The 57,671-nt window shown below is 62.2% G+C and carries 40 protein-coding genes and 2 pseudogenes (1 of these 42 running past the window's edge); 28 read left to right on the top strand and 14 right to left on the bottom strand.

All coding sequences use genetic code 11. The features are described 5' to 3' along the window. From tssE to tssK, 6 genes are all read right to left on the bottom strand, one after another. Positions 1 to 160: the 5' end (the start) of a type VI secretion system baseplate subunit TssE gene (gene tssE / locus M3I54_RS04575; protein WP_254333402.1), read on the bottom strand. It extends 272 nt beyond the left edge of the window; only the first 160 of its 432 coding nucleotides appear in the window; it begins with the start codon at positions 158 to 160; the stop codon falls past the left edge of the window. 13 nt (positions 161 to 173) lie between these two features. Then, the gene (tssH, locus tag M3I54_RS04570; protein ID WP_254333400.1) at positions 174 to 2,900 is read right to left on the bottom strand and encodes a type VI secretion system ATPase TssH; all 2,727 of its coding nucleotides are present in this window, start codon (positions 2,898 to 2,900) and stop codon (positions 174 to 176) included. 152 nt (positions 2,901 to 3,052) lie between these two features. Further along, complete coding sequence (locus tag M3I54_RS04565) at positions 3,053 to 3,538, bottom strand: Hcp family type VI secretion system effector (protein WP_254333398.1); 486 nt, start codon at positions 3,536 to 3,538, stop codon at positions 3,053 to 3,055. 100 nt (positions 3,539 to 3,638) lie between these two features. After that, the gene (locus tag M3I54_RS04560) at positions 3,639 to 5,417 is read right to left on the bottom strand and encodes an OmpA family protein (RefSeq protein WP_254333396.1); all 1,779 of its coding nucleotides are present in this window, start codon (positions 5,415 to 5,417) and stop codon (positions 3,639 to 3,641) included. Beyond that, positions 5,414 to 6,145, bottom strand: coding sequence for a DotU family type IV/VI secretion system protein (locus M3I54_RS04555; RefSeq protein ID WP_254333394.1), 732 nt, complete (start codon positions 6,143 to 6,145; stop codon positions 5,414 to 5,416). Before M3I54_RS04555 ends, M3I54_RS04560 begins: the two co-directional genes overlap by 4 nt. Next, on the bottom strand, positions 6,142 to 7,494 hold the full coding sequence (gene tssK, locus M3I54_RS04550) for a type VI secretion system baseplate subunit TssK (RefSeq protein WP_254333392.1): 1,353 nt from the start codon (positions 7,492 to 7,494) through the stop codon (positions 6,142 to 6,144). Before tssK ends, M3I54_RS04555 begins: the two co-directional genes overlap by 4 nt. Before the next feature lie 504 nt (positions 7,495 to 7,998). On the opposite strand from tssK, the gene tssB reads away from it, so the two are divergent. The 12 genes from tssB (at position 7,999) to tssJ (ending at position 26,794) form a co-directional block, all read left to right on the top strand. Next, a complete protein-coding gene (gene tssB / locus M3I54_RS04545) occupies positions 7,999 to 8,511 on the top strand; it encodes a type VI secretion system contractile sheath small subunit (protein ID WP_254333390.1) in 513 nt (170 codons plus the stop codon). A 73-nt stretch (positions 8,512 to 8,584) separates the two neighbouring features. Next, on the top strand, positions 8,585 to 10,117 hold the full coding sequence (gene tssC / locus M3I54_RS04540; RefSeq protein ID WP_254333388.1) for a type VI secretion system contractile sheath large subunit: 1,533 nt from the start codon (positions 8,585 to 8,587) through the stop codon (positions 10,115 to 10,117). A gap of 96 nt (positions 10,118 to 10,213) precedes the next feature. After that, complete coding sequence (locus M3I54_RS04535; RefSeq protein ID WP_254333386.1) at positions 10,214 to 12,553, top strand: type VI secretion system Vgr family protein; 2,340 nt, start codon at positions 10,214 to 10,216, stop codon at positions 12,551 to 12,553. Positions 12,554 to 12,561: 8 nt separating this feature from the next. After that, a complete protein-coding gene (locus tag M3I54_RS04530) occupies positions 12,562 to 15,330 on the top strand; it encodes a hypothetical protein (protein WP_254333385.1) in 2,769 nt (922 codons plus the stop codon). Then, positions 15,327 to 16,382, top strand: a complete 1,056-nt coding sequence (locus M3I54_RS04525) for a hypothetical protein (protein ID WP_254333384.1) — start codon at positions 15,327 to 15,329, stop codon at positions 16,380 to 16,382. The genes M3I54_RS04530 and M3I54_RS04525 overlap by 4 nt, the downstream gene beginning before the upstream one ends. Positions 16,383 to 16,522: 140 nt before the next feature. Then, positions 16,523 to 16,780: a PAAR domain-containing protein gene (locus M3I54_RS04520; RefSeq protein ID WP_254333383.1), complete on the top strand. Its 258-nt coding sequence runs from the start codon at positions 16,523 to 16,525 to the stop codon at positions 16,778 to 16,780. 4 nt (positions 16,781 to 16,784) lie between these two features. Further along, positions 16,785 to 18,026: a hypothetical protein gene (locus M3I54_RS04515; protein ID WP_254333382.1), complete on the top strand. Its 1,242-nt coding sequence runs from the start codon at positions 16,785 to 16,787 to the stop codon at positions 18,024 to 18,026. After that, a complete protein-coding gene (locus M3I54_RS04510) occupies positions 18,023 to 21,586 on the top strand; it encodes an ImcF-related family protein (protein ID WP_254333381.1) in 3,564 nt (1,187 codons plus the stop codon). The genes M3I54_RS04515 and M3I54_RS04510 overlap by 4 nt, the downstream gene beginning before the upstream one ends. Beyond that, positions 21,583 to 23,172 (top strand): type VI secretion system protein TssA, encoded by a 1,590-nt coding sequence (tssA, locus tag M3I54_RS04505; protein WP_254333380.1) that lies wholly within the window; start codon positions 21,583 to 21,585, stop codon positions 23,170 to 23,172. The genes M3I54_RS04510 and tssA overlap by 4 nt, the downstream gene beginning before the upstream one ends. Before the next feature lie 147 nt (positions 23,173 to 23,319). After that, positions 23,320 to 25,128 carry a type VI secretion system baseplate subunit TssF gene (tssF, locus tag M3I54_RS04500; RefSeq protein WP_302058840.1) on the top strand — a complete coding sequence of 603 codons (1,809 nt, stop codon included), beginning with the start codon at positions 23,320 to 23,322 and terminating at the stop codon, positions 25,126 to 25,128. Beyond that, a complete protein-coding gene (gene tssG, locus M3I54_RS04495) occupies positions 25,125 to 26,249 on the top strand; it encodes a type VI secretion system baseplate subunit TssG (protein WP_254333377.1) in 1,125 nt (374 codons plus the stop codon). The genes tssF and tssG overlap by 4 nt, the downstream gene beginning before the upstream one ends. A 14-nt stretch (positions 26,250 to 26,263) precedes the next feature. Beyond that, positions 26,264 to 26,794 carry a type VI secretion system lipoprotein TssJ gene (gene tssJ, locus M3I54_RS04490; protein ID WP_254333644.1) on the top strand — a complete coding sequence of 177 codons (531 nt, stop codon included), beginning with the start codon at positions 26,264 to 26,266 and terminating at the stop codon, positions 26,792 to 26,794. A 128-nt stretch (positions 26,795 to 26,922) separates the two neighbouring features. Here tssJ and M3I54_RS04485 read toward each other — a convergent pair whose 3' ends face one another. The 3 genes from M3I54_RS04485 to M3I54_RS04475 form a co-directional block, all read right to left on the bottom strand. Continuing rightward, the gene (locus tag M3I54_RS04485) at positions 26,923 to 28,389 is read right to left on the bottom strand and encodes an MFS transporter (RefSeq protein WP_254333374.1); all 1,467 of its coding nucleotides are present in this window, start codon (positions 28,387 to 28,389) and stop codon (positions 26,923 to 26,925) included. A 271-nt stretch (positions 28,390 to 28,660) separates the two neighbouring features. Then, positions 28,661 to 29,197 (bottom strand): hypothetical protein, encoded by a 537-nt coding sequence (locus tag M3I54_RS04480; RefSeq protein WP_254333372.1) that lies wholly within the window; start codon positions 29,195 to 29,197, stop codon positions 28,661 to 28,663. 336 nt (positions 29,198 to 29,533) lie between these two features. Next, the gene (locus tag M3I54_RS04475; RefSeq protein ID WP_254333370.1) at positions 29,534 to 30,961 is read right to left on the bottom strand and encodes a PLP-dependent aminotransferase family protein; all 1,428 of its coding nucleotides are present in this window, start codon (positions 30,959 to 30,961) and stop codon (positions 29,534 to 29,536) included. A 285-nt stretch (positions 30,962 to 31,246) separates the two neighbouring features. On the opposite strand from M3I54_RS04475, the gene M3I54_RS04470 reads away from it, so the two are divergent. The 3 genes from M3I54_RS04470 to M3I54_RS04460 all read left to right on the top strand — a co-directional run bounded on the left by M3I54_RS04470 (position 31,247) and on the right by M3I54_RS04460 (position 34,603). Continuing rightward, positions 31,247 to 32,158 carry a hypothetical protein gene (locus M3I54_RS04470; RefSeq protein WP_375542090.1) on the top strand — a complete coding sequence of 304 codons (912 nt, stop codon included), beginning with the start codon at positions 31,247 to 31,249 and terminating at the stop codon, positions 32,156 to 32,158. Beyond that, the gene (locus tag M3I54_RS04465) at positions 32,158 to 33,390 is read left to right on the top strand and encodes an FAD-binding oxidoreductase (protein WP_254333368.1); all 1,233 of its coding nucleotides are present in this window, start codon (positions 32,158 to 32,160) and stop codon (positions 33,388 to 33,390) included. Before M3I54_RS04470 ends, M3I54_RS04465 begins: the two co-directional genes overlap by 1 nt. A gap of 64 nt (positions 33,391 to 33,454) precedes the next feature. Continuing rightward, positions 33,455 to 34,603 carry a branched-chain amino acid ABC transporter substrate-binding protein gene (locus M3I54_RS04460; RefSeq protein ID WP_254333366.1) on the top strand — a complete coding sequence of 383 codons (1,149 nt, stop codon included), beginning with the start codon at positions 33,455 to 33,457 and terminating at the stop codon, positions 34,601 to 34,603. A gap of 18 nt (positions 34,604 to 34,621) precedes the next feature. On the opposite strand, the gene M3I54_RS04455 is transcribed toward M3I54_RS04460, so the two are convergent. Further along, complete coding sequence (locus M3I54_RS04455; protein WP_254333364.1) at positions 34,622 to 37,558, bottom strand: PAS domain S-box protein; 2,937 nt, start codon at positions 37,556 to 37,558, stop codon at positions 34,622 to 34,624. Between the two features lie 256 nt (positions 37,559 to 37,814). Here M3I54_RS04455 and M3I54_RS04450 point away from each other — a divergent pair, with 256 nt between their 5' ends. The 4 genes and pseudogenes from M3I54_RS04450 to M3I54_RS04435 all read left to right on the top strand — a co-directional run bounded on the left by M3I54_RS04450 (position 37,815) and on the right by M3I54_RS04435 (position 42,886). Next, positions 37,815 to 38,675: a Ku protein gene (locus M3I54_RS04450; protein WP_302058839.1), complete on the top strand. Its 861-nt coding sequence runs from the start codon at positions 37,815 to 37,817 to the stop codon at positions 38,673 to 38,675. 42 nt (positions 38,676 to 38,717) lie between these two features. After that, positions 38,718 to 41,312 carry a DNA ligase D gene (gene ligD, locus M3I54_RS04445; RefSeq protein ID WP_254333362.1) on the top strand — a complete coding sequence of 865 codons (2,595 nt, stop codon included), beginning with the start codon at positions 38,718 to 38,720 and terminating at the stop codon, positions 41,310 to 41,312. Positions 41,313 to 41,521: 209 nt separating this feature from the next. Continuing rightward, a pseudogene (locus tag M3I54_RS04440) lies at positions 41,522 to 41,873 on the top strand (methyl-accepting chemotaxis protein); the annotation flags it as partial. A gap of 257 nt (positions 41,874 to 42,130) precedes the next feature. Further along, positions 42,131 to 42,886 (top strand): helix-turn-helix domain-containing protein, encoded by a 756-nt coding sequence (locus M3I54_RS04435; RefSeq protein WP_375542089.1) that lies wholly within the window; start codon positions 42,131 to 42,133, stop codon positions 42,884 to 42,886. 80 nt (positions 42,887 to 42,966) lie between these two features. On the opposite strand, the gene M3I54_RS04430 is transcribed toward M3I54_RS04435, so the two are convergent. Then, positions 42,967 to 44,616: an alkaline phosphatase family protein gene (locus M3I54_RS04430; RefSeq protein ID WP_254333360.1), complete on the bottom strand. Its 1,650-nt coding sequence runs from the start codon at positions 44,614 to 44,616 to the stop codon at positions 42,967 to 42,969. Between the two features lie 252 nt (positions 44,617 to 44,868). Between M3I54_RS04430 and M3I54_RS04425 the strand changes: the two genes are divergently transcribed. Continuing rightward, complete coding sequence (locus M3I54_RS04425; protein WP_254333359.1) at positions 44,869 to 45,864, top strand: Gfo/Idh/MocA family protein; 996 nt, start codon at positions 44,869 to 44,871, stop codon at positions 45,862 to 45,864. Between the two features lie 22 nt (positions 45,865 to 45,886). Here M3I54_RS04425 and M3I54_RS04420 read toward each other — a convergent pair whose 3' ends face one another. Then, positions 45,887 to 46,822, bottom strand: a complete 936-nt coding sequence (locus tag M3I54_RS04420; protein WP_254333358.1) for a LysR family transcriptional regulator — start codon at positions 46,820 to 46,822, stop codon at positions 45,887 to 45,889. 138 nt (positions 46,823 to 46,960) lie between these two features. Here M3I54_RS04420 and M3I54_RS04415 point away from each other — a divergent pair, with 138 nt between their 5' ends. The 3 genes from M3I54_RS04415 (at position 46,961) to M3I54_RS04405 (ending at position 48,935) form a co-directional block, all read left to right on the top strand. Then, entirely contained in the window at positions 46,961 to 47,797 is an 837-nt protein-coding gene (locus M3I54_RS04415) for an MFS transporter (RefSeq protein ID WP_254333357.1), read from the top strand. A gap of 145 nt (positions 47,798 to 47,942) precedes the next feature. Continuing rightward, positions 47,943 to 48,392 (top strand): hypothetical protein, encoded by a 450-nt coding sequence (locus tag M3I54_RS04410; RefSeq protein ID WP_254333356.1) that lies wholly within the window; start codon positions 47,943 to 47,945, stop codon positions 48,390 to 48,392. A gap of 114 nt (positions 48,393 to 48,506) precedes the next feature. Next, the gene (locus M3I54_RS04405; RefSeq protein ID WP_254333355.1) at positions 48,507 to 48,935 is read left to right on the top strand and encodes a nuclear transport factor 2 family protein; all 429 of its coding nucleotides are present in this window, start codon (positions 48,507 to 48,509) and stop codon (positions 48,933 to 48,935) included. 79 nt (positions 48,936 to 49,014) lie between these two features. Here the strand turns inward: M3I54_RS04405 and M3I54_RS04400 are convergent. Further along, positions 49,015 to 49,632, bottom strand: a pseudogene (locus M3I54_RS04400) (MFS transporter); the annotation flags it as partial. A gap of 272 nt (positions 49,633 to 49,904) precedes the next feature. Between M3I54_RS04400 and M3I54_RS04395 the strand changes: the two are divergent. The 5 genes from M3I54_RS04395 (at position 49,905) to M3I54_RS04375 (ending at position 56,519) form a co-directional block, all read left to right on the top strand. Then, positions 49,905 to 52,277 (top strand): type VI secretion system Vgr family protein, encoded by a 2,373-nt coding sequence (locus M3I54_RS04395; protein ID WP_254333354.1) that lies wholly within the window; start codon positions 49,905 to 49,907, stop codon positions 52,275 to 52,277. Positions 52,278 to 52,281: 4 nt separating this feature from the next. After that, positions 52,282 to 54,771 carry a hypothetical protein gene (locus M3I54_RS04390; protein WP_254333352.1) on the top strand — a complete coding sequence of 830 codons (2,490 nt, stop codon included), beginning with the start codon at positions 52,282 to 52,284 and terminating at the stop codon, positions 54,769 to 54,771. Continuing rightward, the gene (locus M3I54_RS04385; RefSeq protein WP_254333350.1) at positions 54,768 to 55,496 is read left to right on the top strand and encodes a hypothetical protein; all 729 of its coding nucleotides are present in this window, start codon (positions 54,768 to 54,770) and stop codon (positions 55,494 to 55,496) included. The genes M3I54_RS04390 and M3I54_RS04385 overlap by 4 nt, the downstream gene beginning before the upstream one ends. A gap of 172 nt (positions 55,497 to 55,668) precedes the next feature. Then, the gene (locus M3I54_RS04380) at positions 55,669 to 56,085 is read left to right on the top strand and encodes a hypothetical protein (RefSeq protein WP_254333348.1); all 417 of its coding nucleotides are present in this window, start codon (positions 55,669 to 55,671) and stop codon (positions 56,083 to 56,085) included. After that, entirely contained in the window at positions 56,082 to 56,519 is a 438-nt protein-coding gene (locus M3I54_RS04375; RefSeq protein WP_254333346.1) for a hypothetical protein, read from the top strand. Before M3I54_RS04380 ends, M3I54_RS04375 begins: the two co-directional genes overlap by 4 nt. Positions 56,520 to 57,465: 946 nt before the next feature. On the opposite strand, the gene M3I54_RS04370 is transcribed toward M3I54_RS04375, so the two are convergent. Then, positions 57,466 to 57,671, bottom strand: a 206-nt coding sequence (locus tag M3I54_RS04370; RefSeq protein ID WP_254333344.1) for a transposase, incomplete at its 5' end; no start/stop codon positions are given.

Here is a 57,671-nt window from a genome sequence, read left to right as displayed (position 1 = left end):
ACTCGGGCACATGCTTGAGCGCACCCGCCCTCGTATTCATGATTCGCCCAATGTTTGCCTGGACGCTCAGGATTTCGAGCGTGTTGTCATCGTGGTTTTCGAGTGCCTCGCCATTGATGTGGCCAAGCAGCATGTCATAGAGGGACGGGCCTGTCGGCATGGCGATGTCTTCCTTACCCTGCTGTTGTTTCGGTCGTGACCACGACCGGCTCGGCCTGATCCACGAATTCAATCGTGAGACTGCCTTCAGCCGAACTCGACAGAACAACCTTCGCCGGCGTTGTGCCGCTCGCCATGCGGGTGAGCAGCTCACGCGACACCGTCGGGAGTACGCGCTGGTTGAGGAATGCATCGACGTTACGGGCGCCGGATTCACGGGCAAGGCAAGGCTCGGCCATTGCCGCAATCAGGGAATCGTCGCAAACCAGTTCGACACCGTGCTGACGTTTCAGGCGCTCCGCAACCTTGTCGAGCTTCAGCCGCACGATGGCGCCAAGTGCAACAGCGTCGAGCGGCTTGTACACCAGCGTCTGGAAGCGCGCGAGCAGCGCCGGCTGGAAGTGCTCGACGAGCTGTGGGCGGATGGCCTCGAGTAGCGCGGGTTGCGCGCTGTCCGGATTGTCGGCAGTGAACTCGTCGATCTGCGCACTGCCGAGGTTCGAGGTCATCAGGATGACGCAGTTGCGAAAATCAATCTCGCGTCCTTCGCCGTCGCGCATCGCGCCTCGATCGAATACCTGGTAGAACAGGTCCAGCACGTCGCGATGGGCCTTTTCGACTTCGTCGAGCAGCACGACGCTGTACGGGCGTTGTCGCACCGCCTCCGTGAGCACGCCGCCGCGGCCATAACCGACATAGCCCGGAGGCGAGCCCTTGAGCTGCGAAACCGTGTGGGCTTCCTGATACTCCGACATGTTGATCGTGGTGAGTGCCGCCTCGCCGCCGAACAGCAAGTCGGCCAATGCTAGTGCGGTCTCGGTCTTGCCCACACCGGAAGGACCCGCGAGCAGGAACACGCCGAGCGGTGCATGCTCGTTTTTCAATCCGACCTTGGCAGTGCGCAGGCTTTCCGCGAGCGCGACGAGCGCGTCGTCCTGGGCGACAACCCGTTTCGCGAGCTGCGCCTCGAGCGTGAGAAGGCTCTGCAGTTCGTCTTCGACGAGATTCCCAACCGGCACGCCGGTCCATTCGGCGACCACGCGCGCAACCGCCTGTGCGTCCACGTCCGCGAAAATCAGGGGTGTCTTGCCCTGGATACATTGGAGCGCTTGGTGTGCCTGCGCGAGGGAACCGGGTTCACTATCCGATGGAGCATCCCGTTGTTCACGCAGTTCACGCACGAACGCAAGTTCCTGGTCATAGCGCTGCTGCAACGCGTCAAGCGCGGCCTGCGCCTCGACGAGTGCCGCGCGAAGTTCTGCCTGACGCGTCTCCATCTCTGTGATGCCCGCCCGGGCGTCGTCTTCCACCGTCGAGCGTTCCAGCTCCAGCGCTGAGATGGCCGCGCGTGCGCGCTGCAGGTCGGCCGGGGGCGATTCGAGACCCATCCGTACGCGCGCTGCAGCCGTGTCGATCAGGTCGACCGCCTTGTCCGGTAATTGGCGCGCCGGGATGTAACGGCGCGAGAGCTTGACTGCTGCCACGAGCGCTTCATCGCGAATGTGCACGTTGTGGTATTGCGCGTAACGACTCTTGAGCCCGCGCAGCATCAGGCACGCTGCGTCGTCATCTGGCTCCTCCACCTTGATCATCTGGAAGCGCCGTTCGAGCGCGGCGTCGCGCTCGAAGTATTCCTTGTATTCCGACCAGGTCGTTGCCGCGATCGTGCGCAACTCGCCGCGCGCGAGCGCGGGTTTGAGCAGGTTGGCCGCATCGGCGCCGCCGGCGGCATTGCCGGCGCCGATGAGCGTATGCGCCTCGTCGATGAAGAGCAGGATCGGCACGCTCGATGCCTGCACCTCGTCGATCACGTTCTTCAGACGCTGCTCGAATTCGCCTTTCACGCCGGCGCCCGCCTGAAGCAGGCCAAGGTCGAGCGTGAGGATACGCACGTCGCGGATCACGTTGGGCACCGTGCCTTCGGCCACACGAAGCGCTAGGCCTTCGACGAGCGCCGTTTTTCCCACACCCGGCTCGCCCACGAGGATGGGGTTGTTCTTGCGCCGGCGCGCGAGCACGTCGACCATCTGCTGGATCTCGCGATCGCGGCCAAAGACCGGATCGATCTTGCCGTCTCGCGCCTTACCGGTGATGTCGATCGCAAAGCGGGCCAGTGCGTCACCCTCAACGCTGCGCACGACCGTCGGCGTTGCCTTTGCCGACTCCGCATGATCTGCACTGCCGGCCGCTGTCGCCGCGGTGACAGCGGCCGTTTGCGGTTCTGGCCGTTCGGGCGGGTTTTCGCTCGTACGGGACCCCAGACGAGGCAGTAGACGCTGGATCTGCGCGCTGCTCGCGGACAACAGCGGCCACGCGGAGCGTGTGCGCAGCACGTGCGGCGCCTCGACGATGGCTTGCAGAACATGTCCCGAGCGGATCGTCGTCTCATGTGCATCGGCCAGGTTGAGCGCACGGGACCAGGCGTCCTGCAGGACGGCGGCCAGTTGCAGGGAGAGGCCCGGACGGCCGCGCAGGTTGCGCGGGGTGTGCTCAATGGCGCCAAGCAACGCGTTCCATATGGGGTCCACGTCCATATCGTAGTGGTCCAGGATTGCGGGAATATCACCGTCGCCCGCCTCGAGCAGTTTGAGCAGCCAGTGCTCGACCGTGATTTCATCCGCAAGCCGTGTCTGACACAGACTTGCTGCTGCCTCGAGCGCCGTCGTGCAATGCGGATTGAGCCGGCGCAGGAGCTGGCTGATGTCCCGGGAATGTGTGCTTCGGTCGTTGTACAAGGTCATGTCGTGGCTGCCTGTGCGGGCGCAGGGGAGAAGGAGGCGGCCACTGGAAGCGGCCGCCCAGTGCAGCAAAGAACACCAGTCCGCGTGCGCGGACTGGCAAAAGGGGGCTGTCATGCGGTGACGGTCCCCGGACCGGCGTCGGGAACGAGCGCTCAGGAGCGCTCGTTCCAGGTGTCCTTGTGGATGATGTTGCCGTCCTTGTAGGACCATGTGATGGTCTCGTAACGCAACTCGATTTCCTCGAGGTGGTTGTGCTTCTCGTAGTCGGGGATCTTGATGTCGAGCATCTTCGGACGGACCGCCACGACCTTCACGTTCTCGAGCTTCGTGTTGAAGTATTCCTTCTCCTTGCCCGCGTCGTCGATCTTGTACCACTTGATCTCGGCCGACTTGAGCGTTTGGCCGCTCGTCACCGCCTTGTAGAGATACGGCGTCGACGCGTCGGTTTCCTTCACGAGCGTGATCGGCGCATGGACGCGCGTGCCGGTCAGCTTGCCGGTGTTGCCATCGGTCGGGATATGCAGATCGTGGTTGAACTGCGTGATCTCGATGCTGCCCTCGCGCCCCTGAACAGTCACGGAACCCTTGATGTCAGCGCCACCATCGTCCTTGAGCCACATGTATGACGGAATTGCCATTTCTTAACTCCCTTTCTTCGTACTACGACAATCGCCCGGAGACAGTTAAAGTGACCGGGCTCACGAAACCCGAAGCGTGGGCTTCGGGGACAAACGCTCCCTACCTGGGCGCCGCTGCAGGCGCTGCCGTTTGCGAGGTGTCAGCCGCCGGGGCGGGCTGCGCCGCGTCGGGGACGAGCGTGATCTCTACCCGTCGATTCCTCGCACGCCCGGCGATTGTGTCGTTCTCCGCAAGCGGCCGCGTGTCGCCGTAGCCCTGGATCGCGAATTGCGTGGCTGGGATGCCGGAGGCATCAACCAGCCAGTTGCGCACAGCTTGGGCGCGAGCGGTTGAAAGCAGCAGATTGCGATCGGGCTTACCGACGTTGTCCGTGTGGCCCGCCACGAGAATCCGCTTGTCCGGATGTGCCTTGATCATCTCGAGTGCATTGACCATGATCCGTGTCGAGCCGTCTTTGAGTTGGGCCTTGCCGCTGTCGAACAGCGACATGCTGTCAAGCGCGAGTACGGCCGGCGGCGGGGGGGGAGGCTGATAGGAGGCGATCGCGTTGTTGAGCGCCGGGATCAGTCGCGCGCCGCGGTACAGTCCGAACGACAGATTGAGCGGGACCCCCGTTCGTGCGTAGCGGTCGAGTTCGTCGCGATCGTTCACGAGGGTCCTAAGCGCTTCGCACCGTGCCGCGTCGTGGTCGGCCGGAATCATCGAGTAACGCCCAAGATCTGCTTGAATGCGCGAGAGCAGCGTTTGATTGTTTTTTCCGGCACAGCAAAACGCAATGCCGGCCGCGCACGCGAACATCGCAAGGGCATGGATCAGCGCCAGGAGCCGGGGCGATCTCCAGTGCCGCACAGGCAGGGCCTCGATCAGCGGCTGCGGTAGCGGCCATGGCGCAGGTGACTCCGGCGCCGTGTTGCGCACGACGCTCGTTTGCATTTCCACATCCACGTTCCATGGGCTGCCTGCACGGCCCGCGGGGCCGCAGTCGATCCAGCCGGCACCGAACAGCGCAAAGGGCATAGCCGGTTGCCGCGGGTCGGTAAGCGCGTGAAGCACGACGCGTTGCGTCCAGCCAATGAGCGACGCAAGTGCCGCGGCGCGCGTGGCCGCCACATGGCGGTTAGCCGCGCTCATGATCTCGTCTTCCGCTGCCCGTATCACGGTCTCGAACCGCTGCGCCTCAACCATGCGGGTAGCCGAAGAAACACCGTGCCATTGCGGCCCGGCAAGCCCCGCGGCTTCGGTTGTCAGTCGCTGATACACCGCGACATAGCCGGGAAGCGCGCGCGCGCCGAGCATGCGCGTGGCGTCGGCGACTGCCTGACGTGTCGCGCGCAATGACTGGGTTAGAAGATCGACATCCGTGTATCTTGCCGGCACAGCCGAGATCACGACGCCATCAGGGGCAGGCCCGTCACGCCACTGCTTCACGGCGATGGCCAGACGTGCCAGATCTTTGGGGCTGTCCACACGTAGCCAGATTGCGCCTTCGCCAACATAGGCGAAACGCTCGCCTTCATTCCTGTTGAACAGTGCGGGCAGATCATCACCCGTCACCAGCACGAGCGGCATTCGGGTACGGAGGTCGACGGGTATGCCGGCCGTTGCTTGCCCAAGTGCGCAGAGTACCTGTGCGCCCTGCTTGCGCGCGATGGAAATTCGCCGGGTATACAGGACCACGAGCAGCATGGCGACAAACACGACCGCGCAGGAGAGCAACCACGCAAGCACCGGTCCGATGCGCGCCACGAACCAGACCAGGATGAGCGCCAGAGCGCTTGCAAGAAGAACCTGCAGCCGGAACGGGTAATCGAGTCCTTCGTGGCCGCAAAGCTGCGCATCGTTGGGCGCAGAAGTCAGCAGGGGCAGGTCTGACTTCACGGCTGCGCAACCTTTGCCGATGGAATGTGTGTGACCTGCGCGTTGAGTGCGACGGCCCACGTGCTCCAGATCACCGCTGCAACAACGCAAACGACTGCGGCTACAGCCCACGGCGAAAGCCTGTGGAACCAGTCGGAAAGCTGGCGTCCCGCACGGTCAGACATAAACGACCGCGTCTCATGTGGGCGAAGCGTCTTCAGGCGTGTGTTGAGCGCGCCCATGAGTTCGATGAGCCTGCTTTCGCCTTCGAGCGCGTAGCGCCCCTTAAAGCCCATGCCGAGGATCGCGGCGTAACCTTCGAGCAGGTCTGGATTCGGTGTGGCTTCCCGCAGGCGTGCCTCGATCCGGTCAATGACGAATTCGCCGGCGTCGTGCACCTTGAACCGCTCGACCTGAAACGGATTGAGTGCCCACGCTGCGCGGCTGCTTTCGGGGAGATGGCGCAGCGCCGTTTCATCGATCAGGCCGCACTGCGCGAGCAAGACTTCGCGCTTGACGTCTTCGGGATAGCCGTACTGCGTGAGGGCGTCCGAGAACTTCTGGATCAGCTTTCGGCAGTCGTTGCGGAACTGCTCCGCGTTTTTTACGGTTCCGTCGTCGCCGAGTGATGTGACGAGCAATCCGGTATCACGCAGCAGGTCCCGGATGCCCGGTGTGCTCGCGCGACCAAAGTCGGGATCAGACGCAAGATGCGCGGGCGTGTCGTGGCGATCGGTCAGGACTTTCATGAGCGCAGCACCGCGTAAAGTTCAAGCGAGGCATCGGCGACCGACCCCGGCAAATAGATCTGACACGCTCTCGCTGCGAGCATCCTCTCGTATGCGGGGCTGCTGGAGTCGAGCGAAAAATACTGGTTGTCCAGTCGCACCGGAATGGCGCTGGGCACGCGTTGGACCGCCTTGAGCGGAATGCCAGGCAGTGCAGAATTGACGATGTGTTCGACATCATCCGGTGCGCCGATCTTGCACAGACGCGGAAACTGTTCGACCAGATCAAATGCAGTCATGCGCGCATTGACCGACAGGTACCAGTCGGACACACCATCGACGATGCGCTCGTCAAGGAACTGTCCAGTCCATGTCGTCGGGGTTTTGCGCGTGAGGCCAATTGGGATCACGCGGGACGGAATGATTGCATCGAGCAGTTCCCGGATCATCGATTCCAGCTTCGTGAACACGTCATCGGCGTGCTCATGTTCCCACGCGGGAATATCGGCAAGCTGCACGGCGGTGGAGAATGTCGTCAGGGCACTGACCAGCTGGGCGAGCGTGATATAAAGCTGCTCGGGGGGCCGCGTGGGATGCGACAAGAAGAGCCGCATTTGTGGCCACGCCGTGTGGATGCAGTGCAGCAGCCAGAACAGTTGCACGTCGGCCACGCCGTATTCGGTAACCTGCTCGACGCGTTCGCTGCGACGCGTGCCAAGCGCGAGGCTCTTTGCCTGCAGGATGTCCGCGAGGCGGTTGAGGCGCTCGATGTGCAGCGGATGACTGCCCAGCGTGAGGCACGGCGGTACGAAGTGGTGATCGACCTGGAACTGACCGTTCGCTGCGCGCGTGAGACGCGCTATTGCGCAGACAGTGTCATCGGCATGCGGCTCGAAATCGAAGAGCAGGCGCAGCGCGTGGCGTTCGACCGCAATCTCGGTCTCGGTCGTGCCGTTCAGATCCACGACCTTCACGAACTCGCGATAGGCGCGCCGCGGCCGCGCGAGCGCGGTCTCGTCAAAACGACAGTTGTTCCCATTGGCGTCGGGCAGCGCAAGCGCGGCGTAGACGATCAAGCTCTGGCGATCCGCGGGGATACCCTGCGTCAGATCGCGTCCTCCGGGTATCGCGTCGCGGACCGTCGAGTCGAATGGGGTTCCGTCCGGCAGGCGCAGTTTGAGTTGCTCGAGTTTCAGCCGGCCCGTCTTGAGCGCTTCTTCATCCACGACGACACCAAGCGTGCCCCAAGGCTCAGCAAAAGCCGCGGCCACGAACTGCTGTACGGCGAATTCGGTCGCGCGCTCCATCTGCTGGAAGTGTTGCTGCGAAAGGATCAGGCCGTCGTGCCAGAGAGGTTTATGGATCCGCATTATGTTGGTCTCTTGTGGTTCATACTTATCTTCTTTCAGACAGTGACTTCAATCGGAGATGTCGAACGGCTTTATACAAGGTAAACCGGAGTATGTATTGAATTGAGTTTGAGATCTGACAAACGTTAACAACTCGCACAAAAATAATATGCTGATCGCGTATCTCGATATTTGCGGCGGCAAAATAACATGATGGATGTCAATTTAGAATGGCGATATTGGCTGGTGGGTTTTCGCCAAAAATTTGCGAAATTTATTAAAAAATTAACAATTGAGTATTTAGAGATAAAAGCGAAAATAAATTCCAATTGACGGCATGCATGCAATCGGATTTAATGGGCCGTCGCAAACAGGTCGCACGAATGGAGGCCACGCCATGGGGTGCCTTCAGTACTAGATCCCTGCGAGCATGCAGGTAGGGGAGGACCGCACGTGCAGTACGCGACACCGCATCGCGACCGTCAAGTTCTGCGGAATCTTGAATCTTAATTAATTAGGCATACTATGGATAGCTTTCAGCGAGAAATCCCAAAAAGCCGCGTGTCGATTACTCTGGATCTTCACACGGGCGGAGCCCAGAAGAAGGTTGAGCTGCCACTCAAATTGCTTGTCGCCGCTAATTTTAGCGCGGGCGCGGAAAATGCACCGATTGCCGCCCGAAAGAAGGTCAACATCGAAAAAAACAATTTCGATGCCGTGCTCGGCGACTATGCGCCGAATTTGAAGTTTGGCGTCGAAAATACGCTGGCGGGAGATGGCGGCGAATTGCCCGTGAATCTCTCGTTCCGCTCATTGAAGGACTTCGATCCGGAGCAGGTGGCCCGGCAGATTCCCGAACTCCAGGCGCTGCTCGCCATGCGCAACCTGCTGCGCGACCTTAAATCGAATCTGCTGGATAACGGGACATTCCGCCGCGAATTCGAGAAGGTCCTGAAGGACAAGCGTCTGTCCGACAAACTGCGCGGCGAACTGGCGCAGGTCGCGACGGCTGCTACCCAGCCGGAAGGGCATGCCTGAACGGCGCCGCGCCAAAGCGGCATTCACCGCTTTCCGCAATCAGCTTGTGTTTCAAACGCAGACAGGAAAAGCAATGAGCCAGAACAAAGCCGCCACGGGTGCAACCGAGACCGTTGTGCTCGAGGGAGACAGCGTGTACGCCGCGCTGTGCAGCAAGATCAATCTCAAACCCGTCGCCGAGGCGCGCCCGCTTGAAGCGTTCCGCGACGGCGACACGCTCTCCGAAGCTTCGGCCGACGAGCGCATCGCGCGCGGTATGGGCGCGTTTCTCGAACTGGTGGCGAAGTCGAGCCAGCCGGTCGATCGCCTCGACAAGTCGCTGCTCGACTTCCATATCGGGCAGCTCGATCGCCAGATCAGTCGCCAGCTTGACGCGGTGATGCACGCGTCCGAATTCCAGGCGCTCGAAGGTCGTTGGCGCGGCGTGAAAATGCTGGTCTCGCGTACCGACTTCCGCCGCAACGCGCGCATCGAACTGCTCGACGTCTCGAAAGAAGCACTGCAACGCGATTTCGAGGACGCGTCCGAACTCATCCAGAGCGGCCTCTATCGCCTCACGTACATCGAGGAATACGACACGCCTGGCGGCCAGCCGGTCAGCGCGATGATCAGCGACTTCGAGTTCGAGAATTCGCCGCAGGACATCGCCCTGCTGCGCAACGTCTCGAAGGTCGCGGCGGCTGCGCACATGCCGTTCATCGGCTCGGTCGGCCCGGCGTTCTTCGGCAAGAAGTCGATGGAAGAAGTCGCTGCCATCCAGGACATCGGCAACTACTTCGACCGGGCCGAGTACATCAAGTGGAAGAGCTTCCGCGATACCGATGACGCCCGGTACGTAGGCTTGACCATGCCGCGCGTGCTGGGCCGCCTGCCGTACGGCAAGGATACGGTGCCGGTGCGCGCCTTCAACTACGAAGAAGCGGTGAAAGGCCCGGATCACAACCGGTATCTCTGGGTGAATGCCTCTTTCGCGTTTGCAGCCAACATGGCGCGCAGCTTCGTGAACAACGGCTGGTGTGTCCAGATCCGTGGACCGCAGGCGGGCGGCAAGGTCGAAGACCTGCCGGTCCATCTGTATGACCTCGGGACCGGCGCCCAGCCGAAGATTCCCACGGAGGTGCTCATTCCGGAGACGCGCGAGTTCGAGTTCGCGAACCTGGGTTTCATTCCGCTCTCGTTCTACAAGAACCACGACTTCGCGTGCTTCTTCTCGGCCAACTCGGCCCAGAAGCCGGCGCTGTACGAGACGAAGGAGGCCACGGCCAACAGCCGAATCAACGCGCGCCTGCCGTACATCTTCCTGCTCTCGCGCATTGCGCACTACCTGAAGCTCATCCAGCGCGAAAACATCGGGACGACGAAGGATCGCCGTCTGCTCGAGCTGGAGCTGAACAACTGGATCAAGGGTCTCGTGACCGAGATGAAGGACCCGGGCGACGAGCTGCAGGCCTCGCACCCGCTGCGCGAGGCAAAGGTTACGGTCGAGGACATCGAGGACAACCCGGGGTTCTTCCGCATCAAGCTCTTCATCATCCCGCACTTCCAGGTGGAAGGCATGGACATCGGCCTGTCGCTGGTGTCGCAGACGCCCAAGGCCAAGGGGTGAACTCGGCGCTGCTCTGACGTTTTCGGTGCGAACCGCCGGGGTACTCCTGGGTGCCTCGGTGGTGCTTTTGCGTTTTGCGTCTCCGGGAGGTTTTCGATGTCGTGGCTCATGCCGTTACAGGCTTATGAATTGAAGCTGGCGCCGCATCCGGCGCCGTTCTCCATCGTGAAATTTGCTGGCCATGACCGGATCAGCCAGCTCTACGAGTACGAGATTGAACTCACAAGTCCGATAGCGGGTATTCCGATGGATCAGGTGCTCGGGCGTTCGGCCCGGTTCATCATCGATCCGGTCGACCCAAACCTGGGTCACCTGCAGCGTATGTTCGGCGAGAACGCTGCGAAGTTCAGCACGAAGCCGCCCGCACAGACCGTCCACGGCATCATCACGAAATTCGATGAGCACGAGACCTCCGCCGACGAGACGCGTTACCGCGTGAGGCTCGAGCCTGCGATCGCGGACCTCGACCGGGGCAGGACAAGCCGGCTGTTCCAGAAGCAGTCGGTCGAAGAGATCATTACCGAAACGCTGCGGCACTACGGTTACCGGGCCGGTGTCGACTTCAGGTTCAACCTGCGCGGCCAGTACAGGCGGCACGAGTACATCACCCAGTACCACGAGACGACGTTCGCGTTTATCCAGCGCATCTGTGCGGAAGAAGGCATCTGGTTTCGCTGGGAGCAGAAAAAGGATTACGCGGTGATGGTGTTCGGCGACGATCTGGATGCGTACGCGCGCAAGCAGCGTGGGGTGCCCTATCGTCGTGATTCGGGCCTTGAGAGCGTGGGTGCCGACTCGATCAAGTCGCTGCGGCGGCGCACCCGGCGCGTGCCGCAATCGGTGCGCCTGCATGACTACAACCATCGCCAGGCCGACGTCTCGCTGCTGGTCGAGGAGAACACGGCACGCGGGGACAAGACCACCAACGCTGTCGACTATCACTGGGGTGAGCACTACGAGACGCCGGAGGACGGCCAGCGCATTGCCCGCCTGCGGCACGAGGCTTACCTCGCAGGTCAGGTGACGTTCATCGGCACCGGCAATCCGTTCTGGCCGGAAGCCGGGGAGGTCATGCTGGTCGATCCGGTTCAGGTCGATGCGAAGCACGGGATCTTCATCACGTCGGTACGCTCGCACGGTGGGCGTAACAGGTCGTACCGCGTGACGTTCGAGGGGATTCCTTCGGATCGGGTCTGGCGAACATCCATGGACACGATCCCGAAACCGGAAATGAGGGGCGTCCTGCCGGCCCGGATTACATCACCCGGAAACTACAAATATGCCTATCTGACGGAAGAAGGCTGGTACGTCATCAAGCTGCCGTTCGATCTGGACGAGTGGAGTCCGGGTGGTACCAGCCGGCCGGTGCGGTTTGCCAAGCCCTACAGCGGCGACAACTACGGTCACCACTTCCCGTTGATCGATTCCGCGGAAGTGGCACTCGAATTTACGGCCGCGGATCCAAACCGGCCCATCATCATCGGAGCGATGCATGACAGCCTGCATCCGGATCTCGTCAACAATCTCAACAATACGCGCAATCTCATTCGCACGGCCGCGCAGAATGAGATGCGCATGGAGGACAAGGAAGGCGTCGAGCATATTCACCTGACGACGCCGTTTCAGACCAGCGAGCTCAACCTTGGGCATATGGTCGACGGCCAGCGCAAGGAGCGGGGACAGGGCGCCGAACTGCGGACCGACGGGCACGTGGCAGTCCGGGGGGCGAAGGGGGTTCTCTTATCCGCCGAAGCGCAACCAGGTGCCACAGGTTCGCAGCTCGCGATGGATGATGCGAACGCAACGCTCCAGCAGGCCAAAGAACTGCTGCGCTCGCTCAACGATTCGGCCAATGCCGCCAAGGCGTGGCTGGCTGAAATTGACCAGCAGCGCGACCTTATTGAACAGAGGCTCGTCGAGATCAAGAAGTCCGTGGTCGTCGCGAGTGCACCCGACGGCGTTGGCATCGCCAGCGGCCAGCACATGCAACTGGCGGCCAAGAAACACATATTCGTCACTGCCGGCCAGGGCCTCGACGTGGGGGTATTCAAGCGCATTACCTTTGCAGCCGGCGAGGCCATATCGTTGTTTGCAGCGAAACTTGGGATCCGGATTTTTTCGGCGAAGGGAAAAGTACAGGTTCAGGCGCAGGGCGACGAGCTGGAACTGATGGCGCTCAAGAACGTGGTGGTTAGCTCCTCCACAGGCGAAGTCATGATCACCGCGTCAAAAGGCATCACGCTCGGTGATGGGTCCGGCGCGTATATCAAGGTCGCCAATGGGCGGATCGAACTGGCCAGCCCAAGCGGTCAGATCTATGCGAAGGGCAATCTGGAAGTGGATGACGCAGCCGGCGGCAACTTCACGTTTCCGAACTGGAACGGTACACCGTTGAAAGATGTCAAGGACAACCTGGGTTTTGGTTTTTCTGAATAGGATAATTCATGGCAAACAGTTCGCCTGCGGCTACACCGACACAGCCCCTGAAGCAGATCACGTTCGCCTTTCCGTTTCGCAAGAAGGGACAAGACAATGGTGGTGCTGCAGCAGACTTTACTGACGAGCACGAGATGTACCAGCTTCTGAAGCAGGAATCGTCAGGCTCGTTCCCGGTAAGCAGCGGGGGGATGTGGCACGGCGGCATCCATGTCACCGAGGCGGGTGCCGGGCAGTCGATGGACTTCAAGGCTGGGGTGCGCTGCATTGCTGATGGCGAAGTTGTCGCGTGGCGCCTGAATCGGGCCTATCTGGTCAACCAGATCCCGGCCACCGATGGCCAGCCCGCGATCAATGCGTCGTACAGCACGGGTTTTGCACTGGTAAAGCACACGATGGAATTTCCACGTGGCACGACGCTCACGTTCTTCAGCCTGTATATGCATCTGCAGGACTACGCCGGCTACGAAAGCGATTCGACACTTCCCTGGCCGGCGTACTGGGCTGCGAAGGTGGAAGTGACCCAGGAGGCTTCCGACAAAGCCAAATCCGGCGCCAACGGCCAGCCGGCGCCTGACGGGCAGACAGGACTGAATGTCCGCGCAAGCAAACCTCACGGAGCCGTGCTCGGGATACTCCCACGGGGAACGCAGGTGAGTCTCTCTAAACGCGAGGGATCCTGGGGACAAATAGCGGACGCGCCTGGAGCGCTGTACGCACCCAAGGTTGGTGAGTATGTAGATCCAGCCGTTGCCATCGGTAAATGGATATTTCTGGGCAAGGAACACGGGCACGATGGCCCTGTCGTAAAAAACGTTGTGCCGGATTCCTTCTTCGATTCGGTAAACGTCGTACTGGAGGGAAGACGGGTCAAGGTCAAGGCGGGTGATGTGCTCGGCTACCTTGGTCGTTTCGACTCCCTTCGCAATTCAACCTCCATCCGGATGGTGCACATTGAGGTGTTCTGTGATGACACCATCAAACAGTTCATCGAAGACGGACGGAACTGGGTCGACGCGCACATCGAGGACACGACCGGGAACAGGAATCAGTGGAATCAGCTGGGTGTATCACCGGATCCCACCATTTTGCGCGTGAACAGTGGCGTGCATCTGTACCAGGCCCCGCCCCCCGCACAACCTGGCGAAGAGCCGAATCCGACCGATGTGATCCAGGTCTGTGGATTTGCCACGCTGCCGCACGATGCCAGCCACATGGTCACGGAAACGCAGCCTGGCAACGACGGGCACAAGCGCACCTGGTGGAAAATCGACAGCGAGGATGTTCAACGCCACCCGGTTTCAGGTTGGGTGCGGGAGCAAAGCTTTGCCGGCGGTATGGTGACCCGCGAACATGCTCAAAGCTGGGTGGACTTCGAGTGTCACGATGAGGACCACGATCCAGCGCACACCATCTTTGCGAACACGCAGGACTATGTCGCCTACCAGGCAGGACAGCAGCAGACACCCGACCGGGGCTCCAAGGCCAAACTTAGCCCGCTCATGGCTGCAATCTACGGTGTGCTTTTCCCGACGGGCGACGGTGTGCACGCTGTGGACGAACTCTCCAGCATCGGGCAAGGCGCGCAGGGTTCTGGTTTTCCATGGGTTGCGTTCCGGGCCTCGCGCCTGATTCCGAAGCACGAGAGTGAATGGGCCAACCCGGCCAAGTGGCAGGACCTGATCGCCGCCATTGAGCAGCACACTGGCCCTCGCCCCGAGCACGAAGAGGAAAAGAAGCGCATCGCCAATCTCGTGTGGTGGGATGAGGTCAAGGCCGGTGTGCCGGGATTTCCGGGTTCGGACGTTTTTCATATTCATCCGATTGGGCTGGTGGGAAATTTCTTTAATCCCAATCCCGACGTTTGTGCCTGTGGTTGTTGTATGACCGTGACCGGAACGCGCTTCAAGGCAGGAGCGAATACGTTTTGGTACGGACCGCAGCATTCGGGCTCGATTTCGTTGGGCAACTGTGCTGCATTGGCGACAATGCGGACCAACGGCACATTAAGCGAGACCGAAGAGAAGATTCTGCGCGCTATGTCCCAGAATGAAGGCAAGGTGGATACGGTTCAAGCGATCGACAAGGCGATCATCAGCGCCGGCGCAATGCAAAAGACCATTCGCGGGGCGGAAAGTCGGGGTGAGTTGGCGACGCAGATTGCCGCTTTTCGAGACGCGCATCCTGCCGAGTACCAACAGTATTTTTCCAACTGCGGCTGGACCGTTACGGGGTCGGGCGACGAAGCAGCGCTGGGGTATGCGCATGCGACATTTACGAATGGAGTTCGGATGATTGGCGATGAGCTTTACACCGCGCTGCGACGCGATTGTTCGGTCCACACCTTTGGTAAGCCGGTTGAATGTCCGCCTGTCGCGTCGATGGCACACGCCGTATCGTCGCCGTTATACCAAGTGCTGCAAGTCAAGGACTTTGTCGATCGCCTCAATCACGCTATTGGCAAGACGCCCGGTGGCTATCCTTATCCGATCAAGGACTATTTGCAGTCACCGCTCGGCCGTGCGACCGTCTTGGATCAAGACGTCAACGCGCCTGGTGCGACGGCAAACAGTATGAAAGCCTCGCTGGATCGCTTTTTTCAACACAATCCACGTGTGTCCCGCAATCCTGCTGAGTGGGGAGCGAACGGTACTGCATACGAAACCAGCATTCTGCAGGACTATGGCCCATCCCGCTATATGGCGCATGTCAACGGCGTGTCGGTCGCGCCGCAGCGATATGAGCATCTGCTTCAAGCCCTAGGAACGCCATCGTGAAAAGCATGAACTCAAGAATTACGAAAGCAGATGTTGCACCATGTCGAACCGGCTCGTCGCCGGTCCAAGCTGTTCGTCTCGGTGCAATAATTGCCTCTGTCTTGCTGCTGAGCGGCGGCGCTCCCGCTCCAGCAAATGCTGCCGCACCTTCGTCTACGTTCAGGTTCGCGTTGCCGGGTGGGGCAGCGATTATCTATGGCAAGGCGTTGAACCCTCAAACACCGTTGCCGGAGCGTGCATGGCAACAGGCAACATTCCATTTCCCAAACGGAGCGACGTTCAGTCTGCTGCCAAGAATTGGCGCGGCGGACTCGGGTGGTACACAAATGGAGCCGCCGAGCAACGGTAATATCTCGCCGTCAGGTCAATATGTCGTCATCGGGAGAATCGAATCAGGTTCTGTGTCGTCAGGGCCGGGTCAGCCGGAATCTGACGCGAGCCGGGAATACTGCGCTGCCATTGAGATCCGCACTGGATGTATCACCGCTGATCAAACTGGTGAAATATGCGGAGCGGGATGGCAGGCTGGCCAGCGTGCGCAGTGGGGAACTGACGAACAGACGAGTTTGATGCTGAAGGATGAGCGTCCGTCGGCAATCCGACTGCTTCAGTTTATCGGGGCTGGTCAGCCGCCACGGTCACTCATCAAAGATGCTTCCGGCACCGACAATCTCCTGCGGTGCGATCCGCCGTCTTCGGCCAATCGTGACGCCTATCGCAAGATTGCGAAAGCCTTGCACGCGGCAGGCGCAGACAACGATGCGCGACTGATCGACGCCGCGAATTCAAAGGCAGACAGCAGCACCATCGGCACGTCTGCGCCGGTAGTCGTGGAAACCACGCATCGTACGGCGATCGTATCGGTGCAACAAGCGACGCTCTATACGGCGCCTGATGATGCACACGCGAGTCGGGCATATCTGGTCCAGAGCGATGTAGTGACGGTATTGAAGCAGTCTCCCGCAGGCTGGGCCTATGTGGACTACGTCAACGTTTCCGGTAGACACCTGCTTAGATGGATCAAATCCAACCAACTGGCAATTGCGCCGTGATGGGATCCGCTAGTGTTTTGCCCCAGAAATACGCAATTTTTCATAAACGCCGAATCCTTTTCAAGGACGGATTCGGCGATGGGCGTCCGCTTAAAGAGAAGTTTTCAGACCTTGTACTGGTCAGCAGGGAGTGTTGGCGAATGAAAAAACTGGCATACGAAGGTGACAGCACAAGCCACGGTGGCAAGGTACTTTCGGGCTCCGACCGTATCAAGGTGAAGGGACGGCGTGCAGCGAAGGTTGGCATCCTTGTGTCCTGTCCAATCCACGGCGACAACGAAATCATTGAAGGAAGCAGCAGCATGAAGGACGCCGGTACGCCCTTGTCGAGGGATGGCGATGCAACGCAGTGCGGGAGTGTCCTGATAGCCTCGACTGACGGCGCGAAGGTCCGATAAGGCGATGCCCGTTGATTTTGAACGTATTCCGCCGCGGGTCAGGGTTCCGGAAGCATCGCGGCCGTCGATTCTCGTCTGGGCACTTCTGCTTTGCCTCATGCTTGCGGCGGGCGCGTCCCTGACCGTTTTCCTCTGGCGTGCAGGCAAACCAACGAACACGGTCTGGTTCTGGTTCCGTGCGGTCGCACTACCGGTCCTGATATGGGGACTTCTGCTGGCTTGCCGACTCGCCTGGACATACGTGCGCGTCAACGCCGCACTCGCCACAAACCGGACTGCCGATGACATAGAAGAGCAGCGTCACGAGCTTTCAAGCCAGCCGCTGGCCGTTCTGGGGCACGCCTGGCGATTTTCGTCCAGCGAGGAGGAGAATTCCGTCGAAGATCTGTTTGATGGGAAGATAAAACTGCGCCCGGCTTCCAGCCAGGTTAGGCCCAACACCGACGTGATGGCCCGTTGGCTCGAGATACCGGGCAAGCGGTTCTATGGAGGTAACGCCCGGACCGAACATGCGCGTCAGACAGAAGCCTGTGAATGGCTGCTGAACGAGTTGATGAGTGACCTGGCCCCCCAGATTCTTCAGCTTCCCCGGCAAGTGTCAATGAGTGTGGACCTCTGCGTTGACACTGTACTGCAGCCTGCCACATGGGTTGCACGTCTGCAGCCGCTTCTGAAAGAAAAATTTCCGTCGTTGCGCGTCCAGGTAAAGCCCGCAACCAGGGAGCTTTCGCTATTCCATGCCGATTCGTGGCACGACGGAGTTCGACCTGATGTGGTTCGGCTCCTCGTTGCCGTCCAGTTGCGTAAGGCAGCAAGTGACGTGCTTGCTAACGGAGTCGCTGAGGCCGCGTCGATGCTGCTTGTTGGCACTCCTGCTGTTGCCGGACAGATGAACGGCAAGCCTGCACTACGCATCCATCGCCCGGCGAGGGGAACCCCGGAAAAAGTGGCGGACGTACTGAAGCTTGCTGTCCGTTGGGGAAGGACATCGTTCGACAAAACCGGAACGACATGGGGCACCGGACTTGGCAAAGATGCCTTAAGGACCATCCGATCGTCGTGCCGGTTCGGACACCGGATGAGGCCTGTCGACGTAGATGAGACGGTTGGCAATGCCGGCGCGGCACGCGCGTGGCTTGCGACAACGCTGGCCGCTGCAAACGCAGCACTTATGAACGAACCCCAGCTGGTTATTGCGCAGGAAGGCGATGACCTGGTTGCACTGGTATGCCAGAAACAGACATGAACGATCACAAGCCGCGGCCCGCAGCGCTTTTCATTGGTATTGCGATAACCATCCTGTTTATTATTCTTGGCCTTGCGACGTGGTTCGGGGGGATGGAACAGGGGTGGAGTCAAAACACACGCATCAACATTGAGCTGGCACTTCTCTCGGGGCTGCTGCTGTGCCTGATTCTTGTGAAGTTGTTTGAGGCCATTCTCCTCTGGATCGCTTCCATGCGGGCGACCCGATGGCTGATGCGATATGACGCGCAATCGAACGTTCCGAAATCAGATCAGGCTACCGGTTCATCCAGATCCGTGTCGCTGGCAGAAGCGCTCCGGGACCGCCATGGCAGGCGCTGGCGCTGGCGCGATCGTTGGGTGCTTGTCGCTGGAGATGAACCCCTTGTGAAACGCCTGGTTCCGGGGCTCGTCGAGACCGGCTACGCGTTCACGGGCGATACGGTCCTGCTTTACGCAAAGCAAACCAGCGACAAAATCGAAACAGGCTGGCTCGAGGAAATCCGCCGCCTGCGTCATCATCGCCCGGTCGATGCGATTGTCGCGGTCACGGGCAACCGTATTTCCGCAACCGCGCCATTTGACGTCAACGGCCTTTCACAACGGCTCGCACGCCATGCCCGTGCGCTGCGCTGGGCGGCGCCGGCCTATCTGGTCAACGTGACGGACTTTGGCACCGTGCCGACGGGTCCGGATGAAGCTATCGGTTTCACCTGGGCAAACACGCGAGTTAATGCCGAAGAAGTCGGGGTCTCGCTGCAAAGCCTCACGCGCAATCTGGCAGACACAGGCGTCGCGCGGCTTGCAGCGGACAATCGCGACCGCTACCCGGCCGAGCTTTCTCAGCATATCGAGCGGCTAGGTAGCGCCCTGTCGGGACTTGCGGTGCAGACGGCGAATTCGCGTTACTGGCGTCAGGCCGTTCATGGGCTCCTGTTCGCGCCGCTCTTCAGGGAGCCGGAACCGGCACCGCCCAAAGCCGCTGAGAAGACCGAGGGCAACGCAGACGATCAACCGGGAGCCGATCCCATCGCTCCACAGCAGCGCTCAGTCTGGCAGACGATAGCCGATCACAGCCGGAAGGTCCACGGTCGCCGCGTTGGCTTTTCACCGTCGATCCTCGCCGCGTGGATGGCAACAGGCGTGGCCGCCCTCTGGATCGTGGGCACGATGGTGTCGGGCTTCTCGAATCGCGCAACGATCGGCGCAGCGCAGGACACGCTCGCGAAACTGTCTGGAACCCTGAGCCAGGCGCAGGGCATGCAGGCACTCGACAGTCTCGACAAGCAGATCGACACGCTCGAGAGCCGTCAGCGCGACGGCGCGCGCTGGACCACGCGCTTCGGTCTGAATCGCGACAGCGCCCTGCTCGCTGTGCTGTGGCCCGGCTATGAGGATGCTGCGGGCCGTATCCTCGTTGGTCCGATCCGCCAGAAACTGGAGGATCGCCTGCGCCAGCTTGCGTCGACGTCCGACGCGGAGATCGCAAGTGGCGGCAACGCCCAGGCGCAGGCCGCGTACGACACGCTCAAGGCCTACCTGATGCTCGCCAGGCCTGAGCGGGCCGTCGCTTCGTTCCTGACGCCCCAGCTTGTGGCGACGCAGGCGCCAGCCCGCCCGTCCAGTTCGCCGCTTTCGGCCGGCACGTGGGAGGACCTTCGCCAGCACGCCATTGCATTCTTCGCGGATCACCTGGGCCGCCGACCTGCTGCGAATGGTTCACCGCTCGCCATCGTTCCGGACAGCAGCCTGGTCGCCGCCACGCGGCAGACCGTCATCGGTGTGCGCGGCATCCAGAACTCGACCGATGCGACCTACCAGCAGATCCTCGACGACGCGAAGCCGAAGTATCCGCCGGTCTCGCTGGCCAGCCTGCTTGGCGACACTACCGGGCGCGGCCTGTTCAACACGAGCCAGACCATTCCGGGCGTCTTCATGCGCGAAGCGTGGAAGCAGCGCATCTCAAAGGCGATCGACGAGGCGAGCGAGCAGGGGAACGTCGCCGGCGACTGGGTGCTCTCGGACGCGAAGACGGCCAGCGCGACGTCATCGACGCTGAAAGCGGAACTGCGACAGCGCTACTTCGACGACTATGCGCGCGCATGGGCGCAGTTCCTCAACAGCCTGCGCTGGCAGAGCGCCCCGACACTGTCGGCCACCGCCGACCAGCTTTCGCTGCTGGGCGACCCGCAGCGCTCGCCGCTGGTCGCCCTCATGAATGCCATCGTGTATCAGGCCAGTGCGGGCGTCACGGCGCAATCGCTCTCCGATACGCTGATCAGCAAGGCACACCAGCTTGTTGGCGCCGACGAGAAAGATCCTTCGAAGCGGGCACAGCCCCAGCTCGCCCCCCTCGCGAATGCATTCGGGCCGATCCTGCGGCTTAGTGGTAGCGATCTCCTATCCGGCTTGCCGGCGCAGGCTGGCAAGACGGCTGTGCAGGTGGCAACGACCGGTGACCTGAGCCTCGCGCGCTATCTCGAACGCGTCACGGCGATGCGCCTGAAGCTGGAGCAGATGGTGAACGGCCCGGATACGGAAGCGATGTCGCGCGCCGCCGCGCAGGCGGTGCTTCAGGGCAAGACGTCGGATATTGCGGACAGCCGCGACTACGCCAGCCGTGTCGCGGCAAGCCTCGGCCAGCAATGGGCCGGTTTCGGCCAGCTGTTCCAGGCACCCCTCGACCAGACCTGGCAGGCGGTAGTGCAGCCCGCGGCAGCCAGCCTGAACGACATCTGGCGCAGTTCGATCCTGGCTGACTGGAACACCGCCTTCGGCGGTCGCTATCCGTTCGCCGATTCAGACAACGATGCGTCGCTGCCCGAGATGGCCCGGTTCATGCGCCCGGACAACGGCGTGATCACGCAGTTCGTCACGACGCAGCTGGCCGGCATCGTCGAGCGTCAGGGCGACCGCTGGGTAGCCGCGCAGGGCGCGGGCACGCAACAGGATGCCCTGCGGCTTGATCCGGCGTTTCTGGAAGGGCTGAACCGCTTGATGCGGGTCTCGACTGTGCTGTTTCCGTCTGGCGACGCGCATATCCGGTTTGATCTGCGCGGTGTCGCGACGCCGGGCGTGACAAACATGAAAGCGGTGCTGTCCGGGCGTGAGCTCGACTACTTCAACCAGCAGGAGGACTGGGTCCCGTTCGAGTGGCCGGGCCAGTCGCTCGAGAACCTCTCGCACATCGAATGGAAGACCGAACAAGGCGGCCTGCGCACGGCGCTCGATGCACAGGGCCGGTTCGGACTGATCCGGCTGCTGGAGCGGGCGAAGGTCTCCCGGCAGGATAACGCGCGCTGGCTGCTCACGTGGACGCCGGATGCAAGCCAGGGCATTCCGCTCAGGGCCCAGTTGCGCAGCGAGGCCGGCGCCGGACCGCTTGACGTCCTGCAGCTGCGGCACTTTGCATTGCCCGCGCGCATCTTTCTGACCGGCAGCGCAAAGGCTGGGCCGAAGGCGACTGTCAACGGTCCTCCGCCGCTGCCGCTCGCGGCCATCGCCGCGGCGAAGCACGCCGCGGTGCCCCTGCCGCAAGGCATTGTGCCGGAGGCGCAATGAAGCTGGGAGAACTGTTCAGGAGCCTCTTTCCGGCGCGCGAGGATGCGGGCGAACTGGCGCGCGCGCGGCTTGACCTGTGGGCGCCGTGGGTGCAGCCGTTCCCAGGCGAAGCGGGCGTCGGTCGCGATCCCGGCTACGAGGATGCGTTCTTTGCGCTCCGGGATGAGGCGGGCAAGCTCTCGGGCATCGACGAGAGACTGATTGCCAGGTGGTGCGAGCAGCTACTGAAGGAGACCGGCAAGGACCTGCGTCTCGCGGGTTACTACGCGTTCGCGCGGTTGCGGCAGCATGGCACCGCGGGCTTTGCCGACGGACTGGAACTGGCCGCCGCGCTTGTCGACCGGTTCGGCGTTGCCGTGCTGCCTGCGCGCGCCGAAGCGAAGAAGGGCGCCCTTGAAATGCTTGCCACCGCGCGCGTGCTGGAACTGCTCGAATCCCGTGGCGAGTTCGCGCCGGCGGACCTCGAGCGCGCGCTTGCGGCGCTCGACATCTTGGTAACGCTAACGCTCACATGGCCCGAAGTTGCCCGCCCGAATCTGCAGCCCCTGGTGTCGCGTTTTGAGCGCAGGGACAGCGAGGCTCGAAGTGTTGAGGCCGAATCGACCGGATCATCGCCGCCCGCCATGGCAGGCGCCGCGTCTGGCCCGATTGCCTCGACGCGCGACCTGCTCGAGCAGGCCCGCACGATGGCGGTGTGGCTGCGCGATCAGGAGAACGGCTACCTGCCCTCGGTGCGGCTCGTGCGCAGCATCCGCTGGGACACGCTCCACGATGTGCCGCCAGCCGATGCCGCATCGCATACGCGGCTCACTGCGCCGCGCGCAGAGCTGCGTCAGCAGATGAAGCGGCTCATGTTGCAGAAGCAGTGGCACGAACTGCTCGAGCGGGCCGAGGGCGCGTTTATGGAAGGCGTCAATCATCTCTGGTTCGATCTGCAGTACTTCCAGCACGTCGCCCTCGATCACGTGGGAGCACCGTACGGTGCATGGCGCGAACTGCTCCGCGCGGACTTTGCGCTCTTTCTCGAACGGCTGCCCGGGCTAGAGCGGCTGTCATTCAGCGACGGCACGCCGTTCGCCGACGATACGACGCTCGAGTGGATTGCGCGGCATGCCGTAGTCCGCGATCTCGAAGCGGGTGAGGGTGTCGCGCCGCTGCCGGTCTCGGCCGGCAGCGAGAACGAAGCCTCAGGCGACTGGCCCGAGATCGAGGCGCAGGCAAGAGACCTGGCCGGGCGCGACGGTATCGAGGCGGCGTTCGCGTGGCTGGAATCCCTGCCTGGACTCAAGACCTACCGCCACCGCTTCCTGCAGCGGCTCGTGATGGCGCGCGTGGCCGACCATGCCGGGCGTGCCGAAACCGTACTTGCCCTGCTGGTCGAACTGGACATGTCCGCGAAATCGCTGCCGCTCGTGCGCTGGGATCCTGCGCTCGTCTTCGAGGTCAAGCATCAACTGCTGCGGGCGTTGAAGGCGGCGAGCAACCGCAAGGATGCCGACAAGCCAGCGCTCGCGCGTCGCATTGGCGAACTGCAGGGCGAGATGACGGTACTCGACCCGGCACGCGCACTGGCGCTGGCCCAATAAGGCGCGCGGGATCCGTGCGGCGGCCATCGGGAAGTGTGGCCTGATGCATGCGAGCCCGACACTGACCGGCACCAAAATCCTGTAGATGATGGAAGGGCAGGATTTCGATCTGATTTGCACTGCGAATTAAAAACAGGAAGTATTGCGATGGACAATCCGATTCTGCGCTACTACGAAGCCCAGATGCGCTATCTGCACGAATCCGGCAAGGAGTTCGCGAAGGCGCATCCCGACCGGGCGCGCCTGCTCAACCTCGATCGCGTGGGCGATCGCGATCCGTACGTCGAGCGTCTGCACGAGGGCTTTGCCTTTCTGACCGGGCGCCTGCAGCAGAAGCTCGACGACGAACTGCCAGAACTCACCGAAGGGCTCGTGAGCCTGCTGTGGCCACATTATCTGCGAATGATGCCGTCGCTGTCGGTCGTCGAGCTGATTCCGCTGCGGGAGAAACTCCAGAGGACTGAAGTGGTGCCAGCGGGTGTGCCGGTGCGTTCCGCGCCCATCAGTGTGCCGCTCGCCGCGGGCGCCGAGGGTACGACGCCGCGCACCGTGCAGTGCCTTTACCGGACCACCCAGTCCGTGACGCTGCAGCCGCTCACCATCACGCATGCGGGACCGTCGGTGCGCAATGACGGCCGCTCGGTCATCCGGCTCGGCTTCGAGGTCCACGGTTCAGCGCGGCGTGAGGAAACCGATCTTTCGCGCGTGCGCCTGCACCTGAACGCCGATCTGCCAGTGGCGTTTTCGATGCATCTTGCGCTCACGCGCCAGATCGATTCGATCCTGTGGCGCATTCCGGAAGTGCGCGACGGCGAAGCGCTGCCGCTGTCTGGCGTCACGATCGAGCCAGCGGGCTTTTCCCCGGAAGAGCGGCTGTGGCCCAAGGCCGACGCGGCGTTCTCGGGCTACCAGCTCCTGCTCGAATATTTTTCTTTCAGGGAAAAGTTCCTTTTCGTCGACCTGTGTGGACTCGACGTGGCCAGGTTGCCCGCGGGAACAACCCGCTTCGAGCTGGAATTCATCCTCAAGGAATCCTACCCGTCGGACCAGCGTTTCAGCCGTGACAACGTGCGACTGTTCTGCTCGCCGGTCATCAATCTCTTCGAACTCGACGCCGAGCCCATCGAGATCAACCACCACGAGACGGAATACCGTGTCGTGCCGGCGGGCCATCGGGGTGAACACGTCGAAACGTATGCGGTCGATGCGATCGAGGCCTTCGACCATGTGACGGCAGAGCGCTACGAATACGTCCCGTTTGCCACGTTCCGCCATCGCGGGGGCATGTTGCGTCACGAGGCGCCGGAGCGGTACTTCCACGCGCGGGTGCGCCCGCGCATGTCGGGACTACATGAGACGTGGGTCGTCCTGGGTGGACACGCCTGGGAGACGATGGAGACGTTGCCGGAGGAAAGCCTCTCGCTGCGCGTGACCGGCACCAACGGGATGCTGCCGCGCAAGGGGCTGCGCGAGGCGAGTCTCAGCGAACTCGCCGCGAGCACGCCGAACGTCGCCGGCGTGCGCAACCTGGTCGCGCCCACGCTGCCGCTCTATCCCCCGACGGATGACCGGTTCCAGTGGCGTGTTTTATCTCATCTTGCGCCCAACTTCCTGTCGCTGATGGACGCGGAGGTGCTGCGCGGCGCGCTCGGCCTCTACGACTGGACCGATGACGAACTGAACCGGCGACGCCTTAACGGCATTCTCTGGGTTTCGGAGGAGTTGCTCGAGGAGGTGTCGGGCGGCTCGGTCGAGCGCGGCGTGCTGATCGAAGTCACGCTCGATTCCCATGCATTCGCGGGCGAGGGCGACGTGATGCTGTTCGGCGAACTGCTGCACCGGTTCTTCGCACTGTACGCGGAAATCAACCTGTTCACGAAGCTCTCGATCGTGAGCCTGCCATCGCAGACCCGCACGGTGTGGCCGCGCAGCAAGGCAGAACGTTCCCCGCTATGAGGCCAGAGGATTTTCCCAATCTTGCGCCCCTGGTTGCGTCGTTGCTGGCCCGCGCGCCCCGGATGAACTTCATGCAGTTGTGCCGCCTGCTCGAGGTGAGCGCGCCGGATCGACCGGGCGTGGGCACGCGCGATACGCCCGAGCATGAACGCGTGCGCTTCGGGTCATGGCCACGCGTCGGATTTCCTGCGGGCGAAGTCGCCGCCGTCGACTTCGGCGACGCGGCAGATGAAACCGCGCGGTCGGTGCGGCCCACCGTGCGCACGACCTTCATGGGTCTGTATGGCGTCGATGCGGCGGTACCGCCGCACATGATCGACGACATTGTCTTGCGCGAGGAGGGGCATGAGGTGGTCGAGTCGTTTCTCGACCGGTTCGATCACCGCTTCCTCACGATGCTGTACCGCGCATGGAAGAAGTACCGCTATCCGGAGAGCTTCCGGCCGGGCGGGACCGATGCCCATTCACGCAACCTGCTGAGCCTGATCGGATTTGGCTGGGGCGACAAGCCCGGACGCGCGGGGCTGCCTGATTGCCGCATGCTTGCGCTGCTGGGCCTGCTTTGCCTGAAAACCCGGACGCCAGAGGGCCTCGCGGGAGTGATTGCGCTGGCCGTGCCGGGCGTGGAAGTGCGCGCCGACGAGTTTTTCCCGGCGCTTACCCGCCCCGGCCAACCGAGGCCGCTTGGCTCACGTCCTCCGGAGCAGGAATCGGAGAACGGCGCTCACGGGCGGCTAGGCGGGGGCTACGTGCTCGGTCGGCGCCTTGCCTATCGCAGTCGTGCTGTTCGGGTGACGCTGCGTCCCGCCAACGCACAACAGGCACACGACCTCTTGCCGGGGGCGCGGCTGAACCGTGAACTGCTGGCATTCGTACGCCTTTACGTGGGCGTGAAAGCCGACGTTCATCTGCGCATGCAGGTGTCGTCGCGGATCGCGCCTTTGCCGGCCATCGGCACGATTGGCACTATCAGCACGGCATCGGCCACGCCAGCACCGCGTCTTGGCTGGACCACGGTGCTGCCTGCCGTGGAAGAGCGCACGATTACCATTGCGCTTGGTGTGACCGAGGCGTTCCCCGCACCTGCGCCCAATCCTTACCTGACTCCAAAACGCACATAACCGGGGAAACCATGATGTTTATCCGCCTGACCATTGCCACTGTTGCATCTGCCTTTCTGCTGTCGGCCTGCGGCGCCTGGCAGGCCGTGTCGGACACGTCGTCGAGTGCCTGGCACGCCGTGTTTCACAAACAGGTCAAGGTACTCAACGTCGATCTGTCCGCGCGCGCGGCCCTGAATCCGGACGATGCCGGCCGGCCGACTTCGGTCGCGGTACGCATCTACCAGCTCAGGGACCGCAAGCTGTTCGATGGCGCATCGTATGACGATCTCCTGAAAAACGACCGCACGGTACTCGCGCAGGACCTGCAGGACAGCATGGCCGCTGCGTTGAACCCGGGGGCGTCGGCGAGTCTCTCGCAGCCGATGAAAGCCGACACGAAGTACGTGGCCATCGTCGCGTACTTCCGGAACCCGGGTAACGGCAACGGCTGGAAATACGTGATCGAGAAAACGAAGCTCGACGCCGATAGGCCGCTGAAGCTCGAACTCGTCGACCAGCTTCTGCTCGCCACAGACGACTCGTCCCGGAAAGCCTCTCAGTGACGTCAGGGATCACCGGTTGCCGTTCGTGATGGCTAAGATGAAGAAATCATTGCCCGAGCTGTTCGTCGAACTCGAGGCGCTGGACCGCGACGCACCTTCACAGAAGGCAACGCAGTAACGCAGCGAACCTACTCCTCGCCGACAGCCGAAAGCGGCGCGGCCACATGTTCGAGCGACTTGCGCTCCGCGTCCACGCCCCAGATCGCGGCCACGAGTGCAGCCGCGAGCATGAGCGCCGATCCGACCACGTAGCCCGTGAACACCTCGCTGCGCTGGTGCGTATCGATCAGTCGTCCGAAGAACGCCGGGCCGATGATGCCGCCCAGTGCAGTGCCGAACGCATAGAACACGGCGATGGCGAGCGCCCGAATCTCCAGCGGAAATGATTCGCTCACGGTCAGATACGCGGAGCTCGCGGCAGCCGAGGCGAAAAAGAAAATCACCATCCACGCGCCGGTTTGCATTGTCGCCGTGAGCATGCCTTGCTCGAACAGCCAGCCGCTCACCGTGAGCAGTACGCCCGAGAGCGCATAGGTCGCGGCGATCATCGTGCGCCGGCCAATCACGTCGAATAGCCGCCCCAGCACGATCGGCCCGAGGAAGTTGCCGAGCGCGAACGGCAGCAGATAGAGGCCCACGTCGCCGCCCGGCACGTGATAGAACTCCGTGAGCACGAGCGCGTAGGTAAAGAAAATTGCGTTGTAGAAGAAGGCCTGCGCGGTCATGAGCGAAAGACCCACCAGCGCGCGACGGCGGTGGCGCACGAATATGGCGTGGAACACCGCGCGCAGCGGTGTATGGCTGCGCGCATGCAGACGCAGCGGGTCGTCAGGCGGATCTTCCAGCGTATGGCCCGCATCGCGAAAGCCCGTTTCGATGTCCTCCACGATGCGCTTCGCCTCGTCGTGCTCGCCGTGCGTGAGCAGCCACCGCGGGCTTTCGGGAATCCAGCGGCGCATGGGCAAGATGATGAGCGCGAGTACCGCGCCGATGAAAAAGCACACGCGCCAGCCCCAGTCCGCGGGCAGCAAGTGCGGGTCGAGCAGCACGAGCGAGCCCGCCGCGCCAATGGCCGCGCCCACCCAGAACGTGCCGTTAATGCTAAGGTCAGTCCAGCCGCGCACGCGCGCGGGCGTGAACTCCTGGATCGTCGAATTGATGGCCGCGTACTCGCCGCCGATGCCCGCGCCCGTGATCGCGCGAAACGCCACGAAGCTCGCGAAGCTCCACGAGAACGCGGTCGCGGCGGTGGCAAGCAGATACACGGCGAGCGTGATGAAGAAGAGCCTGCGGCGCCCCAGACGGTCCGTGAGCCAGCCGAAACCGAGCGCGCCACACACCGCGCCCGCAATATACGCGCTGCCGGCCAGGCCCACCTGCGCGTTGTCGAGACGCAGCACCGGGCTCGTTTTTAGCGCACTCGCTACGGCACCGGCCAGCGTGACTTCGAGACCGTCGAGCAGCCAGGTGACGCCCAGCGCCACGACAATGAGCACGTGAAAGCGGCCCCACGGCAGGCGATCGAGGCGCGCGGGCAGCGTGGTTTCGATGATGGCGGGCTTATCAGTCGTCTCGGTCGTATGGGGAGGATTCATCGGGCAAGGCAGGGCTCAGCACGCGATGCCTTGTAGCATGCGCCGTTCCCGAAATGCGAGCGCGCGCGAAAACAGAAAAATCCGCATGTGAGGGAACAGTTGACGTGATGGATCACCTGTTCATACAAAAGCAGGTGACGTGCAGGGAGCCGATGTCCGGATCATGTCCGCAACGGGGCGCGCCATCCATGCACAGGTGTGCCCATGACAAAACCAGCTACGTGGTCCGTTTAATGACTTTCGATTCGACGGTTAAATAAAACACGCGCATTCAGAAACCGCGTCGAACCGTAACCGTTGCGCCCGTGCTATGCGAATGAAGAATGGCGACGCGCGCGGTGGCGGAAAACACCCACTCGTCAACGGTCAGCGAGAGCCTGCGCTGAGGCTGCGCGCCGATGTTCAGCGTGCTGTCCGGCACCTCAAGAATCGAGATTTGCGGCGCTGTAGAAGGGCCCATCTGCAGATAATCGGAAGTTGGCCGTGCAGCCTGCTGCTCACCGTAACGGCTCCCAGGCGCAGATTTCACGAAGTCGTAATGGTATTTGTCCTGTGCCGCCGGCGCGCTATAAAAACTTTCGACTTGCGCGTAAAACGGTTTTGGCTGATTCGCCTGATATCCCATTTCGTACCGGCGGAGGTACGCCTGAGGTTCCGGTGGTAGCGCTGGAACCACTTCCATAGGCATGGACGGGATATTGGCGACCGTCATGGTTTCGGGAATGTTCACACCGGTGCTCTGAGCGAATGCATAACCGCTCAGCATACAAAAGGCTGCACCGACAATCTTTTCGTTCAGGCACGTCATGAGCATGCCTCCAATGACGAACTCGAAACATCAAACTGCCGAACGTTCCTGCCGAACAGACTGCCTTTGCATCACTTGCACCAATGCATTCTAGTACCTGATTTGCTTCCTGCTACCCGAATGTGTGCGCACGCCATGCAGATGGATGCAAAGTCCACCAGCCAGCGGATGGTGTGCAACGTCGTTGCCTAACATCGCGGACGTTATGACCGATTCGCGCTGCGGGAGGAGCACCTGCAACGGAAGAAATTGCGGATGGTCGTGCGGATCCTCGACGGGCTCGCGCCGGCGGCGAGCCCGTCGACGCTAGCCCATTGGGGAAAATACGAGTGCGGCCTAGATCGTGCCAAAGAGGGCGCGCGGCCGGTCCTGCAGCGTGCGCGCGAGGACCTTCAGCGCGCGCGCCAGTTGCTCCCGCGAGGTTGCACACGCGAGGTTGACGCGCACGCCGTGCTCGAGCGTCGAGCGGTCCACCGCGAACGCCGAGGCGGGCATGGTGTTCACGCCGCGCGCGAGGGCGTTGGCGGCGAAGTCGTCGGAACGCCATGGGGCCGGCACACGCAACCAGACGAACATGCACGCCGGGTCGCTGTTGAGCAGATCGCGAGGCAGGATCTCGAGCGCGAGTTCCTGCCGTGCCTGCAGCTCCGCACGCTGTGCTTCGAGTATGAGGTGCGCGGTGCCGTCCTCGATCCAGCGCGTGGTGATGAGCGTGGTGAGCGGCGCGGGCATCCACGCCGTCGTGCGCACGGCTTCGGCAGCGAGCGCCGCACCATGCGGCGGCGTAAGCAGATAGCCGATGCGCAGTCCCGGCGCGAGCACTTTCGAGGTGGAGGCCACGTGGAAGGTCAGCTCGGGGCACAGGCTCGCGATGGTCGGCAGGCGCTTGTGTAGCAACGGCCCATACACGTCGTCCTCGATGATCGCAACGTGATGCCGCCGCGCGATCTCCACGAGCGCGAGGCGCCGCTCGAGGCTCATCGTGACCACGCTGGGGTTCTGCAGGTTCGGCACGGTGAAGATCGCCTTCACCGGCATGCGGCGGCACGCGTCTTCGAGCTGATCGGGCAGGAGGCCTTCGGCGTCGCTCGGGATACCGACCAGCTCGAACTGGAACACGGGCGCGAGCGCCTTGAGGCCGTAGTAGGTCAGCTTGTCGGACAGGATCACGCCTTCGTGTCCCATCAGGCTGCTCAGGACCGCATAGAGGCCATGCTGCGCCCCGCTCGTCACGACGAGATTCTCGGGCGAGGGCGTGAAGCCGGGCGCGGCGATCCATTGCGCGCCCGCCGCGCGCGCCCATTCGGCACCCTGGGGCGGCTGGTATTCCTGGGTTTGCGCAAAGCGCGGGTCGCGCGAGATCGACGCCATCGTGCGGGCGAGCTGCGCGAGAAATTCTCCGGTCGCCGGCCGGTTGACGGTGAGGTCCACCACGCCGCTCGCTTCGCCGCCGCTCGCCTGGGTGCCGCGCTGCGCCGCGGCGCCGACGGCAGGCATGGCCCCGCCGGTGACGATCGAGCCGCGCCGCTTGCTCGCCACGATCAGTCCGCGCGCCTGCAATTCCTTATACGCGCGCGATACGGTGGAGACGTTGATGCCCAGTTCCACGGCCAGATCGCGCTGCGGCGGCAAGCGGCTGCCGGGCGGGTACCGACCGCTGCGCACCTGCTCCTCGAGATTGCGGGAGACCTCCAGATACGTGGCTTGACGACATTTTGTCTGGATATTGTCATCCGTTTTTGTCTGGTAATCGTCGGCTTTCATGCAAGTAGTATCTCCATACAAAACTCGATCGTCTGCCACATCGCCGTGCTGCTCTGAGATGCATCACCAAGGCTGCTGCCGCATCTTTAACCCAATAGTGCGATATCTGGCAAGAGCTTAGCTGCTTATACCGTAGACCGAAAGACCGTCCTCCAGGGAAATTCCCGATCTCCACACAAAGACTTTTCAATTGCACACAAAAAATTATTGTGTGAGTATGAATCCAAGGTTTTGTTCGGCCAGCAGCTCGGCGCAACACGCACTGTATTACAGGAGGACAGGCTCGTGGCAACCCGGCAATCCACATCCGCTTCAGACGGAACATCCACACCCCTTGGCCATTCGCTGCGCAAGCGGCACGTCACGATGATTTCGCTCGGCGGAATTATCGGCGCGGGGCTGTTTGTCGGCAGCAGCGCCACCATCAACGCGATGGGACCGGCGGCCTGCCTGAGCTATCTAATGGCGGGCATCGTCGTGCTGTTCGTCATGCGCATGCTTGGCGAGATGGCGCTCGCGCATCCGGGCGTCGGCTCGTTCTATGTCGGCTCGCTCTTCGTGATCGCGTGCATCGTGCCATGGGCGAGCATCAAGGTGGGCTACTCGCCGTTCGTGGCCGCGCTCGAAACCATGCATATTCCGGGCGCAGCTGACATCATGAATGCAATCGTTCTGGTGGCTGTGCTTTCGGCGCTGAACTCCGGGCTCTATGTGTCCTCGCGCATCGTGTTCCGGCTCGCCGAGCGGCGCGACGCCCCTCGCGCGCTACTCACGCTCTCGAAGAGCCGCGTGCCGCGCCTCGCCGTGCTCGCGAGCAGCATCGTCGGCTACGTGGCCATCGTCGCGGCGATCGTTTCGCCGCAGGGCGTGTTCCTCTATCTCGTCAGTGCATCGGGCGCGGTCATGCTGTTCGTGTATCTCTCCATCGCCGTTTCGCAGATCGTGATTCGCCGGCGCCTGGAGGCAACGGAGCCCGAACGGCTCACGTTCAAGATGTGGCTCTTTCCCTGGCTTTCGTGGGCCGTCGTGGCGGCTATTGCCGGCGTGCTCTGCGCGATGGGCTTCGACCACGCGCTGTCGGGCCAGCTCATGGCGAGCCTCGCGAGCCTGGCGGTGGTGTCGGCGGCTTACGTGCTCACACGCAAGAGGACTCACGCGCAGGATTTCCGTGAGCCCGCAACCAACTGGAAGAAGTAATGGCGCAAGTGGCTGTCATCGGCGCGGGTTTCGTGGGGTTGTCGTGCGCGTACTGGCTCATGCGCGACGGGCACAGCGTGACGCTGTACGACGCGCAGGGGCCGGGCGAGGGCGCTTCATACGGCAACGCGGGCACGTTCGCGAACTATGCGTGCATTCCCGTCAACAACCCAGACGTGTTCCGCAACATCCCGCGCTTTCTGTTCTCGTCAACGAGCCCGTTGCGCATCCGTTGGGGCGACGTGCCGGCGCTTGCGCCATGGCTCACGCGTTTCCTGCTGAGCGCCACGCCGCGCCGCTACGAGGGAAGCGTGAACGCCCTCGCACAACTGCTCTCGCGCGCATTCGAAGGCTACCGCGAGATGCTCACCGTCGACACGCTCGCAGCCTTCGTGCGTGAACGCGAATGCCTCTACCTGTATTCGAGCGCGGCGTCGTTCGAGGCCGCGCAGCCGGCGCTTGCGTTGCGGCGCTCGCTGGGCGTGGAGTACGAAACGCTCGCGCGCAACGAGATCGCGCAACTGGAGCCGGGCCTCGCGCCGCTCTTCGCGCACGGCACCCTCTTCAAGGGCAGCTGGTTTCTGAGCGATCCGCGCGCCTTTCTTCAAGCCTTGCATGCGGTGTTGACGGAGCGCGGTCTCGTGCATCGGCGCGTGGCTGTCGAGACACTAGAGCCGGCGCAAAGCGCGGTGAAGCTGATCGATACCGCGGGCGAGGCACATGCAGCCGAACAGGCCATTGTGTGTGCGGGCGCGTTTTCGGGGCGCCTCGCGCGCCAATGCGGCGACGCGGTGCCGCTAGGCGTGGAGCGCGGCTATCACGTACGCTTTCCCGGCACTGCTAACCGAATTTCGCGCCCGTGCGGCTGGGCCGAGCGCGGCTTCTACATGACGCCGATGGACGGCGGCATTCGCGCGGCGGGCACCGTCGAGCTGGCGGCCAACGGAGCGGGCAAGAACGCGGACCTGCTGCGCCTGTTGACGCGCTCCGCGCAGGAGGCGCTGCCCGGACTGCCGGAGCCGGACAGCGACTGGCTCGGCTTCAGGCCGAGCCTGCCCGACGCGCTGCCCGTGGTAGGTGCGTCGAGCCGCTCGCCGCGCGTGATCTACGCATTCGGGCACCAGCATCTGGGCGTGACGCTCGGCGGCGTGACGGGCAGCGTGGTTGCCGACCTCGTTGCAAAGCGTGCGCCTGCCCTCGATCTCACGCCTTATAGTCCGCGTCGTTTTTAACCGGGTTTCCAGCCACTCACCACGTAACACCCACCGCAACAGTCTCCCAGCGAGGATGAGCATCATGAACCGCCGCACACTCGTACTAACGATGGCCCTCGGGTTGATGGGCTTGCACGGCCCCGCGCAGGCGGCCGACCCCGAGGTTGTGAAGATCGGCTTCGCGGGTCCGCTCACCGGCCCGGTGGCGCGCGTCGGCAAGGACTTGCAGTACGGCGCGCAGCTCGCGATCGACGAGGAGAACGCCAAACACCCCGTCATTGCAGGCAAGCCGGTGAAGTACGAGCTCGACGTGCAGGACGACCAGGCCGATCCGCACGTGGCCGTGCAGGTGGCGCAAAAGCTCGTGGACGACGGCGTGGTCGGCGTGATCGGCCATTACAACTCGGGCTGCAGCATTCCCGCTTCGGCGGTTTATCACAACGCGAATGTCGCAATGATCACGCCGGGCTCCACCAACCCCGCGCTGACCCAGCAGGGCTACGCGAACGTGTTTCGCACCATGGGCAACGACGGCATAGGCGGTGTGATCGCCGGTAAATTCGCGGTGGAGCAGTTGAAGGCGAAGCGCATCGGCATCATCGACGACCGCACGGCCTTCGGCCAGGGGCTCGCCGACGCGTTCGAGAAAGGCGCCAAGGGGGCCAATGGCAATATCGTCGATCGCGAGTTCACCAATGACAAGGCCGTGGACTTTCGCGCCATTCTCACGACGCTCAAGCAGAAGAACGTCGACGTGATTTTCTTTGGCGGCCTCGACGAACAGGGCGCGATGCTCGCCAAGCAGATGCGCACGCTCGGCATGCCTGCGCGGCTCTTCGGCGCGGGCGCATTGAAGAGCAATGCCTTCCTGCAGATCGCGGGCCCGGCGGGCGAGGGCACGCAGGACCTCGAACCGGGGCCGGCGCTCGACAAGCTGCCTTCCGCGCAGGCGTTCGCGAAGCGCTACAAGGCGCGCTTCAATCAGGATGTCGAACTGTATGCGCCATTCGCCTATGACGCTGCGCTCGCCATGATCAAGGCGATTCGTGACGCCGATTCGCTCGACCGCGCGAAGATCGTCGCGAGTTTCCCGAAGGTGACGGTGGTGGGCGTGACGGGCAATATCGCGTTCGATCCGCACGGCGACCTCATCAAGCCGCCTTATACGCTCTTCGAGGTGCAGCAGGGCCAGTGGAAGAGCCTCAAGACGCTCGGGGGCAACGGCGTGTGACCTGCACGTTGGGGCCGTTCACCGCGCGACCAGCAGCTCGAACAGCGTGTGGAAATTGACCGGTTTCGTGAGATGCGAGTCGATGCCGCTCATACGCGAGCGCAGCCGGTCGGCGTGCTGCCCCCACCCTGTTAGCGCGATGATCTGCAGGCCGACGTAGCGCGGGCTTTGACGAACCTGCCGCGCGATTTCGTAACCGTCCATGCCGGGCATGCCGATGTCGAGCACGACCGAATGGGGCACCGACTGCTCCAGCGCGCCGAGAGCGGCGGCGCCGTCGTAGACCACGCGCACTTGCGCGCCTTCGCCCGAGAGCACCATGGCGAGCGAATCGGCGGCGTCGCGGTTGTCGTCGACCACGAGAATGCGCTTGCCCGCGAGCGGCTTCGCGGCGCGCGCCACGGCCGCCGGGGCCTCGTGCGCGTCTGCGGCCGTCTGCTGCGAGAGCGGCAGGCGCACGGTGAAGGTGCTGCCTTTGCCGGGGCCGCCGCTCGCCGCCTCGACCGTGCCGCCATGCATGCGCACGAGATGGCGCACCATGGTGAGGCCAATGCCCAGGCCGCCCTGGTTGCGGTCGGCAGGGCGGCTGACCTGCGTGAACATTTCGAATACCTGATCAATCTGCCCGGCCGACATGCCGATGCCCGTATCGCTCAGCGCGACGACGACCCACTCGCCTTCGCGCGTAGCGTCGAGCCGGATCCGGCCGCCCGTGTCGGTGTAGCGCGCCGCGTTGTTCAGCATGTTCGCGAAGACCTGCGTGAGCCGCACGCGGTCGGCGTCGAGAACGAGCGGCGTGTCGGGCAGCGTGATGCTCAGTTCATGGTGTGCCTGATCGATGGCGGGGCGGCTCGTTTCAACGGCATTTTCGATGATTTCCGCGAGCGCCACGGGCGCCCTTACGAGACCGATCTTGCCGCGCGTGATGCGCGACACTTCCATCAGGTCGTCGATCAGCCGCACCATGTGATGCACCTGGCGATCGAGCATGTCGAGTATCGGAGCGCAGTCCGCGGGAAACGCGCTGCGCCGGATGAGGTGCAGCGCATTGGCAATGGGCGCGAGCGGATTGCGCAGTTCGTGCGCGAGCGTCGCGAGGAATTCGTCCTTGCGCCGGTCGGCTTCCTTGAGCGCGTTTTCGGCGTTCACGGCTTCGGTCACGTCGATCGAGACACACACGTGGCCGCGAAACTCGCCGCTCGCGGAAAACCACGGCGCACAGCAGGCTTCGAACCAGTGCCAGCTTGCGTCCTTGACTTTCACGCGCAGGCGGCTCTGGAAGGCGCAATGGTCGTGCTGCGCGGTCTGTACGCGCGAAAGAAAGCCGGGTAGATCGCGCGGGTGCACGATAGTGTGCCAGCCCGTTTCGAGCAGTTGCCCGGGTGTGAGGCCGATCTCCGTGAGATAACGCTGATTCAAATAGACCGTGTTGCCTTGTGTGTCGATTTGCCAGATCAGCGCGGGCGACGCGTCGGCTAGCGCGCGAAAGCGCGTCTCGCTCTCGCGCAGTGCTTCCTGGGCGCCGCGGCGGTCGTCCACGTCGATATTCATGCCCACCCACTTGCGCACCGTGCCGTCCGGATTCCAGATCGGCGCCGCGCGCACGTTGGTCCAGCGCCAGCCGCCCGCGGCGACGTGCAGGCGGAATTCCGCGTTCACCACACGTTGCGCCGCGATCGCGTCCTTCCATTGGCGCAGCGCGTAGGCTCGGTCGTCGGGATGAACGGCGTTTGCCCAGCCTTCGCCGAGCCATTCTTCGCCGGGTTGGCCGGTATATTCCGACCAGCCCGGCGAGACCGACGCGGCCTGACCTTGGGCATCGGCTTCCCACACGGCCTGCGCAAAGCCTTCCACCAATGCGCGAAAGCGCTCCTCGCTGTCCACGCACTCGGTTTCGACGCGCTTGCGTTCCGTAATGTCCAGCGCGAATTCGGCGCACTTCGAGGCCATGCCCGTGCCCGATAGCCGGGTGGGCGCGAAAAGGCCCCACCAGCGCGTGCCGTCCTTGCGGATCAACTGCCGCTCGTAGGGCTGCGTGCGTCCGGCAGTGGCGAGGTCGGTGACCGCCCGCTTCGTGACGCCGAGAAATTCGAGCGGTACGAGCCGCTCCCAGTGCGTCGCGGCGCGCAAATCCTCGCGGCTATAGCCGCTCATCTGTTCGAATGCGCCGTTGGCGTCGGCCATGGTGCCGTCGAGGTCGAAGAACAGCACTCCCACGGTTTCGATCGAAATGGCGGCCTGCAGACGTGCCTCGCTCACACGCAGCGCATCTTCGACCTGCTTGCGCTGCTCGGCTTCGTCGTGGAGCTTCGTGTTGATGTTCTGTAGCGTGCGCGTGCGTTCGGCCACCTGCTGCGCGAGATTGCGGCCAGCGTCCTGGGCGTCGCTCAGCGCGCTAGTCAACTGGTGCGCGGCGCTTGCGCAGGAGGCGAGGCTTTGCAGCAGGCGCGCGTCCTCGGCGTCGAAATGTCTTTCCGGGCCGTGCGTCACGGCCCAGACCGTGCCGACCACCGCGCCGTTGACGCGCCACGGCACGTGCAGCGCTTCGCATATGGGCGGATCGATCGCGCCGTACGAGGCAAAGCAGCGTGCGGGCCGGTCGAACAGGACCATGGTGTTGCGCCCCTCGGTCACGCCGCTCGCGCAGTCGTCGCCGGGAAGCGTCCGGTTCACGTCGCCGGCCAGTTCGCCGGCCACCGCGCGCCAGCGGAACCGGGCCGTGGCGCCCTCGCGTTCGTGCACGCTCACGCCAGCCGACCCCGAGCGGCAAAGTGCGAGAGCGAGTCGCGCGAGCATAGGCAGTACGCCTGAGGGATTGCTCGCCATTTCCTGCGTGAGCGCAGCAAGCGCACGGCTCTCGCCCTGGTAGTCGGGCAGTCGGTTCGGGCGGTTCACCAGAGCCTCGGTGATCAGCGTTTCCTCGACCGTGAGCGCAGGTGCGCCGTTGTCTTGCATGCTGCCTCCGCTTTAGTCGTCCGCCGCGCCTGCATTCGCATCTTTGGTGCAAGGTGAGAACGCCGGCGGCGCCCGTTGTGTTCCAGAGTAAGCATTGGTAAGCATCGCGTATTCCCGTAGACGAAATCCGCGAGGAACCAAGGCGTTTTGTTGCGTCCCCTTTGAAGGGCGCGCACGTCGGGGAGGGCGGCAAAGCGAGGCGGGCACTGCGTTTGCTTGAAAGCCGCACGATCTGGAAGGCGAGGAGGATGCGATCATGCCGCGCGCGATATGGAAAGGTGCCATCACCTTCGGGCTCGTGTATGTGCCGGTCGAAGTGTTCCCGGCTACGCAAAGCGAGCGTACCGGCTTCAACCTGCTCGACCGGCGCACGCTGGCCCCGGTCGGCTACCAGCAGATCAACAAGCGCACGGGCAAGCCGATCCAGCGCAATGACATCGTGCGCGGCTACGAGTATGAAAAAGGCGCCTATGTGGTGATGTCCGACGAGGAGATCGAGGCCGCGAGTCCCGAATCGACGCAGACGGTCGACTTGCTCGCGTTCGTGGAGGCGCAGCAGGTTTCGTTTCTCTACCTCGACACGCCGTACTGGCTCGCCCCTGACAAGCGCGCGGGCAAGACCTACGCGCTGTTGCGCGACGCGCTCGCGGCGAGCGGCAAGATCGGCATTGCGAGCGTCGTGCTGCATAGCCGGCAGCATCTCGCGGCGCTCGTGGCGGCGGGCCCCGCGCTTGCGCTGCAAACGCTGCGGTGGGCCACCGAGGTGCGCGAGTTCGATGCGGTGAAGAGCTTGCCCAAGAGTGCAAAAGCCGCGGGCGTAAGCACGCATGAGTTGCAAATGGCGCGCAAGCTCATCGACGACATGAGCACGGACTGGAATCCCGAAACGTATCGCGACACCTACCGCGATGCGATTCTCGAACTGGCCGGGCGCAAGGCGCGCGAAGGCAAGGCGCACGAACTCACGCACGTCGAGGCGCCGGCGCCCGAGCGGCGCGGCGCGGATATCGTCGACCTGTCCGAGTTGCTCAAACGCAGTCTCGGCAAGCGCGGAGGGAGCGGCGCGAGTGTGCCGCCCGCGAAACCGGCGCCGAAGCGCGGACGGCGCGCGGCGTGATGAGCGCGAGTGCGGCTCAGACAGCGCAACAAGGGGCGAACGATGAAGCACAAGCTCGAAGTCTACGAACAGAAGCGCCGTTTCGATGAAACGCCGGAGCCGCGCGGCAGGGCCGCACGCCACAGCACGCGAGCACGCGATGGTGAAGGGTCGTTCGTGATCCAGCGTCACGACGCGCGGCGGCTGCACTACGACTTTCGCCTCGAACTGGACGGCACGCTCAAGTCGTGGGCCATTCCCAAGGGCCCGAGCCTCGACCCGACGGTGAAACGGCTCGCCGTGCATGTGGAGGATCATCCGCTCGAATATGGCGCGTTCGAAGGGCGCATTCCCGAAGGCAGCTATGGCGCAGGCACGGTGGCGATCTGGGACCACGGCGTGTGGCGTCCAGAGGGTGGCTTGCGCGGCGCGCGCGAAGGGTATGCGCAAGGCAAACTCAAATTCACGCTGGAGGGCGAGCGGCTGCACGGCGGCTGGACACTCGTGCGCAGCCCCATGCACGACGGCAAACAGGAGAACTGGCTGCTCATCAAGCAGCGCGACGACGAGGCCGTGCCCGAAGACGAATTCCACGTAGTCGAGGACGAACCCGCCGCGTCGAAAGCGTCGAAAAAGCGCGCCCGAGCGAGCAACGGGGCCGCGAAGCAGGGACCGGCGACCGCACGGAAGGGCGCGGTGCGCGCAGCGCTGCCGGACACACTCTCCCCTGAACTCGCGACACCCGCCGACGTCCCACCGCACGGCGACACCTGGCTCTACGAATTGAAGTTCGACGGCTACCGCGTGCTTGCGCGCATCGACCGGCACGCGCGCGGCAAGGGCGACGTGCGCATCTTCACGCGCACCGGCAACGACTGGACGGCGAAGTTCCCGCGCCAGGTGGAAGCGCTGCGCGCGCTGAACATCGAATCGGCGTGGCTGGACGGCGAGGCCGTGGTGCTCGACGCAGCCGGCATGCCCAACTTCCAGGCGCTGCAGAACGCGTTCGATGCGGGCCGCGCAGACGACATCACGTTCTGGCTCTTCGATCTGCCGTGGCTCGACGGGGCGGACTTGCGCGCTGTGGCGCTCGAGGCGCGGCGCGAAAAGCTCGCGGCGCTGCTTGCACAGAAGCCTCACGACGCGCTGCGTTTTTCGGAGGCCTTCGAAGGCGAGCCGCAGGCACTGCTCGAAGCCGCCTGCGAGGCGAACCTCGAAGGGCTGGTCGCCAAGCGGCGCGACAGCCGCTACACCTCCACGCGCAGCGCCGCGTGGCTCAAGCTGCGCTGCTCGCGGCGCCAGGAATTCGTGATCGGCGGCTATACGGAACCGAAGGGCAGCCGCGAGGGGTTCGGCGCGCTGCTGATCGGCGTGTATGGGGACGATGGCGCGCTGCAATATGCCGGCAAGGTGGGAACGGGTTTCGACGCGGCGCGGCTCGAAGCGATTGCGGGCGAACTGCGTGCGCGCGAGCGCAAGAACTCGCCGTTCGCTGCGGTTCCGGCGGCCGAGCGTCGCGCGGGCGTGCACTGGGTGCAGCCCGAACTCGTGGCGGAGGTCCGCTTCAAGACATGGACGAGCGCGGGCGTGGTGCGCCAGGCGTCGTTCGTCGGACTGCGCGCGGACAAGCCCGCGAAGGACATCGTGCGCGAAGCGCAGTCGACGCCGGTGCACGCGGCAGGCGGCGAGCGTGCAAAGAAGGTCGCAAAGCAAGCCTCAACCAACGCGCCAAAGACGGTGAGCCGCACGCGCCGCGCCGCGCAAGGCGAAGCCGAAGTCGCCGGCGTGCGCATCACGCATCCAGAGCGCGTGATCGACGCGCAAAGCGGACTGCGCAAGATCGATCTCGTTGAGTACTTCGAAGCGATTTCCGCATGGCTGCTGCCGCACGTGCAAGCGCGGCCTGTGGCCCTTGCGCGCGCGCCCACGGGCGTGGGCGGCGAGCTGTTTTTCCAGAAACACGCCAAAGCGCTGCAGATTCCTCATGCCACGCAGCACGCCGGTCTCGATCCGGGCCATGCGCCGCTGCTCACGCTCGATTCCACCGAGGCGCTAGTCGGCGCGGCGCAGATGGACACGATTGAATTGCACACCTGGAATGCGCTCGCGGCGAGCATCGAAAAGCCCGACCGCATTGTCTTCGACCTGGACCCCGATCCCTCGCTCGCATGGGAGCGCATGCTTGAGGCCGCGCAGCTCACGCGCGAACTGCTCGACGCGCTGGGCTTGCGGGCATGGTGCAAGACGAGCGGCGGACGGGGCCTGCACCTGGTTGTGCCGCTCACGCGCCACGCCGGTTGGGACGAAGCCAAGGACTTCGCGCGCGCGGTGGCGAGCCACATGGCGGCAACGCTGCCCGAGCGCTTCAGCGCGAAGATGGGCGCGCAAAACCGCAAGGGCCGTATTTTTGTGGACTACCTGCGCAACAACCGCGGCGCGAGCACAGCCGCGGCTTATGCGCCGCGGGCGCGGCCCGGTCTCGGCGTTTCGGTGCCTGTGGACTGGGATGAACTGCACACGCTCACAAGCGGCGACCAGTGGAATGTCGCGAACGTGCGCGAGCGGCTCGAAGCGCTGCGTGTCGATCCGTGGGGCGACTTCAGCCGCGTGCGCCAACGCATTACGGTTTCTATGCGGAAACAGCTTGGCGCGAAGTGAAAGCATATCGTCAGATTGTCGAAATTTGTAAGGCAACAAGGCTTGACATCCCAAGCTTGTCACACAAAAATTGCGCCTCTTCCCTCAAGACGGCGCGAACACCCCACCACGGGTCAGCTCACGGTGAAGATGAACGGCATTGTGGAGTTCGCGCCGTGGGGCTGGTGGATCGGCACGGGCTTCTTTCTCGACGATATCGACGCCACCAGGTCGTCGCCTCCGAAGTGCGTTCGCTTGCGCAGCGCAGCGCGCGAGATCAAGGTGCTGATCGACGCGTCGGTCGGGCAGGTTCGCGAGGGCTCGGAGCGCGTGCGCGCGGCTGGCGCGACGATGGAGAGCATCGTGCGCTCGGTCGACAACGTCACGGACATCATTACGGGAATCTCCGAGGCTTCGTCCGAGCAGCGTCTTGGCATCGAGCAGATCAGCCGCGCCGTCACGCAGATGGACGAGGTGACGCAGCAGAACGCGGCGCTCGTGGAAGAGGCCGCTGCTGCCGCCGATTCGCTCTCGGGGCAGGCGCACCGGCTTTCGCAGGCGGTGTCGATTTTCCGGACCTGATTGTCATTTTTTGCCCGCGACGGTTCGACGCCACGAGCCGCCGTACACCAGTACGGCGGTTTTTTTGTTCCCGCTGTGGGTTCCGCAGGTGTTGCTTTTAGGTCGCTTGCGCTCGCGCAATACGCCGTGAAACCGTTGCCTGACAAGGCTCAAAGGCCCACGGTTCTGGTACGCGGCATTTTGCCACCACATTGCCGCACGCGCATGGTGTGACAATGCGTCGAAATCTTAAAAAATGTTAACGAAGGAGTCGTTCGATGCTCTCACCCGTCGCAGGATCGGCTATCGTCGTGCGCCAAAGCAGCCGTGCTCCTCTCGCCGGAACGCCGCCCAGCGCACGCTGCTCGGGGTGCTCCATGCGCCATCTTTGCATGCCGCAAGGCCTGCCGGCCGAAGACCTGCCGAAGCTCGAGGCGCTGATCTGCGGGGCGCGCAAGGTGCGCCGCGGCGAGACGCTCTATCGCTCGGGCGACCGCTTCGACAGCCTGTACGCCGTGCGCTCCGGCTCGCTCAAGACGCTGATTGTCAACCGCGACGGCCGCGAGCAGATCACGGGGCTGCGTCTCGCGGGCGACGCGCTGGGACTCGACGGCATCGCCACCGACGTGCACGCGTTCAGCGCGGTCGCGCTCGAAGACAGTTCGATTTGCACGCTTCCCTACGCCGCGCTCAAGACCTTGTGCCGCGAAAGCGGCACGATGCAGGACCGGCTGCATCGGCTCATGGGCGACCAGTTCAATCAGGAAGCCTCGCAGATGATGGTGCTGGGCTCGCTCACCGCCGAAGAACGCGTGGCCGCCTTCCTGCTCGACGTGTCGTCGCGCAACTGGCAGCGCGGTTATTCGCAGGCGGAGTTCCGTCTGCGCATGTCGCGCGAGGACATGGGCAGCTACCTGGGCATCACGCTCGAAACCGTGAGCCGGATTTTGTCGCGCTTCCAGAAGCGCGGCCTGATCGACGCGCAGGGCAAGCTGATTCGCATCTGCGATATCGAGGGACTGCAGACGGTTTGAGCGGGCCGCTGACGCGGCGGCCATCGAACCTCCGATGACTGCCGCAGCCAGCCGCTCCTTGCGCTGCTTCCTGCCTCTCCTTACTTCTCGTCGAGACCCAGCCCCGGCAGGCGACGCGTGCCTTCGAGCTGAACCGCATGCAGCAGATGCGGATCCAGGTCGAGCGCGCTCAGGATCGTCGGTGCGACCTGGGTCGTGAAGACGTAGTGGTCGTCCGTACGACCGGCGTGATGAATGCCGGGGAACGACACCACGAGACCCAGATGGCTGTCGTCCGGCGCGTTGCCGCCGTGTTCTTCATCCTTCGCCGTGCTCGACGTATAGATCACGCCCGGGTTCGGCTGCACGATGATGTCCGGCGTGCGGCCGTTCGACGGATTGCCGAACCAGTCGGCGAGGCGGTCGCCGGTGAGGATGTACGCTTGCGGGCCATCCGCGCAAATGCCCGGTGCGTTACAGCTCAGGTTCGCCTGCAGCGTCTTCACCACGGCGTCCTTCTGGCTCTGATCGCGCAGCCAGATCAGGCCAACGTCGTCGGTCTGCACCATGCCGGTGCCCGGAAGGCCCGAGCCGTCGTTCAGGTTGCCCGTCTTCGTGTTGTTCTGGCCGAAGTTGCCGTTCGAGTCCAGATAGTTGTTGGCCTCGAGCAGCTTCGTGAGCGTGTCGCCGTTCTTCACCAGCTTCGAGTGATCGGTCGGCGACTGGCCGTGCTTGGCCGTCACGATGATGAGCGTCGACGAGTAGAGATTGCGCTGCTTCAGTTCCTGCACCACGCGCCCGAGCGAGTTGTCCAGGTACGTGATTGCGGCCGCAACCTGCGGGCCCGGCGTGAAGTCGGCGTCGAGATATCCGCCCTGGTTTGCCACCGGTGATTTCTGCGCGACGCTAAGCGTCTGGAAGTTCGTGCCGAACATCGTGGGCACCGGCGCGCTCATCTTGCCCGTCGAGTCGAGGCCGTCGATCTCGTTGATCAGCGCCTGCACGTGGATGTTGTCGAAGACTTCGGTATGCGTGTAGGTGTCCAGATAATACATGCCGGTCTTGGGGTCGATCGAATTGATCTCGGTGCGCGCCAGATCGTCCACGCCCTTGCCCGACGGCCCGTTGACCCAGTCATAGCCCCACGCATGCTTGTCCGCCCACGCGGTGCGCGCGCCGTGGATGTTTTGCTTGATGACTTCGAAGACCGTGTTCGTCTTGATGTAATTGTGCGGGTACACGGGCGTGCAAACGCCATTGACCTTCGCGTAGGGAATGGCTTGCGGATTGAACGCGCCGCCGCCGTCGAGGTGGATCAGCGCGCCGCCGTTCTCCCCATCGATGCCGGTCGTTTCGTCGAACACGACATTCCAGCCTTGCGGGCCCTTGCAGTGAGAATCGAGCGGTGCGTAAAGCGTACGGTCATATGACACGTCATAGAAGAGGCCCGCGCTCTTCGGCGAGCCGCCCGTCAGCAGCGCCGTGAGGCCCGGGAACGAGTCGGACAGATGCGGCGTGTGTGCGTTCGTGTAGGTCACGCCCGACTTCGCGAGCAGCGCGAGGTTGGGGCAGGCATTGCTGCCGATGCAACGGGCTACATCCTGTTCATGCAGGCCGTCGAAACTGATGAGCAGGACGTGCTTCACGTCCTTCATGTCGCCTGCGTAAGCCGTTGAGTGCACACCCGCAAGTGCCATGGCACCCGCGCCAACGACTGCGCCTAATCGCGACCACCGGGTCGTATTCTCCATCTTCCACCTCGTTTTTTGTATTGCATTGTGGGGAACTGCGAGGGACCTGCGCACAGCCCGAGCAATGTGGGGGTGGAACGCGAATCTCTCGTGACGCCACGCTTTCATCTTGCCGTCAGTTGTTATCAGTTGTTGCATGACGCGCTCGCGAGCGCGTGAGGCGAGGGTTTTCGCGGGTGTAAACTCCTGCATTCGAGTGTTTGCCGTTCGCTGCGTTCCGGGCATCACATAATCGAATCCAAAGGGAAACTCATGGCAAAGGATGAAATCGTCTGGGGCATTCTGGGTACGTCGAAGATCAACGACAAAGTCGTCGTGGCCATGCATCACGCACCGAAGTGCCGCGTAAAAGCGATTGCTTCGCGTTCAGCCCAGAAGGCCCAGGCTGCCGCCGCGAAATATGGTCTCGCGCACGCGTACGACAGTTACGAGGCGCTGCTGGCAGACCCGGAAATCGATGCGGTCTATATACCGTTGCCCAATCACCTTCACGTGGAGTGGACGATCAAGTCCGTCGAGGCGGGCAAGCATGTGCTATGCGAAAAGCCGATCGGGCTCGATGCGCAACAAGCGCAACGATTGATCGCCGCGCGCGACAAGAGCGGGCGTTACATCCAGGAAGCCTTCATGGTTCGCACGCATCCGCAGTGGCTAAAGGTGCAGGCGTTGATCGAAGAGGGCGCCATAGGCGAATTGCGGGCGGTGACCGGCGGCTTTACTTACTACAACACCAATGCGCACGACATTCGCAATCATGGCGAAATGGGCGGCGGCGGCTTGCTGGATATCGGCTGTTATCCCATCACGACGTCACGCCTCATTCTCGGGCGTGAGCCGACACGCGTGGTCGCGCTGATGGAGCGCGACCCGTCGTTTGAAGTGGACCGCCTTGGCTCCGTGCTGATGGATTTCGACGGCGTGCAAGCGAGCTTCTTTTACTCCACCCAAACTCATCCTTACCAGCGCATGCAGTTTCACGGCACGACGGGGCGAGTCGAGGTCGAGATTCCATTCAACGCACCGAATGACCAGCCTACGCGGCTGCTGTTGAGCCAGCAGGGAGAAGCGGATCGCTGGCTGGAGCTTCCGGTATGCGATCAATATGGCGTGGCAGCGGTAGTTTTTGCCGAGGCGATATTGAACGGAACGCCCCAGGCGATTGCGCTGGAAGACGCCTACGCGAACATGCGGGTGATCGGCGCCGTGTTCCGCTCGGCCCGATCGGGCGCCTGGGAGAGCATCGCTTGACGTTGAAGTGCCGCGGGTGGGTTCAACGGCCCCTGGTCTGATCCACGCCCACCTTGCGGCTCTTCACATGGTCGATGAACGCGCGCAGCTTGGGCATGATCTGCCGGCGGCTGGGATAGCAGAGAAACACGCCCGGCAGCATCGGCGCGTAGGCGTCGAGCACGCGCACGAGTTTGCCCGCTTTCACCGCGTCGGAGACCATCGGCTCGGGTAGCTGGGCGAGGCCTATGCCTTCCAGCGCCGCGCCCATCATGGTCGGGAAATCGCTGGCGATCAACGGCCCGGATACGGCGATCTCCATGGCGTGCCCGTTATCGTCGAACGACCATGAAGCCAGCGCGCCGCTGGAGCGCCGCCAGCGCAGGCATGCGTGCTGGCGCAGATCGTCCGTGTGGCGGGGCCGTTTGTTGCCGGAAAAATAGGCAGGACTACCGACGACAACGAGACGAAACGGCGGTGTCAGCGGCACCGCCACCATGTCGGCGGCTACGAGCTGACCGAGCCGGATGCCGGCGTCGAAGCCTTCCGCCGCGAGATCGACCACCTCCTTGCTCACGGCGATTTCCACCTCCACTTCGGGATAAGCCTGGCAGAACGAAGCGAGCAGCGGCTCCAGCAGCAGCGGGACGACCGCGCGCGGCACGGAGAGCCGCAACAAACCCGTAGGGCGCTGGCCGAGTTCGCGCGCGACTTCGCTCGCGGCGACCAGTTCCTCGAAGGCGGGCTTTGCGCGCGAAAGAAACCGTTCGCCGGCTTCGGTCAGGCCGACGCTGCGCGTGGTGCGCACGAAAAGCGCGGCGCCAATGCGTTCTTCGAGCACACGCACCGCCTGGCTGATAGCCGAGGGCGTGACCCCGAGGTCCGCTGCCGCCTTGCGAAAACTACGGTGCCTGGCAACGCTCAGGAACGCCTCTACGCCATCGAGCGCACCTTGCCTGACTGTGAAGTTCTGCTTCATAGCGCATCAACATTGTGATGAATAGTCGCTCGAGGGAAACGATGGTACACCTAACGTGTCAGCCGATGGCGCGCGCAAACAGCGTCGCGCACAGGCACGATCCACCGCGAAGTTCGGCATTCATCTGGAGAACCGTTGATGAGCACGCCCGCCGTTCCCGTTGGCATCATCCCGCCGCGCCCGGTCTGGCGCAGCCTGCGCTGGATTGCGCCGCTCACGTTCCTTTGGGTTGCCGTGATGTACTGGCTGCCGGCGATTCCGGGTAGCGGTTTTCAAACTACGGCGCACCAACTCGTAGCCCAAATGTTCATGGCGCTCGGGTTGTGGCTTGGCCTCGAACGCACCGACCTGACGCTGAGCCAACGCCGCGCGACCTGGCTTGTGATTCTGATTCCGCATGCGCTTTGGTTTGCAGTCATCTGGGGCGCGGTGATCCATGGCGTCTTTCGACTGAGCGCCTTGCCGCCGCCGTTGCCATGGCTGCCGTTGGCGATTTTCCTTCCCATGATTGTCGGCACGCCGCTATTGCTGCTGTCGAAGCGGGTAGGGCAGGTGCTCGACGCGATGCCGGCGGCCTGGCTCATCGCGCTGCAGTTTTACCGCGTGTTTGGCAGTTGGGCGATTGCTGCGTGGCTGCACCGCGCGATGGCCGGCGTGGACGCGTTGCCGGCGGGCACCGGCGACTTGCTGACCGGCCTGTTCGCCGTGCCGGCGGCCATCGCGGTGGCGAGCGGGACGGCACAGGGGCGCAAGGCTGCAATCGCCTGGAACATTTTCGGGCTCGCCGATTTCGCCATCGCCGTGACCTTGGGGATGATCACGGCGCCCGGCCGATTCCAGTTGATCGCGCCGGATATGCCGAGCCTCAACGCGGGCACCTATCCGTATGTACTGACGCCCGCGTTCGTCGTGCCCAGTTCGATCCTGCTGCATGCGCTTTCGCTGCGGCAATTGTTCCGGCGTCGCGCCGCATGATCTCCCTTCATTTCACCCACCCATCGGAAAGCACCTTGCAGGAGGCAACATGTCACCGGAATCGATCTTTCGCTTGCATCTCGTTCTAGGGTATGTCGCGTGGCTTCTTTGTTTTACCGTGTACGTTTGGCCCCGCCTGAAGTCGATGGACCCATTCGACGCACAACGCGCGATCGCCACACTGCACAGCTTCCGCTTCTTCGGGCTGGTCTTCATGCTACCGGGCGTCGTGAGTCCCGAGTTGCCCGCGAGCTTCGCCGTACCCACAGCCTATGGGGACCTCGCAACGGGTGCGCTGGCCATGCTGGCGCTATTCGCGGCGAGAAGGCGCCCAGTGTTCTGGTTCTTCGTCGTGGCGTTCAATCTCGTGGGCGCGGTGGATCTGGCTCTCGCCTACTACCACGCCATCCAGGCCGGCGTTCCTGTGCACGCGGGAGAACTGGGCGCGACGTACGTGATTCCCGTGATCGTCGTGCCGCTGCTGGCGATTACGCATGGCGCTGCCTTTTATCTGCTGTTGCGTCCGCAGAGCAAGGTGGCCGCACACAGGGAATCCGCCACGAACCGTGAATTGTTTCGAAGGAGTGCCCGCTAACGCTTCGTGCACCTGAAAGGAAGGGCGGCAAATTCACTGGACAGAGGCCGTGCGGCGTTGCTTTAATAAGCAGCCGTTCATTCGCCAACGCAACCTGGTTCAGGAGACAACACAGTGGACAAAGCCGCCGATCCGATCCTGCAGGTCCTGCACGACTACAAGGCCGCGGTATTGGCCAAAGACGTCGATGCATTCGTCGCGCTATACGCCCCGGACATATTGGCGTTCGACATGTGGGGCGCCTGGACGTACGAGGGCATCGCGTCATGGCGCAATATGGTGGAGGGCTGGTTCGGCTCGCTGGGCGCCGAGCGCGTGGTCGTGGATTTCAACGAGGCGCAGACAGCCGTCGCCCAGGACCTTGCCGTGGTCCATGCCTTCGTGACATACAAAGCGGTGACGGCGGACGGCGCGGAATTGCGCTCGATGGACAATCGCGTGACCGCGACGCTCAGGCAAACGGGCGAGGGCTGGAAGATCTTCCACCAGCATTCCTCCTCGCCGATCGACCCCGCTACGACGAAGGTCATTTTCAAACGTTAGTCGCTGCAAAGAAAAATGCCCGACACACGAGCGTGCATTTCAATCTGAGCATAACGGGCGCGAGTGGCCCGTTATGCCCTCACTGCTGCGCTTTGCCAGTCACCTGTTGCCCGCGCAACGAACATCCTTTGGTCTCGATCACGAAGAAGAGTGCAATGGCGCCCACCGCACACGCGGCCATCATGTAGTACGCCGGAACGAGCGGGGCTCCGGTCTTGTCCACGAGCCAGTCGCTCACGATCGGCGCGGTGCCGCCGAACAGCGATGTCGAGACGTTGTAGGCAATCGCCATCCCCGCATAGAGCACTTGCGTCGGGAACATGGCGGGGAACATCGCCGAGATGGTCGCGAGCTGCGGCGCATAGAGCAGGCCGAGCACGGCGAAGCCGATCAGCGCGCCGGCCACGCCGTGGCGCATCAGCAGGAACATCGGCACGGCGGCAATGAACAGCCCGACGAGCGAGAACCACCAGAGCGTCTTGCGGCGCACGTGATCGGAGACCCGGCCCTCGAACGGCAGCAAGGCCATCATCGTGAGCATGCCGATAAGCGGAATGAGCAGCGACATGTTCTCGCTCACACCCAGTTCCTTGTGCATGTGCGTGGGCATATACGCGAGCAGCACGTAGTTCACGACATTGAGCGCGACCACGAGCCCGCCCAGCAGCACGAGCGGCGTGCGATGCTCGCGCAGCAGCGTGCCGGACGACAACCGACCTCTCGTTCCTCGACCCGCAGAGCGGAACGCTGATGTTCACCACACATGCGGTGGAACGCCACTTAGCACGCGTTCTCATCCCAAAAAATCGAAAGACTCCGATTTAAAGACGACTGACAACAATGTTGGAAATTTCACGCGGAGTCGGGGGTGCGATTGACAGGCAGCGGGTACGGCTCCAGATTTTTTGTGCGATAGATGCGGGTACAACTAACTCGCCTCGTGCCTTTCAACTGGACAGGGATACGTGAATGAATGCTGTGACCAAGAGTTTCACCGATGCGCTGCGCCACCCGAGCGCGCGTCTCAGTCAGCGTCTGCGGGTCTGGATCGGGATACACGAGCACGACCTGGACGTGGTCAAGTTCCGGGTGCGCGGGGGTTTCTGCAAGGACTATACGGCGGATGTGACGGTGACATCGTCGCAGCTCGATCTCGACGGCAAGGACTACGTCGGACGGCGCGCGGGGCTGCAGATCGACGAGCGCGTGGCCGTACCCTCGGTCAGTTACGTCGATCCCGTCGATCATGAAGCCGCCACCTTCAACGGCGTGATCACGCGCATCGAGCGTATCGGCGTGAGCCGCGACCAGGCCACCTACCGGATGCGCATCGAGCCGCGCTTTGCCGCTCTCTGCCAGCGGATCGTCAAATCAGCCACGTTCAAGGACGTAACGCTGCAGGAACTGCTCAACGAGGCGCTGGTTGACCGGAAAAATTTCGATGCCTTCGACGTGCAGTTCCAGATCGAAGGGCTGCTGGAGAAGATGGAGCAAGTGGTGATGTATGAGGAATCCTTATGGAACTTCATCACCCGGCACTGCCGCCGCAAGGGCGTTTTCTGGTTCTACAAACAGGGGCGCGGCAAGAATGGCCAACTCGATACGATTGTCTTTGCCAACAATCCGCGTGGCTATATCCGTTCGGTCGATGTCCCGCTCATCCCGGATTCAGGCCTCTCGGCCGGGTGCCACGAGGCGGTGCTGTCGCTCAATGACGCGCGCACCCTCGTGCCTGCCACGATTGAGCTGTATGAGCGTAGCTATCGCACGCCGGAGGATCCGTTACGGGCGACGGTGAACGTCTCCAGCGAAGCCGGCGACCGTTCGGTGTTCGGACAGGTCAGCCGCAGCGCGGAGTTCCACCTGACGCAGCAGCAGGCCGAGGCGCTCACGCAGACGCGGCGCGACGAGCAGATCGCGCGGCAGGTGACGCTGTCCGGCACGACGAACGCTCTGGGCATCGCGCCGGGCGTCGTGATGAAAACGACCAACGTGAAGGTGCCGCGCGCCGAATACGGGTTCGTGATCACGTCGATGGTGATGAAAGGCGGCCGCACGAAACCGGCACATACCCGCTTCGAGGCGATGCCTGCGCATCTGACGTACCGTCCGCGTTTCGACTACGAGCGGGACTGGCGTTTACTAAAGGGTTCCGTCGTAGGCGTTGTCACGACTTTTGATTCGACGCCTTACGGGTGTATGGACGAGCACGGCCGTTACCCCGTTCTCCCGAAGTTCCTGCAGGGAGCGGGTAACACCGACCGGCAACTACTGAAACTGCGTCTGCTGCGTGTGTCGTCATCGGATCAGGGCGGCTTGCACGCGCCGCTGCTGCCGGGGACCGAGGTGCTGCTGGAGGGGGCGCACGCGGACGTGGATCGTCTGCACATCATCGGCGCCCTGCACGACTATGCCCACCGCGATCCGGTTCGGGGCACCGACGCGTTATTCAGCTACGCAATCTGGCGCTCGCCGCTGCTCGGTGCCGAGATCGTTTTCAACGATCTGAAGGGCAAGGAAAGCGCGCGGCTCGCGACTGTGTACAGCCAGTCGGCGGTGAACCTCGGCTATCTGCTCAACAGCAAGAAGCTCTCGCGCGGGACGGGCTACGAGGCGACGACCCAGGCGTGGGCGACGCTGCGCGCAGCGAAGGGACTGTTCTTTTCAGCGGACGCAGCAGCCGGGGCCGACACGCCTCATCTGGACATGCCTGCCGCCGTCGCGCAACTGAGGGCGTCGCTGCAGCGCGTAATGGACCTCGCAGCAGCGACTACGCAGGCCGGAGCCGATCCCGCCGACCGGGCCACGCAGTCGGCGCTGCTCGACGCCCTGAACCAGCTTCGTGATGCAGGGCTGCTCGCGAGCGCCCCCGGCGGCATGGCGTTCGTGACGCAGAAATCGCTCCAGCAATCTGCGAGCGAAAACGTGATCGTGACCGCGGGCAAGGACATGGACGTGAGCATCACGAAGCGCCTGCGCATGGCCGTGGGCGACATGATTTCGCTGTGCGCGCACAAGCTCGGCATCAATCTCACTGCCGCGAAAGGGAAGTTCACGGCCTCGGCGCTCACGGACGGGATGGACCTGTTCGCTCAGAAGCAGCTCAAGGTGGCGAGTGCCAGCGAGGACGTCCAGGTGGCGGGCAAGACCAAGGTCGTGCTGTTCAGCGGCGGCGGTTCGCTGACGCTCGAAAACGGCAATGCGACCTTTACGCTGCCCGGTGAATTCCGTATCAAGGCGTCTTCGTTCACCTTCGAAGGCCCTCGCAATACGGCAATCCAGCTACCGGCCCTGCCGAAAAGCAGCCTGAAGATTTCCGACCAGTATTCATCGTCGCACTGAAACCATGATCATCAGCCCTCCCTTTCTTCCGGCGGCCGGACTGGACCCGGCCAGTGCCAGTGAGCCCGACCCGATGATGGCCGTCGTCGAGCAGTACGAAATCGGTCATCACGGGGTCTATCCGGTTGCCTTCGACCGGCGTTTCCACTGCGGTATTCACCTGATGCCGGACGGCCAGACCGAACCGGTTCGCGCCATCGCCGATGGCGAGGTTGTCGCCTTTCGCGTCTGCCGGATAGCGATATCCGACGGCCAGACCGATTCAAGGACCGGCCAGCCGGTGCTGAACTCAAACGCGGGCTTCGTGGCGCTCAAGCACACGACCGACACCGGCGACGGGCGCACGCTCACGTATTACTCGGTGTACATGCATCTGCTGGATATGGACGAACAGGAGCAGAAAGCGCCGCAGCCGACCGATCCGCCCGTAACGGGCTCGCCCACTGCGTTGCCGAAATGGCTGCTCGACACGTCCGGGGGCAAGGATGGCGTAGTCCAGCCCGGCAACGCCAGTATGAAGGTGTACCGCAAGGACATGCTCGGCTACCCCGGCCAGCATCAGGGCGTGCCGCATCTGCACTTCGAGATCTTCATGACCGAAGACGACTTCAAGGCATGGTTCGAGGCAGACGGTCACAAGGTGCAACTGGGCGAGAAAAGTCTGGTCCAGCCTACGTCAAAGGACTATTGGGGGCACAGCTATTTTGTCATCAGCGGCCCACTGGAGTTGTATCCCCAGCCGGCAGGAGACGATGGCACGTGGTTTCCGCGAGTGCCGGGTGGTTCGGTTGCTGGCGGGAGCAAGCTCTACGTTGAAGCCTGGTTCAGCAAGGGCCGGCGCTATATGCGTTCGTGGATCGACAAGGGCGACGGCAACCTTACCCTGCTCACGCCGGATCCCGTCGCCGACCCTTACGACAACGGCACTGACAGCCACCACAATCCAAAGCGGTACGAGTACGACCTCTACCAGCGTGCGATGGCTCTCTATCCGGCGTGTCCGAGCGACGGGTATGAAATGCTGCGGTTTGGCCGCATCCTGTCGGACAACCCAAAGCTGACCACGGACCAGGCTCGCAAGACCTGGGTCGCCGTGCCGTTCGACAATCAGGGCACGCTGGGCTACGTCAACATCGCCCCGGACGCGGTCATCAAGCTCTCTGACGCCGACTTCCCGTTTTTTACCAACTGGCAGAAGGTGGACGACGACAATACGCCGTTCGACCACAATGGCCTGTGCGGCTACGACGAGCTTTGCCGCCTGACGGGTGTCGAGGATCCGCAGGCCACCTCCGGCATGGTGCAGCCGCTCGAATACGACAAGAACAACGACGACACTGCAAACCAGCAGCTTGCTGGCTACGTGCAGAACGCAGAGGGGATGCGCGGGAAGCTCAGGGGGCTGATGTGCCTCATGCGCAGTGAGTGGGATCCGTCCAACAACGACGACCGGTACGGGGGGCTGAACGAGCCTGAGGGATTCTTTGGCAGGCAGAAGGACACGAACCCCGATGGGTATAGCAAATTCATCGAGTTCCTGGGTAAGTTCCAGTTTCTCGGCACGACGCCGCTCGCCGGGCAGAAGCTGTGGTTCTTCCACCCGCTCGCGTTCGTCCGGCATTTCAGGAAGTGTGGGTGGCTAAGTCGCCAAGAACTTCAGCATCTGCTTCCAAAAAATGTTGTACAAAAAGCCACGCCGTGGAAGTGGCAAACGGTACACCTTAGTTGGGCTGCTTCCATGTTGGCAGCAGACAATCCGAATGCCATTAAGAGGCGCTTGGAACTCAACAATGCGATCCGAAAATACGGGATTCAATCGCCCGTGCGTATGGCGTCCTTCTTTGGAAATGCAACAGAGGAGACGCAATGGTTCCAGAAATACCATGAGGGATCACCATTTTGGTACGCTCCGTGGGATGGGCGAGGAATGCTTCAGCTCACGCACGCCACAAATTATATTAAATATTGGAAATTCAAAGGAGTTGCAGTAAATGCAACGGTAGAAACCACCCTGAAGCAGCATACCCAGATGGCTGATCAAAGCAGAAAATTGCCCAATGGCCATAAGGGGATGTACGATTCGATGCATTACCTTAGTGATACATCCACGCATATTCCGGCCGATCTTATCGAAAAAAGAGAGGCGATGGCTAACCCATTTGAAGCAGCGGATAGCGCCGGCTGCTATTGGGTTTGGTCTGGTGCAGCCTGTTGCGCAGACGAGTACTGGACTAACCAATCCAGTGAATACAGCCCGCTCTCGACGGATCACGGAATGAAATATTTTTACATAAACAAGGCGTTCGGTAAGGTCGCGGCCACAATAAACACCGGCAAGCCAAGTAGTAACTATAATTCAGTGTGGGACATACAGTCTCGCTTTTTGTCATTCGCCAACGCACAAATAATTCTGTTCGACGTCACTAGCTTCCCGCAACCAGACGGGAGTACATCTATTTTCCCCTTTGGTTTCGGGCGCGTGGAGAAATCGTGAAACATTACATAACAATCATTGTCGCGGGTTGGCTCGCTGTTGCATGCTTTTCTGGTAATGCATTGGCTGATGATGGCGTCGAGACGTTGGGAGCGGGCACCAGCACAGTCACGGCAGATGGACCAACATCGGTGCAAGTAAGAATGGGCGACTGTCAGTTTTTGATTACTCTGAAAAAGGGCGAGCATATTAAATACAATGATCCAGATCTCATACTTTATCGTGCCGATGCTCCCCTGCCTGATCGGGAACTTCCATTCCTTCAGCAGGCGCAGACGTATTCTGGGTATGACTGGTGGTTTGAGAAGCGCGGAGCTACACACGTTCCGTGGATTGGCCTTATGTGCGAAAACACCTCAGACTTTAAGTGGTCGCCCGAGAATGCGCAAACCGATATCTCTCCAGAACTGCAGGATATCATGGATGCTAACTCGTTGAGGTGCCCAGCAGATTTCGACGGAAAAAAATGGACCCCAATTCGAAAAAGTGGGGGGGCAAACTTTAAAAATATCGATGTGCCCGGTGCACATGGGTTTGTTGTCGATGCCAAATCAAAAAATGGAATTCAAGGATCGAGATTTTGTTTCGTTCATGGCAAGAACGTTTTGATTGGTGTATCCGGAGTTGGTGCGAATATTCTAGCTGAGGGAAATTCGAAGAATGGTTTTCTTCTCACTCTCTTGCGAGGTATTGGATTTAAATCTGACGCTATGCCAGCGCAGTGACAAGAGTCGCAATCAATTATTTAGCTAATATATGCAGTCTCCTATCCGTAAAGGCGACAAACTCGAAAATGATGGCGAAGTCACCGGCGGCTCGACGAGCACGGTCCGACTGTGAATTCCAGTCTGGAGCCGTTCCCGAAAATTTCAAGCGCTCGGGTGGGATCCTGATGTCTTGATCGCCAAAGACAATAGCGGTGGACATAATTATGATAATTGCGTTGATAGTGCATGTTTTTATGTCGTGAAGCGCAACGGAATGCTATCGCATCTGGATGCAGGCGTTACGCAGGACGACGCGATCAGAGCTAGTAAGGATGTCAACGGTTATGTCGTCATTGAAAATCTTAATGGGTTGGAGGTTCGCCTTCAGTCGGTCGTCTACTTGAGGAATATTCTTACGGATGAGATTTCCATCAATGACACGGTAGCCATAACTTTTGATTGGCGGAGGAATTCTCAAAAAGAACCTGTTCTAGACGTACAAGGGGCTCCAGTGATGGAGGGCCATACGCCACACCAACATCCAAAAAAGAAATTTTATAAGACTACCCATACCATTAATGCATCCATCGAGCGACAAGTTCCATGAAGAAAAATCATTTAATAGAATTATGTGTTTTTATTTTTGCATTGCTGCCGGTGGTCGCACACTGCGAAATTTCAGAGGAAGTCTATTGCTTTGACTCAAACGGAACAGGGTCGAAGAATTTCGGCCTTCACGTGTTATACGATGACGCAGAAAATTGGTCCATTGCATTTGTAAAGTATCGTGGCGTCAAGTCGGTAATAACGTTGGTGTCGAAGAGTGAAGAGTCGGAAGGGATAAGTTCAGGGCGCCCGGACCAAGTGATAACGGCATGGTATGAAGTGTACGGAGGGAAGATTGCCGGCGAGTATGAAATGATGAGTCAAGGTGCAAATATCTATTCCATGACTTATGAAAATTACGGGACTCGTAAGAAAACGGCATTTCTATTTAATCCGGAGGCGATAGGGAAAAACGGGCGGGAGTGTGTGTGGTGACCGGCGGCTCCGAATGGTTGGTATTCATGGGTCGCCACTCTCCCGCAATGGCGACGAGGCCAGTACGGGACATAGAGTCTCGTGTTTTGTCATTCGCCAACACACAAATGATTCTGTTCGACGATATGAGCTTCCCGCAGCCATACGGGAGCACATCTATTTTCCCCGTCGGCTTCGGGCGCGTGGAGGAATCGTGAAGCGTTACATAACAGTCTTTGTCGTTGGTTGGCTCGCTGTTGGATGCTTTTTTGGTGATGCATTGGCCGATGATGGCGTGAAGATGTTGGGAGTTGGCTCCAGTGTACTCACGGCAGATGGACCAACAACGGTGCAAGTAAGAATGGGCGACTGTCAGTTTTAGATTACTCTGAAAAAGAGCGAGCATATTAAATACAACGATCCAGATCTCATGCTTTATCGCGCAGATGCTCCCTTGTCTGATCGGGAATTTCCATTTCTTCAGCAGGCGCAGGCGTATTCTGGGTATGACTGGTGGTTTGAGAAATGCGGGGCGGCACATGTGCCATCGACCTTGATGGCGACGGCCAGCGCGATCTCGTGATCGACACATACTCGGGTGGTACGGGACTGTTTAGCTATGTCAATGCAATACGTCGTAAGGGGGAGGTTTGAAGGCGATTTCGTTTCAGCGGACGGCGATTACGGTCTCGGCGGCGACGGGAATGATGGTACCGGGCAATCCTGGCTTTATTCGATAAATGGTCGTGGCGCGAATCAGTCAGGCGACTGGATTCGCCTGCGCGGTCGCGTTTACGCAGCCTACCGGGACAGCCATTATGGCGAGGACGATGTGTATCTCATCAGGCCGTAGGGATGCAGAATGGCGACGTATGGGGAGTTGAAGGCGCAGATTGCGCGTTGAACGACCAGGCAGAGGCAGCGGAACCTGTCCGCGTTTTTGTGGGCGAGGCGGTTTAAAAGAACGTTACCCTCGCGCCGTCGTGAATCGGTCGCCAAACAGGATGGCAAACTGGTTCATCGCGGATTTCCAGTCAAAGGTGGCCCGTACCGACTTGGCCAGCACGTTGCGTAGCGCTAGCCAGAGTAGTTTGATTGCAGCCTCGTCATTGGGGAAGTGGCCCCGCGTCTTGATGATCTTGCGAAGCTGCATGTTCAGACTTTCGATGGCGT

Origin of the sequence: Paraburkholderia sp. CNPSo 3274 (assembly GCF_024206475.1) — a bacterium.
GTDB lineage: Bacteria > Pseudomonadota > Gammaproteobacteria > Burkholderiales > Burkholderiaceae > Paraburkholderia.
This window is presented reverse-complemented; position numbering and strand designations above follow the sequence as displayed.

Excerpts from the sequence above, each read along its gene's own strand:
- tssF (WP_302058840.1), top strand. The coding sequence starts at position 23,320 with ATGGACAATCCGATTCTGCGCTACTACGAAGCCCAGATGCGCTATCTG.
- tssA (WP_254333380.1), top strand. The coding sequence starts at position 21,583 with ATGAAGCTGGGAGAACTGTTCAGGAGCCTCTTTCCGGCGCGCGAGGAT.
- M3I54_RS04435 (WP_375542089.1), top strand. The coding sequence starts at position 42,131 with ATGCTCTCACCCGTCGCAGGATCGGCTATCGTCGTGCGCCAAAGCAGC.
- tssH (WP_254333400.1), bottom strand. The coding sequence starts at position 2,900 with ATGACCTTGTACAACGACCGAAGCACACATTCCCGGGACATCAGCCAG.
- M3I54_RS04465 (WP_254333368.1), top strand. The coding sequence starts at position 32,158 with ATGGCGCAAGTGGCTGTCATCGGCGCGGGTTTCGTGGGGTTGTCGTGC.
- M3I54_RS04420 (WP_254333358.1), bottom strand. The coding sequence starts at position 46,822 with ATGAAGCAGAACTTCACAGTCAGGCAAGGTGCGCTCGATGGCGTAGAG.
- M3I54_RS04535 (WP_254333386.1), top strand. The coding sequence starts at position 10,214 with ATGTCGTGGCTCATGCCGTTACAGGCTTATGAATTGAAGCTGGCGCCG.
- tssB (WP_254333390.1), top strand. The coding sequence starts at position 7,999 with ATGGATAGCTTTCAGCGAGAAATCCCAAAAAGCCGCGTGTCGATTACT.
- M3I54_RS04520 (WP_254333383.1), top strand. The coding sequence starts at position 16,523 with ATGAAAAAACTGGCATACGAAGGTGACAGCACAAGCCACGGTGGCAAG.
- M3I54_RS04430 (WP_254333360.1), bottom strand. The coding sequence starts at position 44,616 with ATGGAGAATACGACCCGGTGGTCGCGATTAGGCGCAGTCGTTGGCGCG.
- M3I54_RS04555 (WP_254333394.1), bottom strand. The coding sequence starts at position 6,145 with ATGAAAGTCCTGACCGATCGCCACGACACGCCCGCGCATCTTGCGTCT.
- tssJ (WP_254333644.1), top strand. The coding sequence starts at position 26,264 with ATGTTTATCCGCCTGACCATTGCCACTGTTGCATCTGCCTTTCTGCTG.
- M3I54_RS04460 (WP_254333366.1), top strand. The coding sequence starts at position 33,455 with ATGAACCGCCGCACACTCGTACTAACGATGGCCCTCGGGTTGATGGGC.
- M3I54_RS04510 (WP_254333381.1), top strand. The coding sequence starts at position 18,023 with ATGAACGATCACAAGCCGCGGCCCGCAGCGCTTTTCATTGGTATTGCG.
- M3I54_RS04485 (WP_254333374.1), bottom strand. The coding sequence starts at position 28,389 with ATGAATCCTCCCCATACGACCGAGACGACTGATAAGCCCGCCATCATC.
- tssK (WP_254333392.1), bottom strand. The coding sequence starts at position 7,494 with ATGCGGATCCATAAACCTCTCTGGCACGACGGCCTGATCCTTTCGCAG.
- M3I54_RS04515 (WP_254333382.1), top strand. The coding sequence starts at position 16,785 with ATGCCCGTTGATTTTGAACGTATTCCGCCGCGGGTCAGGGTTCCGGAA.
- M3I54_RS04455 (WP_254333364.1), bottom strand. The coding sequence starts at position 37,558 with ATGCAAGACAACGGCGCACCTGCGCTCACGGTCGAGGAAACGCTGATC.
- tssG (WP_254333377.1), top strand. The coding sequence starts at position 25,125 with ATGAGGCCAGAGGATTTTCCCAATCTTGCGCCCCTGGTTGCGTCGTTG.
- M3I54_RS04395 (WP_254333354.1), top strand. The coding sequence starts at position 49,905 with ATGAATGCTGTGACCAAGAGTTTCACCGATGCGCTGCGCCACCCGAGC.
- tssC (WP_254333388.1), top strand. The coding sequence starts at position 8,585 with ATGAGCCAGAACAAAGCCGCCACGGGTGCAACCGAGACCGTTGTGCTC.
- M3I54_RS04415 (WP_254333357.1), top strand. The coding sequence starts at position 46,961 with ATGAGCACGCCCGCCGTTCCCGTTGGCATCATCCCGCCGCGCCCGGTC.
- M3I54_RS04475 (WP_254333370.1), bottom strand. The coding sequence starts at position 30,961 with ATGAAAGCCGACGATTACCAGACAAAAACGGATGACAATATCCAGACA.
- M3I54_RS04375 (WP_254333346.1), top strand. The coding sequence starts at position 56,082 with ATGAAGAAAAATCATTTAATAGAATTATGTGTTTTTATTTTTGCATTG.
- M3I54_RS04530 (WP_254333385.1), top strand. The coding sequence starts at position 12,562 with ATGGCAAACAGTTCGCCTGCGGCTACACCGACACAGCCCCTGAAGCAG.
- M3I54_RS04390 (WP_254333352.1), top strand. The coding sequence starts at position 52,282 with ATGATCATCAGCCCTCCCTTTCTTCCGGCGGCCGGACTGGACCCGGCC.
- M3I54_RS04480 (WP_254333372.1), bottom strand. The coding sequence starts at position 29,197 with ATGACGTGCCTGAACGAAAAGATTGTCGGTGCAGCCTTTTGTATGCTG.
- M3I54_RS04450 (WP_302058839.1), top strand. The coding sequence starts at position 37,815 with ATGCCGCGCGCGATATGGAAAGGTGCCATCACCTTCGGGCTCGTGTAT.
- ligD (WP_254333362.1), top strand. The coding sequence starts at position 38,718 with ATGAAGCACAAGCTCGAAGTCTACGAACAGAAGCGCCGTTTCGATGAA.
- M3I54_RS04565 (WP_254333398.1), bottom strand. The coding sequence starts at position 3,538 with ATGGCAATTCCGTCATACATGTGGCTCAAGGACGATGGTGGCGCTGAC.
- M3I54_RS04410 (WP_254333356.1), top strand. The coding sequence starts at position 47,943 with ATGGACCCATTCGACGCACAACGCGCGATCGCCACACTGCACAGCTTC.
- M3I54_RS04425 (WP_254333359.1), top strand. The coding sequence starts at position 44,869 with ATGGCAAAGGATGAAATCGTCTGGGGCATTCTGGGTACGTCGAAGATC.